This window comes from Allosalinactinospora lopnorensis (assembly GCF_000981225.1).
Taxonomy (GTDB): domain Bacteria; phylum Actinomycetota; class Actinomycetes; order Streptosporangiales; family Streptosporangiaceae; genus Allosalinactinospora; species Allosalinactinospora lopnorensis.
Map to the genome: position 1 here is coordinate 1 of NZ_LAJC01000046.1, position 47,123 is coordinate 47,123.

42 protein-coding genes and 7 pseudogenes are annotated in these 47,123 nt (G+C 71.4%); 15 read left to right on the forward strand and 34 right to left on the reverse strand.

The window, feature by feature from the left end; genetic code table 11:
* Nucleotides 1-49: 49 nt before the first annotated feature.
* Nucleotides 50-1,120 (forward strand): annotated as a pseudogene (locus tag VS93_RS28265) (IS630 family transposase); the annotation flags it as partial.
* Here VS93_RS28265 and VS93_RS29275 read toward each other — a convergent pair.
* The 8 genes from VS93_RS29275 to VS93_RS16755 all read right to left on the reverse strand — a co-directional run bounded on the left by VS93_RS29275 (nucleotide 1,060) and on the right by VS93_RS16755 (nucleotide 10,460).
* Nucleotides 1,060-2,673, reverse strand: coding sequence for a hypothetical protein (locus VS93_RS29275; RefSeq protein WP_052745809.1), 1,614 nt, complete (start codon nucleotides 2,671-2,673; stop codon nucleotides 1,060-1,062). The pseudogene VS93_RS28265 and the gene VS93_RS29275 overlap by 61 nt on opposite strands.
* 4 nt (nucleotides 2,674-2,677) lie before the next feature.
* The gene (locus VS93_RS16720) at nucleotides 2,678-4,315 is read right to left on the reverse strand and encodes a hypothetical protein (protein WP_052745810.1); all 1,638 of its coding nucleotides are present in this window, start codon (nucleotides 4,313-4,315) and stop codon (nucleotides 2,678-2,680) included.
* A gap of 69 nt (nucleotides 4,316-4,384) precedes the next feature.
* Nucleotides 4,385-5,170 (reverse strand): hypothetical protein, encoded by a 786-nt coding sequence (locus VS93_RS16725; protein ID WP_046470855.1) that lies wholly within the window; start codon nucleotides 5,168-5,170, stop codon nucleotides 4,385-4,387.
* Nucleotides 5,171-5,309: 139 nt separating this feature from the next.
* On the reverse strand, nucleotides 5,310-5,978 hold the full coding sequence (locus VS93_RS16730; protein ID WP_046470856.1) for a Crp/Fnr family transcriptional regulator: 669 nt from the start codon (nucleotides 5,976-5,978) through the stop codon (nucleotides 5,310-5,312).
* A 418-nt stretch (nucleotides 5,979-6,396) separates the two neighbouring features.
* The gene (locus VS93_RS30510) at nucleotides 6,397-8,346 is read right to left on the reverse strand and encodes a DNA glycosylase AlkZ-like family protein (RefSeq protein ID WP_201776664.1); all 1,950 of its coding nucleotides are present in this window, start codon (nucleotides 8,344-8,346) and stop codon (nucleotides 6,397-6,399) included.
* A gap of 301 nt (nucleotides 8,347-8,647) precedes the next feature.
* The gene (locus VS93_RS16745) at nucleotides 8,648-9,769 is read right to left on the reverse strand and encodes a baeRF2 domain-containing protein (protein ID WP_046470858.1); all 1,122 of its coding nucleotides are present in this window, start codon (nucleotides 9,767-9,769) and stop codon (nucleotides 8,648-8,650) included.
* A 29-nt stretch (nucleotides 9,770-9,798) separates the two neighbouring features.
* The gene (locus VS93_RS16750; protein WP_046470888.1) at nucleotides 9,799-10,002 is read right to left on the reverse strand and encodes a DUF2795 domain-containing protein; all 204 of its coding nucleotides are present in this window, start codon (nucleotides 10,000-10,002) and stop codon (nucleotides 9,799-9,801) included.
* A gap of 38 nt (nucleotides 10,003-10,040) precedes the next feature.
* Nucleotides 10,041-10,460: a DUF2267 domain-containing protein gene (locus tag VS93_RS16755; RefSeq protein WP_046470859.1), complete on the reverse strand. Its 420-nt coding sequence runs from the start codon at nucleotides 10,458-10,460 to the stop codon at nucleotides 10,041-10,043.
* A gap of 446 nt (nucleotides 10,461-10,906) precedes the next feature.
* On the opposite strand from VS93_RS16755, the gene VS93_RS16760 reads away from it, so the two are divergent.
* A complete protein-coding gene (locus tag VS93_RS16760; RefSeq protein ID WP_046470860.1) occupies nucleotides 10,907-11,608 on the forward strand; it encodes a GAF and ANTAR domain-containing protein in 702 nt (233 codons plus the stop codon).
* A 26-nt stretch (nucleotides 11,609-11,634) separates the two neighbouring features.
* Here the strand turns inward: VS93_RS16760 and VS93_RS16765 are convergent, their stop codons facing one another.
* Nucleotides 11,635-12,294 carry a response regulator gene (locus VS93_RS16765; RefSeq protein ID WP_046470861.1) on the reverse strand — a complete coding sequence of 220 codons (660 nt, stop codon included), beginning with the start codon at nucleotides 12,292-12,294 and terminating at the stop codon, nucleotides 11,635-11,637.
* Nucleotides 12,291-13,568, reverse strand: a complete 1,278-nt coding sequence (locus VS93_RS16770; protein WP_046470862.1) for a sensor histidine kinase — start codon at nucleotides 13,566-13,568, stop codon at nucleotides 12,291-12,293. The genes VS93_RS16765 and VS93_RS16770 overlap by 4 nt, the downstream gene beginning before the upstream one ends.
* A 142-nt stretch (nucleotides 13,569-13,710) precedes the next feature.
* On the opposite strand from VS93_RS16770, the gene VS93_RS16775 reads away from it, so the two are divergent.
* A complete protein-coding gene (locus VS93_RS16775; protein WP_236700589.1) occupies nucleotides 13,711-14,847 on the forward strand; it encodes a hypothetical protein in 1,137 nt (378 codons plus the stop codon).
* A gap of 74 nt (nucleotides 14,848-14,921) precedes the next feature.
* Here the strand turns inward: VS93_RS16775 and VS93_RS16780 are convergent, their stop codons facing one another.
* Both VS93_RS16780 and VS93_RS16785 read right to left on the reverse strand, forming a co-directional pair.
* Nucleotides 14,922-15,110: a DUF397 domain-containing protein gene (locus VS93_RS16780; protein ID WP_046470863.1), complete on the reverse strand. Its 189-nt coding sequence runs from the start codon at nucleotides 15,108-15,110 to the stop codon at nucleotides 14,922-14,924.
* Nucleotides 15,111-15,159: 49 nt separating this feature from the next.
* Entirely contained in the window at nucleotides 15,160-16,353 is a 1,194-nt protein-coding gene (locus tag VS93_RS16785) for a helix-turn-helix domain-containing protein (protein WP_046470864.1), read from the reverse strand.
* A gap of 143 nt (nucleotides 16,354-16,496) precedes the next feature.
* Here VS93_RS16785 and VS93_RS29280 point away from each other — a divergent pair, with 143 nt between their 5' ends.
* The 4 genes from VS93_RS29280 to VS93_RS16800 all read left to right on the forward strand — a co-directional run bounded on the left by VS93_RS29280 (nucleotide 16,497) and on the right by VS93_RS16800 (nucleotide 18,013).
* Nucleotides 16,497-16,670: a hypothetical protein gene (locus VS93_RS29280; RefSeq protein ID WP_156184887.1), complete on the forward strand. Its 174-nt coding sequence runs from the start codon at nucleotides 16,497-16,499 to the stop codon at nucleotides 16,668-16,670.
* Nucleotides 16,667-16,864 (forward strand): helix-turn-helix domain-containing protein, encoded by a 198-nt coding sequence (locus VS93_RS16790; protein ID WP_046470865.1) that lies wholly within the window; start codon nucleotides 16,667-16,669, stop codon nucleotides 16,862-16,864. Before VS93_RS29280 ends, VS93_RS16790 begins: the two co-directional genes overlap by 4 nt.
* Entirely contained in the window at nucleotides 16,861-17,082 is a 222-nt protein-coding gene (locus tag VS93_RS16795; protein ID WP_046470866.1) for a hypothetical protein, read from the forward strand. Before VS93_RS16790 ends, VS93_RS16795 begins: the two co-directional genes overlap by 4 nt.
* A gap of 208 nt (nucleotides 17,083-17,290) precedes the next feature.
* Complete coding sequence (locus VS93_RS16800; RefSeq protein WP_046470867.1) at nucleotides 17,291-18,013, forward strand: 5-formyltetrahydrofolate cyclo-ligase; 723 nt, start codon at nucleotides 17,291-17,293, stop codon at nucleotides 18,011-18,013.
* A 37-nt stretch (nucleotides 18,014-18,050) separates the two neighbouring features.
* Here the strand turns inward: VS93_RS16800 and VS93_RS16805 are convergent, their stop codons facing one another.
* Nucleotides 18,051-18,557 (reverse strand): GyrI-like domain-containing protein, encoded by a 507-nt coding sequence (locus tag VS93_RS16805; RefSeq protein WP_046470868.1) that lies wholly within the window; start codon nucleotides 18,555-18,557, stop codon nucleotides 18,051-18,053.
* A gap of 93 nt (nucleotides 18,558-18,650) precedes the next feature.
* On the reverse strand, nucleotides 18,651-18,875 hold the full coding sequence (locus VS93_RS16810; RefSeq protein WP_046470869.1) for a helix-hairpin-helix domain-containing protein: 225 nt from the start codon (nucleotides 18,873-18,875) through the stop codon (nucleotides 18,651-18,653).
* A gap of 292 nt (nucleotides 18,876-19,167) precedes the next feature.
* On the opposite strand from VS93_RS16810, the gene VS93_RS31820 reads away from it, so the two are divergent.
* On the forward strand, nucleotides 19,168-19,575 hold the full coding sequence (locus tag VS93_RS31820; RefSeq protein ID WP_338022757.1) for an ArsR/SmtB family transcription factor: 408 nt from the start codon (nucleotides 19,168-19,170) through the stop codon (nucleotides 19,573-19,575).
* Nucleotides 19,469-19,930, forward strand: coding sequence for an SRPBCC family protein (locus tag VS93_RS16820; RefSeq protein ID WP_046470871.1), 462 nt, complete (start codon nucleotides 19,469-19,471; stop codon nucleotides 19,928-19,930). Before VS93_RS31820 ends, VS93_RS16820 begins: the two co-directional genes overlap by 107 nt.
* A 26-nt stretch (nucleotides 19,931-19,956) precedes the next feature.
* Here VS93_RS16820 and VS93_RS28275 read toward each other — a convergent pair.
* The 14 genes and pseudogenes from VS93_RS28275 to VS93_RS31835 form a co-directional block, all read right to left on the reverse strand.
* Nucleotides 19,957-20,718: pseudogene (locus VS93_RS28275) on the reverse strand (IS5 family transposase).
* Nucleotides 20,719-20,780: 62 nt separating this feature from the next.
* Complete coding sequence (locus tag VS93_RS16825; protein WP_082126954.1) at nucleotides 20,781-21,797, reverse strand: sigma-70 family RNA polymerase sigma factor; 1,017 nt, start codon at nucleotides 21,795-21,797, stop codon at nucleotides 20,781-20,783.
* A gap of 109 nt (nucleotides 21,798-21,906) precedes the next feature.
* Nucleotides 21,907-23,124, reverse strand: coding sequence for a helix-turn-helix domain-containing protein (locus VS93_RS16830; protein WP_046470872.1), 1,218 nt, complete (start codon nucleotides 23,122-23,124; stop codon nucleotides 21,907-21,909).
* A gap of 257 nt (nucleotides 23,125-23,381) precedes the next feature.
* Nucleotides 23,382-23,876, reverse strand: coding sequence for an alpha/beta fold hydrolase (locus VS93_RS31825; RefSeq protein WP_236700590.1), 495 nt, complete (start codon nucleotides 23,874-23,876; stop codon nucleotides 23,382-23,384).
* 107 nt (nucleotides 23,877-23,983) lie between these two features.
* Nucleotides 23,984-24,496, reverse strand: a pseudogene (locus VS93_RS33060) (alpha/beta fold hydrolase); the annotation flags it as partial.
* 2 nt (nucleotides 24,497-24,498) lie between these two features.
* Nucleotides 24,499-25,500, reverse strand: coding sequence for an alpha-ketoacid dehydrogenase subunit beta (locus tag VS93_RS16840; RefSeq protein WP_275451698.1), 1,002 nt, complete (start codon nucleotides 25,498-25,500; stop codon nucleotides 24,499-24,501).
* A gap of 32 nt (nucleotides 25,501-25,532) precedes the next feature.
* A complete protein-coding gene (locus tag VS93_RS16845; protein ID WP_046470874.1) occupies nucleotides 25,533-26,525 on the reverse strand; it encodes a thiamine pyrophosphate-dependent dehydrogenase E1 component subunit alpha in 993 nt (330 codons plus the stop codon).
* A 476-nt stretch (nucleotides 26,526-27,001) separates the two neighbouring features.
* A complete protein-coding gene (locus VS93_RS16850; RefSeq protein WP_201776667.1) occupies nucleotides 27,002-27,592 on the reverse strand; it encodes a class I SAM-dependent methyltransferase in 591 nt (196 codons plus the stop codon).
* Between the two features lie 63 nt (nucleotides 27,593-27,655).
* Nucleotides 27,656-28,114: a YbhB/YbcL family Raf kinase inhibitor-like protein gene (locus VS93_RS16855; protein ID WP_046470875.1), complete on the reverse strand. Its 459-nt coding sequence runs from the start codon at nucleotides 28,112-28,114 to the stop codon at nucleotides 27,656-27,658.
* Nucleotides 28,115-28,370: 256 nt separating this feature from the next.
* On the reverse strand, nucleotides 28,371-30,011 hold the full coding sequence (locus tag VS93_RS16860; protein WP_046470876.1) for a Pycsar system effector family protein: 1,641 nt from the start codon (nucleotides 30,009-30,011) through the stop codon (nucleotides 28,371-28,373).
* Nucleotides 30,012-30,020: 9 nt separating this feature from the next.
* A complete protein-coding gene (locus VS93_RS16865; protein WP_156184888.1) occupies nucleotides 30,021-30,812 on the reverse strand; it encodes a hypothetical protein in 792 nt (263 codons plus the stop codon).
* 93 nt (nucleotides 30,813-30,905) lie between these two features.
* Nucleotides 30,906-31,661, reverse strand: a complete 756-nt coding sequence (locus tag VS93_RS16870) for a Crp/Fnr family transcriptional regulator (protein ID WP_046470877.1) — start codon at nucleotides 31,659-31,661, stop codon at nucleotides 30,906-30,908.
* Nucleotides 31,662-31,865: 204 nt separating this feature from the next.
* A complete protein-coding gene (locus VS93_RS16875; protein ID WP_046470878.1) occupies nucleotides 31,866-33,371 on the reverse strand; it encodes an MFS transporter in 1,506 nt (501 codons plus the stop codon).
* 127 nt (nucleotides 33,372-33,498) lie between these two features.
* Nucleotides 33,499-33,701, reverse strand: a pseudogene (locus VS93_RS31835) (RNA-guided endonuclease TnpB family protein); the annotation flags it as partial.
* 169 nt (nucleotides 33,702-33,870) lie between these two features.
* Here VS93_RS31835 and VS93_RS16880 point away from each other — a divergent pair.
* From VS93_RS16880 to VS93_RS16895, 4 genes and pseudogenes are all read left to right on the forward strand, one after another.
* A pseudogene (locus VS93_RS16880) lies at nucleotides 33,871-34,972 on the forward strand (WD40/YVTN/BNR-like repeat-containing protein).
* Entirely contained in the window at nucleotides 34,969-35,259 is a 291-nt protein-coding gene (locus VS93_RS16885; protein ID WP_082126955.1) for a MoaD/ThiS family protein, read from the forward strand. Before VS93_RS16880 ends, VS93_RS16885 begins: the two are co-directional and overlap by 4 nt.
* Before the next feature lie 361 nt (nucleotides 35,260-35,620).
* Nucleotides 35,621-36,783, forward strand: a pseudogene (locus VS93_RS16890) (anhydro-N-acetylmuramic acid kinase); the annotation flags it as partial.
* A 44-nt stretch (nucleotides 36,784-36,827) separates the two neighbouring features.
* Nucleotides 36,828-38,326, forward strand: a pseudogene (locus VS93_RS16895) (sodium:solute symporter).
* 18 nt (nucleotides 38,327-38,344) lie between these two features.
* Here VS93_RS16895 and VS93_RS16900 read toward each other — a convergent pair.
* Nucleotides 38,345-38,905, reverse strand: coding sequence for an HAD-IA family hydrolase (locus VS93_RS16900; protein ID WP_338022758.1), 561 nt, complete (start codon nucleotides 38,903-38,905; stop codon nucleotides 38,345-38,347).
* A 459-nt stretch (nucleotides 38,906-39,364) separates the two neighbouring features.
* Between VS93_RS16900 and VS93_RS16905 the strand changes: the two genes are divergently transcribed.
* Entirely contained in the window at nucleotides 39,365-40,219 is an 855-nt protein-coding gene (locus VS93_RS16905; protein WP_046470880.1) for a fumarylacetoacetate hydrolase family protein, read from the forward strand.
* Nucleotides 40,220-40,239: 20 nt separating this feature from the next.
* Here the strand turns inward: VS93_RS16905 and VS93_RS16910 are convergent, their stop codons facing one another.
* The 5 genes from VS93_RS16910 to VS93_RS16930 form a co-directional block, all read right to left on the reverse strand.
* On the reverse strand, nucleotides 40,240-41,022 hold the full coding sequence (locus VS93_RS16910) for an IclR family transcriptional regulator (protein WP_046470881.1): 783 nt from the start codon (nucleotides 41,020-41,022) through the stop codon (nucleotides 40,240-40,242).
* A gap of 69 nt (nucleotides 41,023-41,091) precedes the next feature.
* Nucleotides 41,092-42,840: an IlvD/Edd family dehydratase gene (locus tag VS93_RS16915; RefSeq protein ID WP_046470882.1), complete on the reverse strand. Its 1,749-nt coding sequence runs from the start codon at nucleotides 42,838-42,840 to the stop codon at nucleotides 41,092-41,094.
* A gap of 89 nt (nucleotides 42,841-42,929) precedes the next feature.
* Nucleotides 42,930-44,315: a GntP family permease gene (locus tag VS93_RS16920; protein WP_046470883.1), complete on the reverse strand. Its 1,386-nt coding sequence runs from the start codon at nucleotides 44,313-44,315 to the stop codon at nucleotides 42,930-42,932.
* A 31-nt stretch (nucleotides 44,316-44,346) separates the two neighbouring features.
* Nucleotides 44,347-45,126, reverse strand: coding sequence for an SDR family NAD(P)-dependent oxidoreductase (locus VS93_RS16925; RefSeq protein WP_236700591.1), 780 nt, complete (start codon nucleotides 45,124-45,126; stop codon nucleotides 44,347-44,349).
* A gap of 52 nt (nucleotides 45,127-45,178) precedes the next feature.
* Nucleotides 45,179-46,213: a DctP family TRAP transporter solute-binding subunit gene (locus tag VS93_RS16930; RefSeq protein WP_046470884.1), complete on the reverse strand. Its 1,035-nt coding sequence runs from the start codon at nucleotides 46,211-46,213 to the stop codon at nucleotides 45,179-45,181.
* Nucleotides 46,214-46,325: 112 nt separating this feature from the next.
* Between VS93_RS16930 and VS93_RS16935 the strand changes: the two genes are divergently transcribed.
* Nucleotides 46,326-47,108 (forward strand): IclR family transcriptional regulator, encoded by a 783-nt coding sequence (locus VS93_RS16935; protein WP_052745813.1) that lies wholly within the window; start codon nucleotides 46,326-46,328, stop codon nucleotides 47,106-47,108.
* Nucleotides 47,109-47,123: the final 15 nt, after the last annotated feature.

Sequence of the window (47,123 nt, forward strand, 5' to 3'; positions counted from 1 at the left end):
ACTAGTCTTCTGAGTCAGGGATTCTGTTCAGAAGTGTAGGCTGCGGGTCATGGCGCGTACTGGGCGGCCGAGGGCCGAGTTGGTCCTGACCGAGGAGGAGCGGGCTGCGCTGGAGGGGTGGGTGCGGCGCCGTTCCACGCCACAGGCGTGGGCGCTGCGGTGCCGGATCATTGTGGCCTGCGCCTCTGGTGCGACGAACACCGATGTCGCGGCTGAGGTGGGGATCCCCCCGCAGGCAGTGGGCCGATGGCGGGCCCGTTTCGTTAAGTATCGGATCGCCGGTCTGGGCGACATGCCGCGCCCTGGCGGGCCGCGGACGGTCACCGACGAGCAGGTCGCCGCGGTGGTCACCGCGACGCTGGAGCGCACGCCGCCCCACGCCACGCACTGGTCGACCCGGTCGATGGCCAAGGAGATGGGGCTGTCGCAGTCGACCGTGTCGCGGATCTGGCGGACGTTTGGCCCGCAGCCGCACCGCCCGCAGACGTTCAAGCTCTCGACCGATCCGTACTTCGTCGACAAGGTCCATGATGTGGTCGGTTTGTATCTGGACCCGCCCGAGCGGGCGCTGGTGTTCTGCGTGGACGAAAAATCGCAGATCCAGGCGCTGGACCGCTCCCAGCCGGTTTTACCGATGATGCCCGGAGTCCCCCAGCGCCTCACCCACGACTATGTGCGGGCGGGCACCACCACGTTGTTTGCCGCGCTGGAGGTGGCCAGCGGGAAGGCGATCGGGTCCCTGCACCGCCGCCACCGGGCCGAGGAGTTCAAGAAGTTCCTGGTTAAGCTCGACCAGGAGGTACCTCATGGCCTGGATGTCCATCTGGTGCTGGACAACTACGCCACCCACAAGACCCCTGCGGTCAAGACCTGGCTCGCGGCCCATCCACGTTTTCACCTGCACTTCACGCCCACCGGCTCGTCCTGGCTGAACCTGGTGGAGCGGTGGTTCGCCGAGTTGACGAACAAGCGGATCCGGCGAGGCGTCCACAAGAGCGCGCAGTCCCTGGCGGCCGACATCCGCACCTGGATCGCCGCCTGGACCAACGATCCCCGGCCCTATGCCTGGACCAAGACCGCCGACGAGATCCCCGAACGCCTCGCCGCATATCTGAACAGAATTCCTGACTCAGAAGACCAGTCCTCCTCGGGCTCCTCCTCGGTGAGGCTGAAGCCCGCCACGGCGTCGAGCAGCGCTTCCTCGATCGCGGTGCGGTCCTCCTTCGCTTCGGGGCCGATCGCGGTAACGGTGTAGGTCATCCCGTTGTCGGCCACGAAAGCCGTGGCCAGTCCGCGCTGCGGCTCGTCGTCGGTGCCGGCGTCGAGGGTGTACTCGAAATGCGGCCCGTCCTCCGCCACATTCCAGCCCTCGTCGTCGTTCCAGTCGGCCAGATGGATCCGGGTGTAGCCCGCCTCCTCCTGCAGTGGGGCGCGGACGTCGTCCTCCAGCGCCTCCGCCGGAGTCTCGGCGTCCTCGGACCAGGTGACCCGCAGCGAGAACCGGGCGTCGTCCGGGTCGGTGAAGAGTGCCTCGTCCTGCGGTCCCTCGGTGCGCTCCCAGCCGGCGAAGTCCGCCAGGCTGAAGGCCGCCGGATCCGCGGCGGCCTCGCCGTCCTCGGACGGGTCGGAGTCGGCGGAGGGCGACGGCTCCGTGCCGGGTTCCTCCGTCTGCGACGCGTCTGGCTCCGAGGCTTCCCCGCCGGACCCGTCGGTATCGGCCGGCCCGTCGTCCCCGGACGCGTCCTGGGGCGCGCTCCCGTCCCCGGGCTCGCCCGCTCCCCCGCCGTCGCTGCCGGGGCCGGAGGCTCCGGGCGCTCCCTGGTTGCCTCCGGTGGTGCCGCCTCCATCGCCCGAATCGGCTCCAGAGCCGGCCCCGGGCAGGAGATCGGCGGCGGTGGTGATGGGCTCTCCCGGCTCGAACGGGAGGTAGGACGCCGCCGCGAGCACCGCGGCCACACTCAGGCCCGCGAGCCCGAGGCCGGGGACGACCGGCCGCACGTCGTCCAGGGGCGGCTCCACCTCGGGGCCGCGCACCCAACGCTGCCGTTCGGCGTCCCACCGCGCCTTGTTCACTGCGTTCGCCGTCGTCATGCTCTGTCCTCCGCGCTCATCGGTCGCTCTGGGCGGCGTCCAGCGCCGCCCACGAGCCTGCAGGGTCTCCACCACCTGGGCGGCGGTCTCCGCCTCACGCAGCACCGCGCTGCCGCCCTGGAAAAAGCCGAGCAGCCGCCGCAGGACACCGCGCTGGGGGCCCTGCGCCTTGATCTCCTCCTCGGCCTTGGCCAGCTCGCTGTCGGCCGCGTCGACTTCGATTGTGCGCTCCAGCTTCCGCAGGTCCTGGCGGACGTGTGCCAGATGGGCGAGCAGCTCCGCGTCGGCGGCGGAGACGCGGACCGAACGGTCCACGGCCTCGCTTCCGTCCCCGAGGGCGGCGCCGCCGGTGGCGTGTCCGGCGACTACGAACTGCCCCGGCGGGGCGCTGACCGGCCGCGCGGTCGGTGCGGGCAGGTTCTCCGCCCCTGCCGTTCGCTCCCTTCGGCTGCTGTCCTCGGCGGTGGAGTCGGTCCCGATGGCGAAGGCGCCCCCGCTCATGGACCCCCCGATATAGACGCCGCCCATCTCCTCGTCCTCCCCGTGCTCGTGTTCATACCGGTCGGTGTCGAACTCGGTCATGCCGCTACTTCCCCTCGCCGCTTCCGGGGCGGGGCCGCCCCTCCGAGTCGCCGTGCTGGGCGTGCGCTCCCTGGCCGGTGGCGAAGGCGCCTCCGGACACGTCGCCGGCGATGAACACCCCGCCCTGGCCGATGTTGACTATCTGCTCCCGGGCCTGCGCCGTGAACTCCTCGGTCTGGTAGCCGGCCTCCTTCAGCGCCTGCTTGACCCCTTCGGAGATCCGGAGGTGCACCGTTTTGACGTAACGGATCACATCCATTGCCTGGAAGAGGGTCAGTTCGTCCGAGGACGTCCACTCCCGCAGACTGGCCGCCGGCGGCAGCGCCCACTCCTCGGGGGACCAGTCCGGCGTCTCGTCGTCCTCGTGCTTCAGCGCCCGCATCAGCTCCTTGGGCCGCACGGGCACGCGGACGTATTCGGCGATCTCGCGCCGGGCGTCCATGCCCAACGTGGCCGCCTGGACGATCCCGCCCATGATCGCGAACTTGTCCTGCAGCGGAAAGAGCACGTGCGGCGCCACCTCCAGGAACAGCATCCGCCCCTGGGTGTGCACGCGGACGAACACCGTGGTGACGAGCTGCTCCTCCCAGCCGGCGATGCGGATGCGCAGGAAGTGGCGCCGGGTCTCTCCGCCCTCGCCGACGGCCTCGGCCAGGTGCCACTCCACACCGGGGTCGCCCGGCGGTCCGACGGGCAGGGCGTCCCGTCCTTGGCCGTAGGGCAGGGGCGCGGGCAGGAACACGTGTTCGGCGATCTCCAGCCGGCCGAGGCGGTCCCGGCTGTCGTCCGCGGCCGACTCGGTCAGAGACTCCAACTGCGGGCGCACCAGGTCGATGATGCGCCGAGCGGTGAGCTCGTGCGCGGCGCGCTCGCCGTCCTCGGCCGGGCTCAGTTCGAGCGCCAGCGACCACCGCTGCAGCGGCGCGCCGGCGCCACGGAAGGGGGCGGCGGCACCGTAGACGACCACGGGTGAATGCTGTTCGCGCCCGATGGTGTCGAGCAGTTCGCGGTATTCCGCCGCGGCCTTGGGCGCCCGTCCGGTGAACCGCTCCTCGCTGAGTTCGCGGGTGAGGATGCGCAGCACGCGCTCCCGGTGGGCCCGCGCGGAGTCCTGGGGCAGGATCAGGGCCCGGATCCGCATCAGCGCCCGGTAGGTGGTGCCTCTCCCCATGAAATGGGGAGCGAGGAGCACCACCGCCAGGGCGACCATGACCAGCAGGAGCACGACCGGCTCGGCCCCCGGATCTTCGCCGCCGACGACGGAGGCGAGGACGGTGACGACACGCCACACCAGGACCACCACCAAGCCGACCGCGACTCCCCAGGCCAGGGTGGTCCGCCGCTCCGCCTCCCTCTCCACGCCGCGGGCGCGCAGGCAGTGGGCCAGCACGGTGACCGCGTCGAACCCCAGTGAGGGGGTGACGGCCCGGTGCCGGGCTCGGACCAGCATCGCCAGCACCCACCCGCGGAAGCCGTGGTCCAGATAGGCCGCGATGCTCAGCAGCCGCGTGACCTCGCTGCGCGCGAACGCGGTGGTATCGGGCGCGGCCCGGGTGGCGCCCTCCGGCCGTCCCATGTCGACCAGGGTGTCGATGACCGACGTGCGCACCGGGTCGAGGTGCCCATCGGGACTTACCACCATGTCTCCCCCACTCCCGCGGAGCCGTGTGCGCCGGTCCGTGTCCGCGGCGCCGCGCGGGGCAGGCCGTGCCTAGGCATCGGGGACCGCCTCGAAAACGACGGTGCCGCGCCGTACGCGAGGCGGCCGACCGCTGTCGGGATGAGTGCGCCCGCTGTCGCCGCCCACGGCACCGGCCGCGCCCGTTTGGCCCGTCTCGTCGGCGGGGCGCGAGGAGGGCACGGGGGTGTGCAGGTAGGCCCGGGCCCGGAAGTCCTTCTCGGCGAGCGTGATGTCGGCCGGGGTGAACCGGCGGGCGGGCAGGCCGACGTATCCCCCGAGCACCGCGTCCTCGTATACCCGCTGGGTGAGACCGGCCGCGAGGAACGTGATGTCGGGGTCGGAGCCGGCCAGCGCGGTCCGCAGGACCGGGGCGTCCAGGACGCGGTGGGTCTCGTTCATGGCCGTGCCGACGCCGTCGCCGTCGTCGCCTCCGCTGTCGGGCAGGGGGCCGACGCCGATCGCCGCGCGCAGCCGCAGGCGCAGCCCGCGGTCCTCGAACGCCAGGCCGGGCTGGACCTCCGCGAGGACACTCTGCAGCTCGCCGAGCAGAGGGTCGATGAGCAGGGGCAGATCCTCGGGCGGGACCCCGACCAGGTAGCCGTCACCGGTCCGCTGGGGAAACGAGCGGTGGGCCCACACGCTCTCCAGGCCGCTGCGGCGGAACGCCTCCTCCAGGACTTCCGGAATGGTGCCGCTCAGAATTCCCTGATGGCGGGACGACGTCTGCGAATACCGCTCGGCGTCCAAGGCCAGCACACCGCGGTACGGCGGCATCGCAGTGCTGGTGCGCCGTGAGCGGCGCGGATTCTCCGTCATTGTGTTTCGTGGCTCCAGACGGGTTCGTGTACCGCCGATTTGGCGGTACGGATTCACGATCACCCGCCCTCAGCAGGGCAATGTCCAGGACTGGACACAATGACGATGTTTCTCACGAGTAGACAGGAACCGGTCGGGTTCACTCCGCTTTTTCGCCTCCGGCCAGGCGCCGCAGCCGGTCGACGTCGTGGATGACGACCTGCAGGCGTTTGGTGCTGATGATCCCGGCACTGCGCAAACGCCTGAACTCCTCCTGGATCCAGGACCGCGACCGCCCGACCGGCCCGACAAGCTCCTTCTGCGGGATCGTGAGTACGCGCGTCGGCGTGTCGGCGCCGTCCGCGAAGGAGAGCCGGAGCAGGATCTCCGCCAGGCGCCGCTTGGGCGTGAGCGCGACGAGTTCGGCCTGCAGCACCTCGTTCTCCTGCTGCCGCCGCACGATGTGCTGCCACAGCGCGCGCTCCAGCTCCATGCCTCTCACCATCTGGCGAAAGCGCTCGCCCTTGACGACGTAGGTGACGCACGTGCCGCCCGAGGCGGCGACCGTCGCGGTGCGCGGCAGCCCGGAGAGCACCGACAGCTCCCCCAGCGGCTCCCCCGGCCCGCGCACTCCGATCAGGGAGTGGTCGCCGTCCGCGCGGATCACGGTGATCCTGACCGTCCCCCGTTCGAGCAGATGGACGGTGTCGGCCGTCTCACCCTGCCGCATGATCTCCTTACCATTGCCGAATACTCGACGGCTTCCCGCGGAAATCAAACGATTCCATTGATCATCAGGTAGAAGACCACCGAATCCTTGCCTTTCCACCGTTCCCCCTCTGATCGGCCGGCCAGTCTCCCCGATCGGTCGTTCGCACCACCTCGTCTCCATGCTTTTGGGTACGTTTATCCCGCGCCCGAGCATCCGGGAAAATTTGCGTAAATGTGATTCCGGCCTGCCATTCACGCATTCGAGGTGTCTGGTCATATGATCAGTTCGCGATCGGGACATTCGACGCGGCGGTTCGCGTTGCCCACGAACCGCACCGCCCCGTTCACTCCGGGGAATCCGGCCGTGCGCCCCGGCTACCCCTTGTGTCGCCGATCGACCACACTCCGGGCAATCGTGGCGGGTATCCCACCGGACACCGGGCGAAGCAGGTTCCCGCAGCGCTGCGGGTCGTCCGGGCGCCGGGCGGGGATCGGCACCCGCGCCGCCCGATTCCGGGCGAGCCGGTGGGCGGCGGTCACGGGCTCCAGACCATCGTCTGCTGGTGAAACCGCCTGCCGCCGTACCGGATGCCGGGGACCAGTGGAGTCGGGCCGTACCCGGCGAAGCCCATGCGTTCGAAGAACCGCACCGCACGGGTGTTCTCCACCAGGGTCTGCAGGTGGCATCCTGGTGAGCCGGTTTCCTTGAGCCGATCGAGCCACCGCTCCATCAGCCCATCGGCGGCACCGGTCCCCCGCGTCCGGGGCGCCACATTGATGTGCAGGTGCGCCGGCCACCGGGCATCGCCGAAGTCTCCCGCGGTGGGCTCTCTCCGGAGCGCTGCCCACGCCATGTCGACCAGGCTGCGCGCGAAGAAGGCGGCGGGCCCGGGCCGGAGGACCAGCCGGTGGGTCCTGATGGCCTTCTTCATGCGTTCGCTCTCATCGGGAAACGTCGAGCTGTCGAGGCATCCCGCCAGGTAGCCGACCAGAGCCCCGTCGGCCACGGCGACGAAGAGCGACCGCGGTTCCAGGTCCATGTACGGGTCCAGGTAGACGGCCGCCTCGGACTCCTCGTGCCCCCACAGTGAAGCCGTCGGGGCACCCTCGCCCGCACGGCCGAAAAGCCCGCGCAGCTCGGCGCGGTCGGTCTCGGCGAAAGCGCGGATCTCCATCACACCTGCCCCGCTCCCAGCGTTCACTCCCGGATCCGCACAGTCTTCCACCTCCGCGGCCCGAGGACCGCCCTTGGCCGCGCAGGACTCCTCTGTACGGGGCGTACAGCGCCCCGGCTCCGGAGCATGGACCATCCTGAACGGCTCGCCGACCGGCTTTCGGACACGGACTCCTCGGCACAGGTGCCGCTCTCGTTCCCGGGCGGACGGCGCGGACCGTGGCCGCGCGCGGCGGCGGGAGGAACGGTCAGCCGGGCAGGGCGGCGTACAGCTCGGGAATCGCCTCGGCGGTCTCCGCGTCGAACTCCTCGAACGGAGTCGCCTCCGCCCTCCGCTGCGCGCCGCGGCCGGCGTGCTTCCAGGTCCCGATGATCCGGCCGCCCGCCACCACGGTCGGCCGGAACACACCGTTGCCGCCGGGAACGATGCGCTGGGCGAACTCGGGGGCGAGCATCGCGCTGCGGTCGGCGTAGCCAGGACGAACTCGTCGAAACCGGGCAGCAGGAACACCCCTCGCGCCTCGTCGCGATGGGCGTCGAGGAGGCGGGGGGTCTCCGGATCCATCAGGTATTCGGTGCCGTCGGCCTCGACCGTGTCGAGCCCGGACCGGGCCAGCGCCACTCCCGCCCTGGCGTCGGCGGCGGGCAGGTCGGTCCACCGGAGGAAGTCCCGCACGGTGGCCGGGCCGTGGCCGCGGAAGTACCGTTCGGCCAGCTCGCGGAGCGCCTCCTCGCGCTCCGGGCGACGCGGTGCGGGGATCCACTCCTCGAGCAGCACGATCTGCTGCTCGCCCGCGGCCGACGGTCCGAAGCACAGCGTCCCGGTCATGCTCAGGTGGACCAGCATGTGGTACCCGCGTCCACCCGCCGGTTCCAGCCCGCCCGCGTCCCAGACGGCGAGCAGCTCCTCCCGACGCATCCGGCCCCCGCCGCGCAGTGCCTCCACCGCCAGGTCGCGGGCGCGGCCGAGCGCGGGCTCGTCGAGCCCCAACTGGGCGCGGCGGCGGGCGTTCCGCGCGAGTACACGCGGCGCCAGCACCTCCAGCATCCAGGGCAGATCCGCGGCGGTGACGAGGTGCAGGGTGCCGCGCATCGGCCAGGACTTCACGACCTCGCCCGCGTCGAGCGCGACCTCCACCGCCCGGCGCGTGCCCTTGGTGGTGCGCAGCGCGACCGAGGTGAGCGCCCCGGGATGGTGCTGCGCCTGCACGGCGGTCAGGTGGGCGACGGCACCGGCCGCGCTGTCCGCGCGGGAACCCGCGAGGCGCTGCGCGACCAGCCGCAGCAGGGTGATCTCCGAGAGGGCGGCCATGGCACGCTCACCTTTTTCGAACGCCGTGGACGGGGACCGGCGGTGACGCGCCGGCGTACGCCGCCATTGGAGCATCCGCCTGTGACATTCCTCCTCGGGCCGGACCGCCTTTCCACCCCTTCGGCGGTCGGGCTCTCCGCCTCTGCCGGGACCGCGCACACGGGCTGTCCGAACCGAGGCCGCGGACCGCCGCCGCGTGGGTGGCCCGTTCTCGCGCCTCGTCCCGAGAGCGAGGCGAACCGTCCGGCGGATTCCGCCCTGCGGCAGGTCGGTCGGCAGCTCCTCGCCGGCGGGCGGCCGCTCAGCCGGTCAGCGAGGGGTCGGAGAAACGCAGCACCGCGCCGATGCCCTCGTCCAACCGCACGTCGCGCTGCGCCACGAACACCAGGTCGGTCGAGGTCGCCACGGCCGCGCGCACGAGTGCCGTGTCCGCGCTCGCCCGGACCGGCTCCTGGACGCCGATGTCGCGCAGCTCCTTCTCGGTGAGCGCGATCTGCTCCCCCGAGGGGCCGGTCCACAGTTCGGTGTCGCCTCCCACGAGGTCGGGCGACCACAGGAGCGTCCGCACCTGGGCACGCTGCAACGCGTAGACCACCGGCGCCAGCCCTTCGGCCGCACGCTCCCGGTTGCCGCGCTCCTCCTCGAACGCGTTGGCGACGGCCCGCACCTGTTCACCGGCGCGCTCGTCCAACCGTTGGCGGAGTTCGGCGTCAAGGGGCGACTCCTCCGACCCCGCGGCGCGGCTGCCCGCTTCGAGTCCGACGGCCATCCCGCGCAGGCCGTCGGGAAGCTGGTCGATGACCTCCCCGCGGACCTGCACCTCGCCCGCGACGGCGATGACCTCCGCGCCGCTCTGCTCGGCGAGCCCGCGGACCGCGTCGACGACACGCTTGACGTTCTGGCCGACCTGCTCGTCGACCGCGCGCTGCATCTGCTTGTGGTGGTACGCGCCGCCGCGGGGCTTGTGGGTGGGCTCTTCGTCGCCCTCCACCCGTTCGGTGCGCCGCCGGCCGCTGGCGTACTCCGCGCTGAGATCGGCGCCGATGCTGTCGACGACCGCGAGGACGTAGGGCACGTGCCGCCCGCGGCGGCTCAGGTAGAGCATCGGGTCGGCCAGCGGGCCGAACCGCGCCTGGTGGTCCTGCGGCGGCTCGGAGACCAGGAGGTCGAGGAGCACCTCGCCGCCGGCGGCGAACACGATCTGGCCAAGGGGGCCCGAGGCGTCATCGGTGCGACCGACGACCTCGTCCAGGGCGTGCAGGGTCTCCTCGTCCGCGCCCTGCGCCGCCAGGTCCTCGCGCGCCTTGCCCCACCGCAGACGGACGGCGTGGTCGGCGTCCTCGGCGTCCCGGGAGACGTTGATGTGCACGGAGGCGACGGGGCCGGGATGGCCGTACACGGGTTCGAGAAACGTAAGATCCATCGGTCAGCTTCGCTTTCCAAAGTCGCGTGTCATGCTCGGCGGGGGTTCTGCGGCACGGAGTTCTCCACGTCGGCGACGTCGTGGTACTCCCTGTCGGGGACAGCGCGGAGCGCCTCCATGGTCGTGCTGTCCGAGCCCCGCTCCTCGGCGTAGGCGACGAGATCCGATCTGTCAGCCGGGAAGTCCTTCCCCTGCAGGGCCTTGCGGACCCGGCGCCGGTCTGCGGATGTCATGAGAGCCTCACCTTCCACGTCGGTCCCGACGTGCGGTGTCACTGTTCGCGCTGCCCGCCGGGCGGCTGGAACAATCGCGCGAACTCCGGCGGGAGCTGGGCCATCGTGTCGGCGGTCTGTTCCGGCGGGGCCCATTCCCGCACCGTGCCCAGGACCGCGCTCACCTGCCGCTCGGCCTCCTCCGGGTCCACCGTGCCGATACCCCCGCTGACCTTGTCGAGAAAGGCGCCCTTGTCGAAGGCCGCGGCGTGCCCCGAAGCGTGTGCCGTGTCGGGGCGCAGTTCCTCGGGAAGCCGGCGGACGAGATCGTCCATCTGGCCACCGCTGACGTTCTCGGACAGCGCGTTCAGGGTCGCTCTGGTCAGCCGCTCGGCCTCGCTCCGCGAGGTGACTCCGGCGTGCTGCTGGACACGGGCCAGGAAATTCTCCGCGGCCCCGTCCGTGCTCCCTGGATGCATTCGTCCGCTCCTTTTCCGTTGGCCGGGCAACGGACCTGTGCCGGTAAGCCTCAGGTGCGCCCGGCCGCGTGTGGCTTCGTCTTCCGTACGGCGCCTTGGCGCGGTGCGGCGCCCTCACCGCGGCCCCGGGGCGGATCCCGGGACCGGCCGCGTGGCACCCCGCGACCACGCCCGCTGCCCCTATGGGGTCCCCTGCCCGGCTGCCCCCGCGGACGAACCTGGGATCCGTCTCACCTCGCGAACCGCCCGGTGCTGCGCGGTTCCGGACACGCCGCCCCCGTGTGAGAGCCGCCTTTCGGGGAAGGCACCAGGATGCGGGGACCTGTCTCGCCGGCCTCTGTAGAGGTTCGGCTCCGTTCCCATAAGGGATGCGGTATATCCGTCTTCGCGTTTCCCGTTCGGATAGCTTTCGGTTCAAGGGCCATGGAGGCCCATAAGGGGGAACGGTGAGCGAGTTCCAATCGGACGGGTATCTACGCATCTTCGCCACCATCGCCAGGGATCTGCTCGACCAGGGTTCGGTGCAGAACGTGCTCGACGGGATCGTGAAACTGGCGGTGAAGACCATCGACGGCTGCGAGGAGGCCGGCGTCCTGCTGATCGACCGGCGCAAGCACACCTACGAGACGCCCGCCGCCACCGGTGAGCTCGTTCAGGAGTCGGACCGGGCCCAGTACGAGTGCAACGAAGGGCCGTGCCTCGACGCCGCCCGCTACGAGCGCAGCTTCCACGTGGAGGACATGGCGCAGGAGACCCGGTGGCCGGCCTACCGCCCGCGTGCTCTGGGACTGGGGATCAGATCCCTGATGGGCTTCGAACTGTTCACCCACAACGGAGTTCTCGGAGCGCTGGACCTGTACTCGCGCGCGCCCAGCGCCTTCGACGAGCACTCCCGGGAGATCGGGTGGGTTTTCGCCTCACACGCCGCTGTGGCCATCGCCGGTGCCCAGCGCGAGGACACGCTGCGCCACGGTTACGCCACCCGCCAGGAGATCGGCGAGGCGGTGGGCATTCTCATGGAACGCTACAAACTCACCAGCCAACAGGCCTTCGACGTGCTGAAGAAGGCGTCCATGGAGTCCAACACCAAGCTCCGCGACGTCGCCCGCCGTGTCGGCCAGACCGGAGAGACCCCCCACAGCGAGTGAACCGCCGTACGCCTCCCCGGACGCGTTCAGCCGCGCGCCTGCCCGGCCCGGACGAGGCCCGAGTCGTAGGCGGCCACGACCGCCTGCGTCCGGTCGCGGGCCCCGAGTTTGGCGAGGATGTTGGAGACGTGCGTCTTCACCGTCTCCACGCTGACGAACATCTCCGCGGCGATCTCGGCATTGGACAGCCCCCGCGCCATGAGCGCCAGCGTGCTCGTCTCCCGCTCGGTCAGGGACCCGACCGCCCGTGCCGCGGGCGTGTCCACACGGGGGCGGGTGGCGGCGAGCGAGCGGATCGCGGCGGGGAAGAGCAGGGATTCTCCGTTGTGCACCAGGCGGATCGCGGCGAGGATGTCCTCCGGGCGGCTGCGCTTGAGCAGGAACCCCGAGGCTCCGGCGCGCAGCGCGCCGTAAACGTAGTCGTCGTTCTCGAAGGTGGTGACGACGATGGTCTTGGGGGGACGGTCCAGCGCGCCTATGAGGGCGGTGGCCGCCTGGATCCCGTCCATTCCGGGCATGCGCACGTCCACCAGGACGATGTCGGGGCGGGTACGCCGCACGAGGTCGAGGACGCCGCTGCCGTCGTCCGCCTCCCCGGCGATCCGCATGTCCGCCTCGGCCTCGATGAGGGCACCGAGCCCCGCTCGGACCAGGGCCTCGTCGTCGACAAGAGCAACGGCGATCATCGGTTCCCTTTCCAGGGGATCGTGACGGTCAGGCACCATACGCCCTCGCGTGTCCCCGCCTCCAGCTCGCCGCCGAGCAGGCGTACGCGCTCCTCCATGCTTCGTATCCCTCTGCCGCCGCCGGGACGGGTGCGGCGGTGCGGTGCGGCCGGATTGCTGATGAGCAGCCGCACGCGTGCGTCCTCGACGCGCAGTTCGACGGTTATGGGGCCGCTCTTGCCGCCGTGGCGCAGGGCGTTGGTGATCCCCTCCTGGCAGATGCGGTGCATCTCCCTGGACAGCACACCCGGCACGGCGCCGAGCGGGCCGGTCCGGTCGAACCGGAGGTCGGTCCCCGCGGTCCGGGCGGCCTCGACGAGGTGCGGCAGTTCGGCCAGGGTGCGCTGCGGCGCGACGTCGGTGCGTTCCTCTCGGAGGAGACCGAGAACGTGGTCGAGTTCGGCGGTGGCGGTGCGCGCCTGCTCGGCGATCGCCTCAAGAGCGCCGCGGGCGAACGCGGGGTCCCGGTCCAGGACGCGGGCGGCGGCCCCGGCCTGCAGGGCGACGACGGACAGGACGTGCCCGATGGAGTCGTGGAGCTCGGCGGCCAGGCGGTTGCGTTCGGTGAGGTCGTCGGCGTGGGCCTGGGCCGCGGCGAGCCGATCGGCCGCGGCCGGTCCCAAGAACAGTGGAGCTAGGCGGGCGGCTCCGGCGCCGATGGCCGCGACGGTGTAGACCAGCCCGACGAGCAGCACCGCCCCAACGGGCGGGCCCAGCCATTTCCACGCGCCGGTCAGCGGCATCCCCTCGGGGAGGAACGGCGCTCCGTCGAGGAGGAAGTACGGATCGGCGGTAAAGGGGGCCAGGACGAACAGGGCCGATTCCGTGAGCCCGACCATGGTGGCCAGGCTGACGGCGAAGCCGACGACGAAGTGCAGCGCCAGCCAGCAGGCGGCGCGGGCCCGGGACCGCCAGGTGGCCGACCGCGCCGGCGGCTCGGCGGCGAGCGGGCCGCCCAGCAGGGAGCGGGTGATCTGCGCCTGCTGCGCACGCACCCCGGGCGCCCAGACGGTGGTGCTCCCCAGGACAGCGGCCGTGGCCGTCGCCGTGATCCCCTGGAGGCCGAAGCCGGACGTCTCGGGAGTCCGCGGGTCCGGGAGGAACAGCAGTGAGAACAGCACCAGGACCGCGAGCAGGAAGGGCACGAAGAGGACGCCGCCCAGGACGAGGTAGACCCAGCGCCGGTAGGTGGCGGAGCCGCGCAACGGGGCGATGGCGAGCCGGATGATCCTCACACGGGGATCGTCGCACGGTGGCGGCACCATCACCTCCCTCTTCCGAGGGAGCGGAACCCCCGCACAGGGTGAGGTGCCGGCGCGGAGGATCCGCGAGCGTTGGTGCGCAGGACCGAAACCGCTTCTCGCAAGGAGAATCCCGATGAACGGACACCCGCGCCACGCCGACCCCGCGGCGGGGGTCCCGGACCCCGCGCAGCCGGAGTGGCGGGCCGGCTGGAGCGTCCGGCTGGCGCTCGCCTGGTCGGCCATCACCGCCGCATTGGCCCTGGCATGGGCGTCCGGCCTGCTCCCCTCGCCCCTCACGGACACCGAGACGGCGTCGCCCGGTGCCGTGTTCAACGGCTACGACCCGCTGATCGGCACCGCGTTCACGCTGGTCCTCGGCCTGCTCGGGATTGGTTGCGCGATCGCGGCACTACGCGCCACCGGTGAGGGCACAGGCCGGGCCACTGTGGTGGGGGCCTGGCTCATGGCGGCGACCACGCTACTCGTGCTGGTCCACGGGAAACTGCTCGCGTTTTTGGGCTACACGCCCGTGACCCTGGCGCTGGGCTGGTTCCTGCCCGGCATGTGGCCCGCGTACCTGGAAGCGCTGTTCGCCCCCGAGACGCTCTTCCTACTGCATTGCCTGGTCGGCGGGCTGGTCTGGGGGATGGCCGCGCTCACCCGCGGCAGGGCCCAACGTGGTGCCTGCTCCGACTGCGGAAGGACCGCGGGGTGGTCGTTGGAGCGGGAGGAGGCGGTGCGCGGCCGGGCGCTGCGCGTCGGCCGCGTCGCCGTGGCGGTGGCCGTCGTCTCCGCCCTGTGCTACCCGGCGGTGCGGCTGCCTTGGCTCTTCGGGATTCCTGTGGGTATGGACGCCGAGTCCTGGGCCCGGTTGCAGGCCGAACCGGGTGTGGTCGAGACCGGTATCGGGCTGGGCACGGCCGGGCTGGCCGGGGTGGTGCTGATGTTGGGGCTGGTACGGAACTGGGGGGTGCGCTTCCCCCGGTGGATGGCGGGGCTCGCCGGCCGCAGGGTCCCCGTGGCGCTCGCGGTGCTGCCGGCATCGGTGGTCGCCATCGCCCTCGCATCGCTGGGCAGAGAAGTCGTCCTCGCCTGGCCGGCCGGCGGGTTCAGCACTCCCCTTGGCGCGGACTGGGCGCACGTGGGCCCCCTTGCCGCGATGCTGCCCTGGGGGCTCGCCCTGGCGGTGGCCACGGTCGCCTACGCGGTACGGCGCCGGGCCGTCTGCGGCGCCTGCGGCCAAGGGCGGCCCGAAGAACTGCCCCGGTGACCATCGGTAACCACCGAACCGGCCGCGGGGATGGAGCCGGCCGGGCTTCCGTCCCCCGTTCCACGTACTGAGGTCTACAGGTCGCCGGTCCGGAGGTCCGCCAGGAATGCGGACCACTCCGGCACCGGGAACGACAGGTGCCCGGCGGAACGGTTCTGCGTGTCGCGGACGTCAACGGTGCCACGGTCGGTGCGGCACTCCACGCAGTTGTCCATCCCACCCTTGGAATAACTGGACTTGAACCAGCCATCGCTAGAGGTCATCGTTCATTGCCTCCTTCAGGAGCTTCGGTGTCGCAGTAGGGGAGCGGCCCTATGCGGCGTTCAAGACCTGCCGAACCTCGGGCACGTCCCGGAAGGGTCCCAGGGATGCCCGCACGACTCGCGCGCGTTCGGCCGTGCGTTCGCTGCCCAGGTCCGCCGACATATCCAGCATCCGCCGCGCCACGTCCGCCGCCTGCTCCGGTTCGTTCGCATCCGCGTAGGCGACCGCCAGCCACGACAGGTAGAGCGCCATCTCGCGCGTGTGCGTGGCGTCGTAGCGGGAGAGCACGTCATTGAGCAGCGGGACGGCTCGAAGTGGGCGCCGAAGTTCCGTATAGGCCCGCGCCTCCATGATCTGTAGCTCTCCGGCGTCGACCCAGTAGAGCCATGCCGGTTCGTCCTCATCAGCGTGCCGGGACAGGGCTTCTCCGGCTTCGCCGAGTGCCCGCATGGCGGCGCGGGAGTCCTCATTTCTGGTGTGTGCCCATGCGACCCGGTCCCAGAACAGTGCTCTGGCGCGCGGCGGGGCGACCGTACCCGCTTCGTTCAGTGCTGCCTCGGCCAGTGTCACGGCGTCGGCCACTCGACCGATGTTGCTCCACTGGTAGGCAAGTGATCCCGCGAGCTGCCCCGCGAGCGTGGCGTCTCCGGCTTCCCGCGCGGCCGACAGGCCGAGCCGATATGCCTGCTCCGCCCGGTCGTGCTGGCCAGCGTCGGAGGCGATCCACCCGGCGATCTGCGCCAGTTCCCCCACGGCCACATGCAACGCCCTTCCCACGGCTTCCGTGTGCGTGCCTTCCCGAAGCAGCGCGACGGCCGCCTCAAACTCGCGAAACGCCGGCCCGATCAGGTCGTGTCCCGCCATGACGTCGTCAGCGAGTCGCAGCGCATGCACGCGCGCGACGAGACGATCCGCCGCGGACCGTCCGATCCGACGCCCGGTCGTGGCCGACAGCGCCGCTACGGGCCTGTCCCCGGGCAAAAGCTCGGCGAGGGTGGGAGACGGCGTGTCGGCAGCCGCGAGGGCGCGTTCCAGTTCCTCCCGTGGGATGTCGAGCACGGAGGCGAGGTGCGGCAGCCAGAACCTGGGCACCCGGCGGCCGGACTCCCAGCGGTAGACCTCCTGGCGCGTCACCGTGGGGCGCCCGGATTCCGCGCACAGCACCTCGGCCAGCCGCTGCTGCGACCAGCCGCGCGCCGTGCGGTGCCGCTTGAGCATCCGGGGGAACGTCTCGGGAGCCATGTGTCCATGGTGGCCTACGGATTGGCCTACAGACAGGCGGATCCGGAATCTGTGGACGCGCAGAACAGTAGTGGGAAACGGGACCCCCGCGACGGCGGCAACCGTCCGGGGGCGCGGCCACCAACTACCCAGGAGTTGATGACATGGTCATCCTGCCACCGCGCCGAAACGCACGGATCCGCCCCTACCTGCTCGCCGCCGAGCGGCGGCGGCGAACCGAGCGGCAGGCGCGTGCGGCCTGGATCGTCCGCCGCCGGTGCTGGGTCACCGCCGCCGATCGTCTTCTCGGCCTTCTCCCCGAGGCGGTGGCGGCGTGAGCGACATCCATCTGGACCTGTACGTCCAAACCCAGGAGGCCGCCGAGATTCTGGGCATCTCCCCTTCCACGATGCGCCAATGGGCCCGCCAGGACCGGATCCGCTACCTGCGCAACCCCCAAACCGGCTGGCGGATCTACCGCGCCGGTGACGTCTACGCGCTGCGCGACTCCCTGCAGGAGGCGAAGCGGTGAACCCGACCACCTACTGCGAGATCCGCCAGGTGCCCGACCTGGACACCCTGCACGCCTGGGCGAGCAGCATGGGAGTGCCCGTCCGCCAGCGCGGGATCACCCTGGAGGGCAACGACGTCTACGCCGCCACACATGGGACCACCACGCTGGTGTGCGTCGTGCCCAACCGCCACCAGCCCCCACCCCTGAACTGGGAATCGCCCTTCGAACACATGTGACCCCCGCGCGCCTGCCGCCCCCTTCGCAGGCGCGCGGACCCGCCCCCGCCGCAAACCGTCCTGCGGCGGGGGCCTGCTCCTGTCCGGAGGAGTACCGCGATACCCCTGCCCTCTCCGGGGAAGAAGCCGGGAGGGGACCGGCCGGGACCGTGCGATGATCTCCTGTGGCCGCCTGCGCGACCGGCGGCGGACTCGGTGAGGAGGAACGGTGGATCTCGCGGAAGCCGCGGAGGCCAAGGACGAGGTGCGGAACCGGGTCTGGGATCTGCTGCGGCAGGAGCGTGCGGCGCGGTTCCCCGGGGCGCATGGGCGCATCCCCAATTTCGTGGGGGCGGAGCGCGCCGCCGAGAGGCTGGCGGAGCTGCCGGAATGGCAGGACGCGCGGATCGTCAAGTCCAACCCGGACTCGCCCCAGTGGCCCGTGCGCACCCGCGCGGTGGCCGAGGGGAAGCTGGTCTACATGGCCGTCCCCCGCCTTGTCGAGGACAGGCCGTTCACCCTTCTCGACCCGGCGCGCCTGCCGGTCGCGCCCCGCAAGGCCTCCTCGATCAAAGGGGCCGGCCAGTACGGCACCGCCGCGGCGATCGAGGAGATGCCGCACGTGGACCTGATCGTCTGCGGGACCGTGGCCGTCACCCGCGACGGGGTGCGGATCGGCAAGGGCGGCGGTTTCTCCGATCTGGAGTTCGGCCTGCTCACCGAGGCGGGGCTGGTCGACGCCGACACGGCGATCGCCACCACCGTGCACCCGCTCCAGGTGGTCGACCAGCCGCTGCCGGAGACCGAGCACGACTTCCGCGTGGACCTCGTCGTCACCCCCGATGAGGTGCTGCCCACCCGGGCTCCCCGCCGCTCCCCCGGAATCCTGTGGTCGCACCTGGAAGAGGAGAAGATCGCCCGGATTCCCGCCCTTCAGCGGCTCCGCGGATAGGACGGGCAGGCCCGCCCCGGGCGCGGCCGGCGGGGCACTACGCGGCGCCGTCCGCGAGCAGGTAGCAGATCTCGATCGACCACTTCTCCAGGTCGGGCTGCTGGGCCGGGTCGGTGGTGTAGGACTCGAAGCAGCCGCCCCACACCTCCTCCCCGCCTTCCCTGCGGCTGTCCCACGCGAGGCCGCTGCGGGCCACCCAGTCCTGGAGTGCCGCGTGCGCGCCGCCCAGCCGGTCCGGATGGCCGGTGTGGACGAGCGTGGCGTACGTGCCGGCCGGCATGGCGCCCGCTATGACCCGGCCGTCTCCCGGGACGGCGCTTGCGACCGGTACCCCCACTTCGAGGGAGAACCTCTTCTCCGTGCCGCCGATCACCCGGTACCGGAAGAACGGAGGGCCGGCCGGCTGGATCCCCTTCCGCTCCAGCCATTCGAAGACCTCCCCCACAAGCGCGTTGGCCTGCCCCCACTCCCGGAACGTGACCCTGATCGGAATGGCGACGTAGGGCCGCTCGGCGTGCACGTCCTTCTTCGGTTCGCTGATCATTCCTGACTCCCTGGCAAGAACTGGCCTGACGTGTTGATCCGGTACTCGTGCGCGCGTCCCAGAAAGGCCCGGTTCCGGACCCGGCGCGCCCCCTCAGGTGTCCGCGTCGGCGAACGACCGGCCGCGGGCCGCCAAAGCGCGGCGGATGCGCTCCACCGCTCGGGGGCCGACACCGTGCAACCGCCGGATCTCGGCCTCGCTGACCTCGGTGAACTGCTCCAGCCGCCGGTGACCGGCGGCGGCCAGCGCCCGGTGCGCCGGCGCGCCGAGACCGGCCGGAATGTCGCTGACGTGCTCGTGTCCCTGCTCTTCCGCCATGGTCGTCCCTCCTCGGCTCGCGTTGCCTGTGCCGCCCACATGTAGTACGGCACAGCGCACCGGAACTCATCGGAGCCGGGGGAGGAATCCGGGAATCCGAGGCGGCGGCTGGGCCGTGTCTGATGGGTCAGCCGAGCTGGCGCGAGCGGTTGTAGTCCGAGCCATGGCCTTGGCAACAGCCGATCGAGGGATGTCGGAGTCGATGAGAACCGATGCTCCGGATCGATGCTGACACGGGGGCGGAACTCGCTTCCCGTTTCATATAGCCAATTGGTAATATGAAGATGTGAGTGTGTACGCGGCGCTGGCGGATCCGCATCGGCGCCGGATCATGGACCTGCTGCGCCAGGGCGAGCTTCCGGCCGGTGCCCTGGTCGACCAGCTAAAGCTAAGTCAGCCGGGGGTATCGAAACACCTCAAGGTTTTGAGGGAAGCAGGACTGGTCGAGGTTCAGCCACGTGGAAAGGAGCGCATATACCGGCTGCGAGCCGGGCCCCTGTCCGAGGTCGATGCCTGGCTCGCTCCGTACCGGGCGTACTGGAACGAGCGCCTGGACGACCTCGAAGCACACCTTGACCAAGGAGAGAACCACCATGAACAGCACCCTTCCCCGCCCCGACCTCACCGCGCGCCCACACGGCCTAACCGTCGAACGCATGATGAAGGCACCCCAGGAGGGGGTATACCGGGCATGGACTGAGGAATTCGATGCCTGGTTCGCCGAACCCGGCATGATCCGCATGCGGGCCGCCGTCGACGAGCCCTACGTGTTCGTCACCCGCCACGAGAACGAACTCCACCCGCACCACGGCCGGTTCCTGACCCTGGAACCCCACCGGTTGGTGGAACTGACCTGGGTCACTGGCACCGCGGGCACCGCCGGCGCCGAAACAGTCGTCACCGTGGAACTGGAACCCTCCCCGGGGGGCGGGACCCTGCTGCGGCTGACCCACACCGGCTTCTATGACCAGGCCGGGGTCAAGCGCCACGAAAACGCATGGGCCCAACACGTCCTGCCCCACCTCGACGACGTCTTGACGGCCACCCGCTCGTAGAACTCCGCTACCGCCGGACCGAAGGGTCATGACCGGATCCGCAGCCGGATCGCGGCGAGGGCGACTGTTCCATGAAAGACATATGCCCTCTTGTCGTACCGGGTCGCTACGGCACGGAAGCCCTTGAGCGCGTTGATTGTCCGCTCGGCTTCGTTCCTGCGGATTTACCGGGCCGGGGCGAACCCGGCGGGTCTGCCACCCTTGCCGCCGCGGTTCTGGCGGTGGGCCCGCTGGTCGCGGCACACGGACACGCCCCAGTAGCGGGGGCATCTGCGGCCCGCCACCGGTCTGCCCCGGTGCGATCAACATGGCCAGCGGACGCCGCCCGCCTTCGCTCGCCAAGTGGATCTTCGTTGACAGCCCGCCGCGGGAGCGGCCAAGCCCTTCGTCGTCGCGGTGGTGGGCGGCTCGGGTACGCCTGCCTGAAATCCGCAGTGGCCGTTTGAGGGCTCCGGCCGCGTGCCGGCGTGCACGGCGGACCGTCGAGTCCACGCCCACCATCGACCAGTCGGTACGGCCTTCCCCGTCAGCGTCAGCCTGAATGGCCCGCAGTGCTCTGTCCCAGTCCCACGTGCCGTCCGCCGACCAGCGGCGATGCCTGTCGTATACCGTCTGCCAAGCCCCGAACCGAGCAGGTGGATCACGCCACGGAATACCGGCCCTCAGCCGGAACGGAATGCCGTTGATCACCGTTCGGTGGCACTTCCACCGCCCACCCCGATCAACGTTCCCCGGCAGGTGCGGCTCCAGCCGAGCCGTTCCTCCTCAGTGACATCTCCCCGCCCCACACTGCCTAGAACGAGACGCCCCTGACCTCGTCTGGCCTCGTCACTGATCCATCGGACACGTCCTAGAGCTCCGGGTGCGGGGGCAGATCGAACAGCGGGAACAGCCGCTTCGCGTCCAGGAATGACGTCGTCCCCGTGATCCGGCCATCCGAGACCTCGACCACCACAAGCGCCCACGGTTCGTGGGCGCCGCCCGGGCCGGTGGCGTTGTACTGGGCGAATGCCCGCGCACCGTTCGCCGCGACCGGCACCAGGCGCGAGCCGCGGCAGGTGCCGTCCGCGCCGAGCAGTGCCCGCCGGACCTCCTCGCGGCCCCGCAGCCACCAGCGGAACGGCGGCATCGACATCGTGGCGTCCTCGTGCAGCAGCGAGACCAGCGCCTCGACGTCGTAGCGCTCGAACGCCTCCGCATAGCGGGCGAGCAGATCCTGTTGCGCCCGATCCGCCGGCCGCGGCGTTCCGGAAGGAGCGGCTCGTTTCGCCTCAAGTGTCGCGCGGGCGCGTTGCAGTGCGCTGTTGACCGACGCCACCGTGGTGCCGAGGAGTTCCGCCACCTCCGCTGCCGTCCAGCACAGCACTTCGCGCAGGATCAACACCGCGCGCTGCCGGGGCGGCAGGTGCTGCAGCGCCGCCACGAACGCCAGGCGGACCGTCTCGTGCTGGACGGCCAGCTCGGCGGGGTCGCTGCTCCCAGGCGCCAGGCGGGTGTCGGGAACCGGCTCGACCCAGGCGCTCTCGGGCAAGGGGGCCCCGAGAGGGGTCCCGGCCCACGAGGCGGGGCCGAGATCCATCGGGCGTGCGCGACGCCGCCTGCCGCGCAGCATGTCAAGGCAGACGTTGGTCGCGATCGTGTACAGCCACGACCGCAGGGTGGACCGGGTCTCGTCGAACCGGTCGGCGCTGCGCCAGGCGCGCAGCAGCGTCTCCTGCACGGCGTCATCGGCCTCGAACGCCGATCCGAGCATCCGGTAGCAGTACCCGCTCAGTTCCCCGCGGTAGCGGGCCAGCCGGCGTTCCGCCGCGGCCCCCTCAGCCTGCCCGCCGGGGACCGCACCGCCCCGTTCCGCGAGACCGGTCATCGCGCCCGCCCTTCTTCCCCCCGCACCGAGGCGGGGAGACCTGGTACCCGCAGCCATCGTAGGGACGAAGGGGGACACTCCCGGGAGCTTCCCGATGTCGCAGTCCGGCTCAGCGGTCGACGACGACTTCGAGCTCCTCGCGGAACCGGTAGGGGCGGCGGTGGTCCAGGAGCTCCCCGAGACGCTTGCGCAGCCGCGATATCTCGGCCCGGACGGTGACCGTGCGGCTGCGGTCGCCGAACAGGTCGTCCGCGAGCTCCGCGGCGCTCAGCCCCGCGCGGTGCCGCGCCAAGGCGGACAGCAGGTCAGCGTGGCGCCCGGTGAGGTGGTGCGTCCAGGCGCAGGTATCGCGGTGGACGGTCAGGGTCGGGCGGTGCGGCTGCCTCAGGTCCAGTACCAGCCGCGCCGGCGACACCGCCTCCTCCTCGCCACGTTGGCGCAGCAGCACACCGCCCGGGACGGGTTCGAGCGAGCAGTGGCCGAGTGTCGGAAGCCACATCCGCTGCGCGGCGGGATCGTCGGGCAGTTGCAGGCGGTCGACCGGCGGGAGCCCGCTCGAAGCCGCCACCCACCCGTTCGGGTCGGCGATCACCGCGGGCTCCTTCAGTTTCGCCAGCACCGGTGCCGCGACCGCGCGGAGGCGGTCGAGCTCGCTCCGGCGCACCTCCCGCAGATGGGCCTCGGCCAGGCGGGCGACGGCGTTGACCAGGGCGAGGGTGGTCGGGTGCACGGTGGCGGCCGGGCCGCTCACGTCGATCGCCCCGAGCAGCCGGCCGTCGCGGGTGTCGCGAACCGGGGCGGCCGCGCACGTCCACGGGTGGTGGGCGCGCACGTAGTGTTCGGCCGAGTGGACCTGCACCGCCTGGTCCTGCACGAGCGAGGTCCCGATCGCGTTCGTCCCCACCGTGTCCTCGGTCCAGTTGGCCCCTTCCACGAAGCCCAGGTTGTCGGCCCGCCGGCGCACCGCGGTGCTTCCGCCGCGCCACAGGACCCACCCGTCGGCGTCGACGATGACCATCATGTGCCCTGCGTCCTCGGCGACATTGAGCAGCCCGTTGCGCAGTGTCGCGAGGACGTCGCCTCCGAGGTCGCTGTGGGCGCGCCGGCGTTCCAGCTCGCCACGGGGCAGCCGCGCGCGGTCCGCTCCCCGGTCGGGGTCGAGTCCCTGCCGCCGCAGGCGGCGCCAGGACTCCACGATCACGGAACGGGGGTGGGCGGGCGGTGTCCGGCCGGCCAGGGCCGCTTCGTAGGTCTGCGCCAGCGTTCGCGCGTACTGGCGCGGGTCTACGCCTGCCGGCAGAGCAGTGTCGAGTGGTTCGTTCCGCATGTCCTGCTCCAGTCGATCGGGGGCAGTCGGGATGCGGGGGGTTCGTCAAGTGTGGATCAGTGCCACCCAGGATACGGATTGACCAGGACTTTCATTGTGCGACCCATGTGCGGCGCATGGAACCCCCCGGCGGATGCCGGTTCGGTCGTGATGCGCCCCCTCCGGTCGTGCCGTGGACCGCGGCGCCCCCGAGCCCGCGGTCCACGGCAGTCCGTATCCCGGTGTCCTCTTCTCCCTTTCTCCTCCCCGCGCCCGTCTCAGCCGAGCACCGACTCGATGGCGACGCGGACGGCGGCCGGGTTCTCCATGTGCGCCATGTGCCCGGCCCTGTCGACGAAGCGGACCGTCACCCGGCCGGCGAGGGCGTCGGCGTTGGACGCCGGAAGCACCGCGTCCTGACGGCCCCAGACGACCGCGACCGGAGCCGGGACCTTCGACAGCAGCGCGATGGCGTCGATGGCCTGCTCGTCCCCGTCGAGCAGCGTGCCCAGCAGTGTCCGCAGTCCGTCCTGGACACCGTCGATGCGCTTGAGCTTGAGCATGTCGTCGAGGAGCTGGCGGGTCACCTGCTTCTCATCGGCGAAGAGCTTGCGCGCGTACGGCCTGAGCTCCCGGCGCGAACCGGCCGCCACGAAGCCGCGCAGGTAGTCGGCGTCCACAGCGGTCCCGACTCCCGCCGGGGCGACCAGGGACAGCGAACGCACCCGTCCCGGCGCGGCGGCGGCCGCGGCCGTGACGACGGCCCCGCCCATCGAGTGCCCCACCAGGTGGGCGCGCTCGATCCCCAGCGTGTCCAGGAACCCGAGGACCGTGCGCGACAGCGTGCCCAGCTGCCGTCACCGACGTCCTTGCTGGAGGCACCATGCCCGGGCAGGTCCAGCGCGTGGACGGTGCGGCCCTCCGCGAGGGGGCCATGCACGAACAGCCACGAGTCCTTGTCCCCGCCGAAGCCGTGCACCAACACGACGGTCTCCCCGCCCTCGCCGAGAGTGGCGTAGGAGATCGAGCGGCCGCCGACCCGCACCTCGGCCACGGTGGGACCGGCGGCCTCCTCCACGGTGCCGGCGGCGAGCCGCTCCTCGGCCTCGGCGACGATCTCCTCGATGTCGGAGTCGGCGACGTCCGCCGGGGCGACGACCGCGATGGTGCCGCCGACCGGCGCGTCGGTACCGGCCGGGACGACGATCCGGCGCAGGATACCTTCCTGCGACGCCTCCAGGGTTCCGGCGATCTTGTCGGTGTCGATCTCGGCCAGCTCGATGCCGTCGCTGATGTCGTCGCCTTCGGACACCAGCCACTCGGTGATCGTGCCGGTGGCCATCGACAGTCCCCACTTGGGCATGGCGACGCGTTGGATCCGCTCGTCCGGCATGGTCAGCGCTCCCGGTTCATGACGTCCTTGACCGTGTTGGCCACGCGCTGGGCGTCCGGAAGGTAGAGGTCCTCCAGCGCGTCGCTGAACGGGACCGGCGTATGCGGCGGCGTCACGGTCTGCACCGGAGCACGCAGCGCTCCGAACGCCTCCCGCGCCGCCAGGGACGCGATGTCGGCGGCCATGCCGCACCGCGGGGACGCCTCGTCGACGACGATCAGCCGACCGGTGTTCTCGACGCTTTCCAGGATCGTGTCCTCGTCCAGCGGGCTCGTGGTGCGCAGGTCGATCACGTCGCAGGACACGCCGGAGGGGGCCAGGTCGTCGGCCGCCTCGACCGCCACCGCCACCATCCGGCCCAGGGCGACGATGGTGGCGTCCTCCCCATCGCGGACGATGCCGGCCTCGCCGAACGGGATCGTGTAGGGCTCCTCCGGCACCTCGCCGACGGTGTCGTACAGGGCCTTGTGCTCGCAGAAGATGACCGGGTCGTCGTCGCGGACGGCCTGTATCAGCAGGCCCTTGGCGTCGTACGGCGACGACGGGAGGACGACCTTGAGTCCGGGGACGTGGGTGAAGATCGGGTACAGCGCCTGCGAGTGCTGCGCCGCGGCGCGCAGGCCCCCGCCGTACATGGTGCGGATGACCACCGGTGTGACGGCCTTGCCGCCGAACATGTACCGGAACTTCGCGGCCTGGTTGTAGATCTGGTCGAAGCAGACGCCGAGGAAGTCGACGAACATCAGCTCGGCCACCGGCCGCATGCCGCGTGTCGCGGCGCCGATCGCCGCGCCGATGAAACCGGACTCGCTGATCGGAGTGTCCAGTACCCGGTCGGGGAACCGGGGGTAGAGCCCTTTGGTCACACCGAGGACGCCACCCCAGGCGTCCTGCTCGCCGGGCCCGCCGGCGCCGCCGGCGTTGTCCTCGCCCATGACGATGACGCTCTGGTCGCGCTCCATCTCCTGGACCAGCGCCTCGTTGAGAGCTTCGCGATATGTCATGGTTCGCGCCATCAGGGATCCCTCCGAGCCTTTCAGTAGGAGATGTAGACGTCGGTCTCCAGGTCGGCCGCCGTGGGCTTGGGCGCCTCCTTCGCCTCGGCCACGGCCCGGTCGATCAGGAGGGCCACCTCGCGGTCGACTTCGTCGAGCCGCTCGGCGCTCAGCAGGCCGGAGTCCATGACACGTGCGCGGAAGCTCCTGAGGCAGTCCCGCTCCGCACGCGCCCGGGCGACCTCGTCTGTGCGGTAGGTCTGCTGGTCTCCCTCGAAGTGCCCGAAGTAGCGGGTGAACTCGACCTCGATCAGCGTCGGACCGCCGCCCGCGCGTGCGCGTTCGACGGCCTCCCCGGCGGCTTCGTACACGGCGAAGAAGTCGAACCCGTCGACGGTCACACCGGGCATGCCGAAGGCGGGCGCCCGGTCCGCGATGCTGTCGGCGGCCACGGACCAACTGCTCGCGGTGGCCTCCGCGTAGCCGTTGTTCTCCGCCACGAAGACCACCGGTACGTTCCACACCGACGCCAGGTTCATCGCCTCCAGCGTGGTGCCCTGGTTGCTGGCGCCGTCACCGAAGAACGCGACGCCCACGCCCCCGGTGTTCTGGAGTTTCGCCGCGAGTGCCGCACCGCAGATCAACGGCGGGCCGCCGCCCACGATGCCGTTGGCGCCGAGCATCCCCTTGCTCAGGTCGGCGATGTGCATCGACCCGCCCTTGCCGTGGCAGGAGCCGGTCGCGCGGCCGTAGATCTCGGCCATCATGGCTTTCACGTCGACGCCCTTGGCGATGCAGTGCCCGTGCCCGCGGTGCGTGCTGGAGATCGCGTCCCGCTCGTCCAGGTGCGCGCAAACGCCGGTCGCGGACGCCTCCTCACCCGCGTAGAGGTGCACGAACCCGGGGATCTCGCCGGTCGCGAACTCCTCGTGCACGCGTTCCTCGAACATCCGGATCGTCCGCATGGTGCGGTAGGCGTCCAGGAGCCGGCGCTCGTCGAGCACGCCGGCGGTGACTGGAAGGGTCTCGGTCATTTTCTCCTCCTCGAAGAGGCGGGCCGCCACCGCGGAGACGCGCCGCGGCGGTGACGCCGCGGTCGGCCGGAGCCGGTGAGCCGGGAGCGCTGGACCGCGCCGCCGCGCGGCACGCCTCCCGCTCGCCTTGCGACACTGGTGTGTTGTGCACGTCACACCGAAATCAGGAGACGTGCTCCGCCGCGCGCCGGACAAGGGTTGCGCCGAGTTGCATCCGGCCCGGGCACTGTGCCGCGGCGGCGTGCGGGTCGGTCCGGTCGGCGCCCGGAACCACGCCCGTTCCCCGCCGAACCGGGTGTCAGGAGTTTCCGACGATCGTGTTGTCTTCCTGTCCTTCCGGTATTTCCCCTGGCCGGACCGCTGAACCTCCGCGCGGTGCGCCCGCTGGCGCCGGACGCCTCGCGGGGCGCCGATCCCGTACGGCCATGGGGCGGAAACCGCCGCCGGGGTGGGGGACGGCCGGGCTCGCCACCGGGTCAGCCTCGGGCGATCGGCGCCCGGCGGGCCAGCACCCTGGTCGAGCGGCGCCGGCCGGAGGAAACGGCCTCCTCGGCCAGCACATCGAATCCCGGCGGGAGCCGCGTGCCCAGTTCACCGTGCGCCACGTGCCACGGCCGGTGCTCGCCGGCGGCGCCTTCCGGAAGGGCGAGCGCCTCCCACCCGAGGAGCCCGCCGGGCAGCACAGCGCGGCAGGCCGACCGGAACGCGTCCGGGTCCCAGTAGAGGCTCGCCAGCACCAGGGCGAACCGCTCCCCTCCCGGGTCGTAGGAGGGAACGTCCGCCGAAACGCAGTCGACGCGCTCCCCCAGGCCCCGGCGCTCCGCCTCCTCCTCCAGCTGAGCCAGTGCCAGGTCGGAGACGTCGACGGCGATGACCGCGCGGCCCGCGGCGGCGAGTTCCAGCGCACTGCCCGACCTGCCGCAGGCCAGCTCCAGCACCGGCCCAGCGGGCAATCCGGCCGCGAACGCGGCGGCGACGAGCGGATGCGGCGCAAAGATCGGCCCCTCCGACCGGTACCGCGCGTTCCACCGCAGCCGGTCCGGGTGGTCGCGCAACTCCTCGGGCACCACGCTCCTCCTCCCCGGCCGCCCGCGGAACGCGGTGTACTCCGATACCCGCCCCCACAGGAGTCAGCGTTCGTAGATCCCGACGACGCGGTTCTGCTCGATGATCGCGTCGCTGTACTCGTTCAGGAACCGCTGCATCGAAGGGGCACCCTCAACAGGGCGGTCGAGGGCGTACACCCAGAAGTAGTAGTGGTGCGGCCCGTGCCCGACCGGCGGACGCGGGCCGCCGTAGCCTTTTTTGCCGAAGTCGTTGCCTCCGACGCGGAAGTGCCTGTCCGCATCCGGGCCGATCTCCGTGGTGCCGGGCGGGATCCCGTACAGCGCCCAGTGGGTGAACCCCCGCGGCATCGGCGCGTCCGGGTCGTGGCAGATGACCGCCAACTCGACCGTCCCCTCCGGCACGCCGCTGATCCGCAGCACCGGTGGCTCGTTCTCGTGCTCCAGCGCGTGGCGGTGGTGCAGCCGCCCGTCCGGCCCGATGTCCGGGCTAGTGATCCTCAGGTCACTGATGGTGGGTGCCACGTCTCCTCCCTACCCTCACCGCCCCAACCTAGTGCAGACACGCGGCCCGTTCCGAGAGGCGGCCGGGGGCGCGTCGCCGGAGGCCGCGAATCTCCGCGCCAAGCCGCAGTGGGAACAAGAACATCTCACCACCCGGCACGGCTGACTTCGGCTCCGGGCCGAACACCGCGGACCGCCGCAGACGCCGGACGGGGATCGCCCCCAGAAAGCGCGCGGAACTCCACGGTGCGCCCGGGAGGCGGGGTACGGACATGGGTCAGACCAGTGCCGAGCCGAGCGCGGCCGCGGCCGAGCACGCGGCCGCGGGGGCCAGGAGCACAAGCCCGGACCGCAGCAGCATGTACTTCCGGTAGACGATCCGGCTCACCTTGTAGAGCTGGCTGAGGACGTCGCCGAGGTCCGCCGCGCACGGCCGTTCAAGGGATCGGCGCAGCTCGTCCTTGTCCGCGCAACGGGCGACCTCGATGAACGAGGAGATCTCCGTCCCCCGGCTCGCCCTCCGCGGGCCCAGCCGCGGGAACACCACCATCGCGAACATGAGCATGGCCGTCCCGAACGCGGCGACACCCGTCCACCAGAGCCACTGCCACGGCGCCTTCACCTCCGCGGGGGACCACTTGCCGTCGAGCAGCGCGCCGAGGAACACGCTCACGACCACGCCCACGGCGGCCAGGAGGATCGAGGCCTTCTGGTCGGCTTGGGCGACCTCCTTGCGGGCGTCGTCCAGCAGGGCCAGCGCGTGCGACCGGATCCGGTCCTCCAGTGAGGGCCGGCGGTCTCCCGGCGGCCCCCCGGCCAGGAAACCGCCGATACGGCCCGCCCACGTGCGTACGAGGCTCATCCGCGCGCCCCTTCGGACGGGACGGAACCGGACTCGGCGCGGAACGCGCGGTTGACTCTCTCGAAGCGCGCCTCCGAGGGGCTCGGATGATAGCGGGCCAGACACCTGATGGTCACCGCCGTATTGCCCGCCAGAGGGAAGGAGACCGGTGACGCGCCGCCTCCCTCCAACGGCGCGCCACCGTGTTCCCGCCCGTTCCGTACGACAGCTCGGTCGTACCGCCTGGGCAGGAAGCATGGAAAGGGATACGACACCCGTGAGGAGTGCCCCGGTCAGAACGGCTGCCAGACCCGCGGGCTCGGTGACCGAGGTTTCCCGGAGCCGGGCCGTCCCCGTGGCGTCGAGCAGGTAGCCGCTGCCGGCGGCCCCGTCCTGGTCTTCGACGTGCCCTGCGAGCGTTCCGAGCGGCGTGGAGTGGTGGACGAGGCGGAGCGGTCTCTCCGCGGTCGGGTGGGCCGCGAACGCCAGGGCCGCGATGGCTGACGTCCGGCGTCCGTTGTCCTCGGCGCCGCTGAGAAAGACAAGCCGATCGGTCTTCAGCCGGGTGCCCAGTTCCGTGTCGCTTCGCGCGCGGACGCGGACGCAGAGCCGGGACTCCACGCCGTTCATCGGCAGCGGTGCGCTGGACAGTCCTTGGGCCACAAAGGGAGAGGTGAAGTAGTTGTAGGTGTACCTGCTCCCGTAGTGACCGCCGAACGTCGCGTCGCCTCCGGTGGCGCTCACCGAGCCCTTGACGATGCGCTCGCGGCGGCTATCGCGGACGCGCTCACCGTCATAGCGATCGGAGCCGAAGCTGCGCTGCTCTTCCCGATCGCGCAGCCTCTCCTCATTGTTCCCGTCCTTGTAGTGCCCCTCCTCGTTGTCCCGCCTGTCGTCGCGCCGACTCTGCTGATCGGGGGCCTCGGCGTTCTGGCGCGTATCGCCGCCGGGCGCGTCGTGCCAGCGCCCGTCTTCGCCCGGGCGGTCCGCGGGCCTGTCCCGCTCGCCCGATGGCGGCTGGGGAGGCGGGGTGCTCTCGTCCGCACCACCCGGATCCGGGGATTGGGGGTTCTTCATGCTCAGAGGTCAGAACCGGTTGTAGGTGCGCTTGTCGCCGTACTGGTTACCGAACGCCACGTCGCCGCCTTTGGCCGTGACGTCGCCGTGGACCGTCACAGGAGCCCCCTGCCTGTCGCGGCCTCCCGGCGGGCCGTCCTGTGAACGGCCTCGTTCGCTCCCGCCGGACTCATCCGCGGGCACGGCGTCGGGGTCGAGAAAGGACTCCGGCTGCGAGGCGGAGTCGGGGACGTAGATCCACGCGTTCGCGCGGAAGTCCTTCGCGGGCTCGTCGATGACGATCGGGTCGAAACGCCACCGGTAGAGGGCGTGCGTGCCCTCCTCGATGACATCGGAGTAGATCGACTCGGAGACCACCAGGACGAGATCGCTCTTCGGGTGGCCGGCCAGCACCCGGCGGACCTGGTCGTTGTCGCGCATCCGGCACACGGCGACCACGGCCTTGCCCACGAACCCGTTGTCGCCGATACGGATGTTCCCCTGGTGGACGGCGACACGCAGCCGTACCCGGTACTCGTGGTTGAGCATCTTGTTGTGGTGGTAGAGGGCCTTGTCGAGCTCGCCGACGAAGTCGGAGATGGTGCGGTCCTCGACCGTTCCCGGCGGCAGGATCGCGAGCTCGCCGTCGCCCTGCTGCTGCCGGTCCCATTCGAGGCGGTTCAGATCGCCGTTCTCGCATGCCTGATGCAGGATGGCCAGCAGGTCACGCTGGAGCTGGAGCTGGCCGTGCTGGTTTCTGGAGCTGTACGACTCGGCGTCGACCGCGATGGTCAGCCGGCGCAGCGGTGGGCTGGTCTCCATGCGCACTGGTCCTCTCATCGAGGGGGATGCCGCCCGTTCCTGTGGCTTCTGGCGGTGAATCTTCCACACCCCGGTGCCGCGGATCTGGTACTTCTACGGCTTCGGCGGAAAATCATCCCCTTCTCCCTCATCAGGGGGGATATCGGCCGCCTTCGCGAGCGCCGCGAACGAGGTGATCGCGTTGGTGCGGTAGCCGGTGCTGACGATTCCGCCCTGCCGCAGACCGGCCAGGGCCTTCTGTACGGCGGCCTCCGAGGCGCCGATGATGGAGGCGAGCTCGGGCTGGGTGATCGGGATTCCCAGCTCGACACGGTCGCCTTTGCGCAGCCCGTAGTCCTGGTAGAGCCGGTACAGCACCCGGGCCAGGCGCACCGGGGCGTCGTGCGCGCCGTAGTCGACCACCCGCTGGGTGGTGGAGCGGAACTTGCCGGCGATCGACGCGCTGACCGCCTGGGAGACCTCCGGGTTTCTCGCCAGGAACGCCTCGAAGTCCCGGTGTGCGATGACCACGGCGGAGACCGGGCCGGTGGCGGTGACCGTCGCGATCCGCGGGCTGCCGTCCAGGCTGGCCAGCTCGCCGATGAGGTCGCCGCGGGAGCGGATCGCGAGCAGGACGCGGCGCCCGTTGCGGGAGCTGCAGGTCACCTTGGTGACACCGTCGATGAGCACGAAGACGTGCCTTGTTGTCTCCCCCTGGTTCACCAGAACCTCTTCGGCGGCGAAGTCCCTGGGATGCCCCGAGGCGAGGAGAGCACGGCACTGGTCGGACTTGAGGGAGGCGATGACGCTTTTCGCGGGCCAAGGACGGTGCATGGGTTGCTGTACTCCGATGGGGGTCTCGGATGTCATTGTGGTTTCGCGAGGTGAAGGATGGAATCCGCGACGGTTGGTGGATCAGTCCGGCCCCAGTCCGTTGTCCCTGATTCCCGGCCCTCACCGACACGAATACCCTTCGGTACTGCTCATTGGATGGCTCCAGCCTGGAACACGCAGGGAAACCGGCGGTATACCGGCGGTAGAGACGCCCGGTGGTCCGCGGGCCGCCGGAAGCCCTCAGGAGCGCTGCGGTGCGATGTCCGCCTCGATCGGCGGGCCGTCGATGGCGCAGTGCCGCTTGCGGTTCATCGCGCTGGCCCGGCAGCCGGGGGCGTCCGTGTCGAGCCGGTTGCTGACCAGGGCCGCGGCGAGAAGGCCGCCCGCCACTGTGATACCGGCGCAGATCAGCATCGCCGTGCGGAAGCCGTCTGCGAACAGTTCCGGGTTCCGGTAGCTCGCCCCGGAGATGCCGGCGGCCAGCGGCAGCACGGCCACGGCGATCAGGCCCGCCCCGCGCGACAGGGCGTTGTTGACCGCCGAGGCCAGACCGCTGTGCCGCTCGGGCACACCGGCGAGCACGGTCGCGGTCAGCGGTGCGACGGTGAGCGCTAGGCCGCTGCCGAACACCAGGACAGCGGGCAGCACCGTGTCCCAGTAGGTCCCGTCGGGTCCCATCCGGAGCAGGAGCAGCATCCCGCCGGCCATGATCAGCGGCCCGACGGTCATCGGCCACCGCGGCCCGATGCGCTCCGCCAGTTGCCCGGCTCGGGCCGAGAAGAGCAGCATGAGCACGGTGATCGGCAGCAGCGCGGCCCCGGCCGCCAGGGCGGAGTATCCCGCGACCTGCTGCAAGTAGATGACCAGCAGGAACAGCATCCCGGCCAGCGCCGCGTAGACCGCGAGAGTGACGATGTTCGCCGCGGAGAACTGGCGGCTGGCGAACAGCCACAACGGCAGCATGGGGTGCCGGCTGCGCGCCTCGACGGCGACAAAGGCCGCCAGGGCGGCCACCCCCGCGGCGGCGAGACCGAGCTGCGCAGCCCCGAAACCGCCTTCCCCCGCGCTGATCAGCGCCCAGGACAGGCTTCCCAGCCCGGCGGCCACCAGGACGGCGCCCGGCACGTCGAAGCGGCGCGGCGCCTCCGGGTCCCGGCTCTCGGGTACGTGCCTGGCCGTGACCAGCAGTACCACGGCGACGAGCGGGAGGTTGGTGAGGAAGATCCACCGCCAGGACAGGGCGTCAATCAGCCAGCCGCCGAAAATGGGCCCGAGCGCGGCCGCGATCCCCGACAGCCCCGACCACGCGCCGATGGCCCGCGCCCGGTCCTCGCGGACGAAGGACGCCTGCAGGATCGCCAGGCTTCCCGGGGTGAGCAGGGCGCCGCCCACCCCTTGGAACCCGCGAGCGAACACGAGCGTCTCCGCGGTGGGCGCCAGGCCGCACAGCAGCGAGGCCAGGGCGAACCACACCACCCCGATCTGGAAGAGGCGGCGCCGGCCGAACCTGTCGGCCAGGGAGCCGCCCAGCGGGATGAGCGCGGCCAGCGCCAGGGTGTAGGCGTTGAGTACCCATTGCAGGCCGGCGACGTCGGCGTCCAGGTCACCCCCGATGGCCGGAAGCGCGACGTTGACGGTGGAGGCGTCCAGGAACGCCAGGCCCGAGCCGAGCACCGTGGCCAGCAGGACCCAGCGCGCCCGGGCCGTCCCCCACACGATCGCATCGCCCGCTGGTTCGGCTCTCATGAACCCGACCTTTCTCCAGGACACTCCTTCACCGGCAGTGGGCCTTCCGGCCGCCGGCGCCGCGGTCCGCCGCGCGCCCGCTTGACCACCGTCCCTGATCCGACACGTGCTTGACTTCTTCCCCTTCCTAGAGGACGGGGATTCCAGTGGTCACCCACTGGGTTTCCCGCTTCATCGCCGACCGCGGAAGGGCGGCGCCCCTTGCCGACTGACACCAGCTCCACAGGCATCACCCGCGTGGGCGCGTGCTGCGACTCGACCAGCCGCGCAGATGTTCTTCGCCGCGTTGGCATCCCGAGCATGTCGGGTGCGGCAGGTCGGACACGTCCAACCCGGATTCCTCCCCGGCCCGAAGGCCGGGGCATCCTCCAGGAGGAAGGGTGAACACCTCCGCCGCTCGCTCTTCCCCGGCGGACGACCGCGCCGGCCGGTGCGGCGGCGGTGAACTGTCGTAGGCCTGTGCACAGTGGCCGTATTGGCTCACTCTCTGGGGGCGGTCATGACGTTTCTCCTGGTCATCGGAACACGCAAGGGGTTGTTCACCGCGGTCAGCGACGATCGGCGCAGTTGGGGGGTGGGGGGCCGCACCGCCTCGACGCCGAGGACTACGCGAACATGTCCGGTGTGTACGCCGTCGGGATCGACCCGCACACCGGGCGGATCCTGGCCGGCTCGGAGAGCGCGCATTTCGGACCGAGTATGTGGTTCAGCGACGACCTGGGAACCAGCTGGCGCGAACCGGGGCACGCGCCCATCGCCTTCCCTTCCGACGTCGACGCCGCGTTCACCCGGGTGTGGCAGTTCGCCTTCGGCGGCGAGCCGGGCGCCGTCTACGCCGGGGTCGAGCCCACGGCCCTGTTCCGCTCCGTCGACGGCGGGGAGAGCTTCGAGCTGGTCCGGGCGCTGTGGGACCATCCGCACCGGTCCGACTGGTTCCCCGGCGCCGGCGGCGCGGCCGTCCACACCGTCCTCCCGGAGCGGGTGAGCGCCGACGGCACGGACCCGCGCTGCATGACCGTGGCCATGTCCACCGGAGGCGTCTACCAGACCCGGGACGGCGGCGGCACCTGGACGCCCGCGAACCGGGGAATCCGTGCGACGTTCCTTCCCGAGGAGTACCCGGAGTACGGGCAGTGCGTGCACAAGGTCGCCGTCGCGGCCGACGGCGCGTTCTACCTGCAGAACCACCACGGCGTCTACCGCAGTGAGGACCCGCTCTCCGGCTGGGCGCCGATCGCCGACGGCCTGCCCGCCGACTTCGGGTTCGCCATGGTCGCGCACCCGCACGCACCGGGGACGGCGCTGACCTTCCCGGTGATCAGCGAGGCGTGCCATCTGCCGCCGGACTACCGGCTGGACGTGCGCCGCACCGACGACGGCGGCGCCACCTGGCGACCGGCGGCCAAAGGGCTGCCGGCGGACCCGTACTACAGCATCGTGCTCCGCGACGCCGCCTGCACCGACGGCACGGACGTCCCGGGGTTCTACTTCGGCACCCGGGCCGGGGACGTTTACGCCGCCACCGACGACGACCCGGAGTGGCGACAGGTCGCGGCGCACCTGCCGACGTGCTCTGCGTACGCGCGGTCCGAGTGCCATGAGCGTGACAGTCGTGCTCCCGCAGGTGCTCCGGGCCGACTGCGACGGGGCGGCCCGGGCCGACGTGCCGGTCGACGCCGCGAGCGGGGTGCCACTGCGCGACCTCCTCGACGAGCTCGCGCGCCGTTACCCGCGCGTGGATCGGCGGCTGCGCGACGATCAGGGCCGGCTGCGGCGCTACATCAACGTGTTCGTCGGCGCCGACGAGTGCCGCGCGCTGGCCGGGCTGGACACCGCGGTCGCCGACGGGACCGAAGTACGGGTGCTGCCGTCGGTGGCGGGCGGGTGACACCGCTTTCCGCCTGGTCCCCTTCTCCCGAGGCGCCATTCCCCCTGATCTCGAGGATCGCGTTCCTTCATTCGCGCGTGAAGGAACGCAACGCTCAAGTCGGCGATGAGAACCCCCGCGCGGGGTTGACGCGGCCTTCTCCCTGGACGTACCACTGGTAGCCGGTTCACTACCGGAGATGACAACAGACAAAGGCCGCACACACGCGGGAGACCCGCGCGGATCCGGCCGGTGGCGTGCAGCCCGGCGATCCGCCGCCCGCCGAGCGCGGTCTGACCGACCATCGGCGCCCGCACCGCGCCAAAGCCCTCCCGCCGACCCCCGCCCCTTCGCCGCCAGGCCCGCCAAGAGCAGGAGCCTCATGATCGTCATCGGGCTGTCCTCCGGCACCTCGGCCGACGGGATCGACGTCGCGGCGGCCGAGGTCTCCCTGGAAGGGGCCCTCGTGCGCATGGTCCCGCTCGGTTACCGCTCGGTCGGATACTCCCCTGGTCTTCAGCAGGCGATCCGCGACGCCCTGCCGCCCGCGCCGGTCACGATGCAGACCGTGTGCCGGATCGACACCGGTGTCGGGCAGGAGTTCGCCGCGGCGGCGGAACGCGGAATCGGTGAACTCGCCGGGGGAAGGGCCGATCTGGTCGCCTCGCACGGCCAGACCCTCTTCCACTGGGTCAGCGGGACGACGGTGAACGGGTCCCTGCAGCTCGGCCAACCAGCGTGGATCGCCGAGGCCACCGGGCTGCCCGTGGTGTCCGACCTGCGGTCGGCCGACGTGGCCGCCGGCGGCCAGGGGGCGCCACTAGCCGGTCTGATGGACGCCCTCCTGCTCGGCGGGCGCGCGGAACCGGCCGCCGCGCTGAACCTCGGCGGGATCGCCAACGTCACCGTCGTGCCGGCCGACGCCGCGCCGGTCGCGTTCGACACAGGCCCGGGCAACGCGCTGCTCGACGCCGCGGCGTGCCGGGTGACCGGCGGGCGCGCGCGTTTCGACGCCGATGGGGCGCTCGCGGGGGCCGGCCGGGCCGACGGCGCCCTGCTGGACCTGCTGCTCGCCGAGCCCTACTACCGGCTCGCACCGCCGAAGTCCACCGGGAAGGAGCTGTTCCACTCCGGCTACCTCGACGCGGCACTCGCGCGTGTCCCCCCGGTGCGCGACACGGACCTCCTGGCCACCCTGGCCGAGCTCACCGCCCGCACCGTCGCGGACGCGGTGCGGCCCTACCGGGTCGCCGAGGTGTTCGCCTCCGGCGGCGGCACCCGGAACCCGGCGCTGATGGACCGGCTCGCCGCCCGGCTCCGCCCCGCCCGGCTCCGGCCGTCCGACGAGCTCGGCCTGGGCGGCGAGGCCAAGGAGGCCTACCTGTTCGCGCTGCTCGGTTTCCTCACCTGGCACGGCCTGGCCGGCTCCGTGCCCGGCCGCACCGGCGCGCGGCGTGCCCCGATAGCGGGGCGTATCACCCCCGGCGCCGGCCGCTCCGGCTTCCCGAGTCGGCGACCGCTTCCCGACCCCGCCTGCGTATCGACACCCCCCCGCACCTGAACACCCACCCCGCCCCCGGAGGATCGCGGTGCAGCCACTCGACCTCATCGTCATCGCGGCGTACCTGCTGTGCTCGGCATGGCTCGGCCTCAAACTGTCCGGCAGGCAGCGCAACACGAGGGACTACTTCATCGGCAACCGGCAGTTGCGTGGTGGGCGGTCTGCCTTTCGGTGGTCGCCACCGAGACCAGCGCACTGACCGTGATCAGCGTTCCCGCCGTAGCCTACCTGGGCGACGTCACGTTCCTGCAGGTGGCGGTGGGCTATCTGATCGGCCGCGTGATCGTCGCCTTCGTGCTGCTGCCCCGCTACTACCGGGGCGAGATGATCACGGCCTACGCCTACCTGGGCGTGCGCTTCGGCCGCGGCATGCAGGGCATGGCCTCGGTGGCGTTCCTGTTCACCCGGCTGCTCGCCGACGGCGTCCGGCTGTTCGCGGCCGCGATCCCGATGAAGGTCATCCTGGACTCCTACGGGGTGGAGATGTCCTTCTTCTCGATCATCGCCGTCCTCGGCTCCATCACGATCCTCTACACCCTCATCGGCGGTATCAGGGCCGTGGTGTGGGTCGACGTGCTGCAGATGGGGCTGTACACGGTCGGCGGCCTCATCGCGCTGGGCTTCCTCATCAGCAGCCTCGACGTGAACTTCCTCTCGGTCGCGGCCGACTCCGGCAAGACCCGGTTCCTCGACTTCACGTCGAACCCGATATCGGCGGAGTACGCGACGATCACGGCGGTGCTCGGGGGCGCCCTGCTGTCCACCGCCTCCCACGGCGCCGACCAGATCATCGTCCAGCGGCTGCTCGGCTGCCGCACGCTGCGCGATGCGCAGAAGGCCGTGATCGGCAGCGCTGTCGTCGTGTTCTTTCAGTTCGCCCTGTTCCTGACCGTGGGGCTCGCGCTGTTCGCCTACTACGAGGGCGCCGCGGCCGAACAGCTCGGACTCACGCAGGACGACGAGATCTTCCCGACCTACATCGTGGAGGGACTGCCCGCCGGCCTGTCGGGGCTGCTGCTCGCCGGGATCATGGCCTCCGCGATGAGCACCCTGTCCTCCTCGCTGTCGGCGCTGTCGTCCTCGACCATGGCCGACCTGTACGAGAGGTTCGCCGCTCGCCCCCTCTCCGACGCGCAGGGGCTCAGGCTCGGCCGCCTCTTCACCCTCGGCTGGGGTCTGGTGTTCATCGGGGCGGCGGCGATGTTCACCGGCACCGACAACCCCGTCGTCGAACTCGGCCTCTCGGTCGCCGGGCTGACCTACGGCGGGCTGCTCGGCGCGTTCTTCCTCGGGCTGTGGGTCCGCAAGGCGCGGCAGCTCGACGCCGCCATCGCCTTCAGCACCGCCGTGGTGACCATGGTGTGGCTGTTCCTCTTCCGCCAGGAACTCGTCGGCTTCACCTGGTACACGGCCATCGGGCTGGTCATCGTGGTCGGGCTCGGCTACCTGCTCTCCCGTCGGCACCGCGATGAGGCCTCGACCGTCGGCGGCGCCCCCGTTCCCGCCGGTGAGGACGAGCGGGCGTGAGGACCGGTACGCAGGAGGTCAAAGCTCCAGCAGCCCGTCCACGACGGAGACGAGATCGGTCCCCATCACATCAGCGGGGTCGAAAACGGCGGGGAACCGCCCTTCGAGGTGGCTCGACCACCCCGTGGTCAGGCCCGCGGAGCGGGCGCCGTGGACGTCCCAGCCGTGCGCGGCCACCAGCGCCAGCCGGTGCGGCGCGACGCCGCACGCCTCGGCCGCGTACCGGTACGGTTCGGGCGCGGGTTTCCCCCTGCCCACCTCGTCGATCGAGATCACCCGCTGCACATGGTCGGACAGCCCCGCGCCGTCGAGCAGCCGCCGGGTGGTCTCCGCGGCACCGTTGGTGAGGGTCAGCACCGCCACGCCGGCGTCGCGGACGCGGCGCATGGCGGGCGCGGCGTCCGCCCGGGCGTCGAGCGCCGCCATAGCGCTGATCAGCTCTTCTGCCGCGCCCTGCGGCAGCCGGTGCCCGGTGACGTCGTGCAGCGCGCTGATCGCCACGTCGCGGAACGGGCGGTAGCCGCCGCTCGCGGCCAGGACGAAGGCGTCGCGCAGCACATGGTCGAACCAGTGCCGCACCGCGCCTCCGGGAGTCCGGCGTCGCGGAACCGCCCCTCCAGCGGGTCCAGCGGGAACAGCGTCTCGATCACATCGAAGGCGATAGCAACGGGCGTTGAGCGGCTTCCATGGCCCCCTCGGCAGGTCCGGCGGGTCGGGAGAACAGGTCTTGGGCCTACTCATTCCCCGTGCTCAGGCCGGGGTACCGGCCGCTCGGCCATTGACATCGGACTTTTCAGTCGGGATAGTTCACAGATGTGATCTCGATTTCACGCTGATGAACCGGAGGGCGCACAGTGCCGGACGCCACCGCGATGCCCCTCCGGACGCCGCCGTGCCCCCCATTCCGGCCCGGGTGCGATCGGGAAGAGGGCCGGTACCCCCCGGGCCGCCGCGGAACACCGGCCCGGAAGACGCGCGGACCCGGACCGAACAGCGATGAACAGCCACTGACCAGCCACCGATCAGCGAGGAAGAACCGTGCAGCTACTGCGACTCGGCCCGTACGGCTCGGAGCGCCCGGCGGTCCGCACCGATGACGGCATCCTCTACGACCTCTCCCCTGTGACACGGGACATCGACGGGGCCTTCCTCAATGAGGACGGCGTCGCCAGGGCGCGCTCCGCGCTCGCCGCGGGCACGCTCACCCGGGTGGACTCCGACGGCCGGCGCATAGGCGCACCGGTCGCCCGGCCCGGCGCCGTGGTGTGCATAGGACTGAACTACGCGGCGCACGCGGCCGAGAGCGACATCCCGCCGCCAGAGGCGCCGGTCGTCTTCCTCAAGCACCCCAACACCGTTGTGGGCCCCTACGACGACATACGCGCCCCCTCCGGTGCGAGCCGGCTCGACTGGGAGGTCGAGCTCGCGGTGGTGATCGGTCGGCGGGCGCGGTACCTCGACTCGCCGGAGGCCGCCGCCGGGTGCGTCGCCGGATACGCCGTCGCCAACGACGTGTCCGAGCGGGAGTTCCAGCTTGAGCACTCCGGCGGCCAGTGGTCCAAGGGCAAGTGCTGCGAGACGTTCAACCCGCTGGGCCCCTGGCTGGTCCCCGCCGACGAGGTGCGGTCGCCGCAGGGCCTGGGACTGCGGTCCTGGGTCAACGGCGAGGTGCGGCAGGACTCCAGCACGGGCGACATGATCTTCGGCGTGCACCACCTCGTCCGGCACCTGTCGCGGTACATGGTCCTGGACCCGGGCGACGTGGTCATAACCGGGACACCGGAGGGGGTGGCGCTCTCCGGGCGCTTCGGCTACCTCGCCGCCGGGGACACGGTACGCATGGAGATCGACGGCCTCGGCGTCCAGGAGCAGCGCGTGGTGAGCACCGGGTAGGCCGGGCCGCACCCCAGGGCTCAAGGGGCGGTGCCGGCCGCGCGCCCGTGGTGGCCGAGCCGCTCCGACAGCCGCGCGGCCTGCCCGTCGAGCACGGTGTGCACCCGGCGCCGGACCTCCGCCGAGGCCCGCACGTCGGGGATGGACACGCTCATGGCGGCCCGGACGGTCCCGGTGTGGTCGCGCACCGGAACGGCGACGCAGAAGACACCCGGGGTGTACTCCCCGTTGTCCGTCGCGTAGCCCCGCCGGCGCACCGCCGCCAACTCGGTGAGCAACCGGTCCAGACCCTGGAGGGTGCGCGGCGTGAACCGCTGGAACTCCACCTCGCGGAAGCGGGCGCGGATCCTGTCGTCGTCCAGGTCGGCCAGCAGTACCTTGCCCACGCCGGTGGCGTAGGCGGGCAGCCGGGATCCCACGTGCGAGACGAGCACGAGTGTCTGGTCGGCCTCGACCTTGCCGACGTAGAGGCTGTCAGTGCCGTCCAGCACCGCGAGCTGGACGATCTCGTTGACCTGGTCCCGGACCGCCTCCATGTAGGGGCGCGAGATCCGCTGCAGGTCGGCGGCCGCGAGGTAGCCCTGGCCGGCCTCCCACACCCGGACGCCGAGCGTGTAGCGCCGCTCCGCCTCATCGAAACCGAGGAAACTCCGGCCGAGCATGGTGGTGAGCAGCGCGTGGGCGCTGCTCTTGGGCAGGTCGAGCTCGGCGCAGATGTCGCCGAACGTCAGCCCGTTCGGCTCCCGGGTCAGCAGCTCCAGGATCTCCAGGGCCCGCTCCGCGGACTTCACCGACTGGGCCATCCGGCCTCCCATCCCACCCCGGTTCACATATGCGAACCAGTGTAGGCGGCGGGAGGCCGGCCCGTTCCCTCAGTGCGACTCGCGCGGGACGTCGTGTCCGCTGGCGCCGACGAGGAAGTCCAGGTCGGCGCCCTCGTCCGCCTGGAGGACGTGCTCGCAGTAGAGCCTGGTCCACCCCCGTTCGGAGTGCGGCGCCGGCGGGGTCCACCCGGCGCGGCGGCGTTCCAGCTCCGCGTCGTCGACCTCAAGGGTGAGGCGGCGCGCGGCCACGTCGAGGGTGATCTCGTCGCCGTCGCGCACCAGCGCCAGAGGGCCGCCGGCCGCGGCCTCGGGCGCGGTGTGCAGGACAACGGTGCCGTATGCGGTGCCCGACATCCGCCCGTCGCAGACGCGCACCATGTCGGTCACCCCTTCGGCGAGAAGCTTGGCCGGCAGCGCGACGTTGCTGACCTCCGGCATCCCCGGGTACCCGGCCGGACCGCAGTAGCGGAGCACCAGGACGGTGTCGGCGTCGACGTCGAGTTCGGGGTCGTCGGCCGCCGCGTAGTACTCCTCCGGCGAGTCGAAGACGAGCGCCCTGCCGCGGTGGCGCATCAGGTGTGCACTGGCGGCGGACTGCTTGACGACCGCCCCGTTGGGCGCGAGGTTGCCGCGCAGGACGGCGGTGCCGCTCCCGGCCGGCTGGAACGGGTCGTGCAGCGGGCGGATGACCTCGCGGTCGTAGCACTCGGCGGCATCGGCGCCCGCCCGGCCGGCGGCGCCGATGGTCTCACCGGTGACCGTGAGGGCGTCGGTGTGCAGCAGGTCGCCGAGTTCGGCGACCACCGCGGGCAGGCCGCCCGCGTAGCAGAAGTCCTCCATCAGGAAGCGGCCGCTGGGCATCAGGTCGAGCAGGGTGGGGACGTCGCGCACCAGGCCGTCGAAGTCGTCGAGGGACAGCCCGACGCCGAGCCGGCCGGCGATGGCCAGCAGGTGGATGACGGCGTTGGTGGACCCGCCGATGGCGGCGTTCACCCGGATGGCGTTCTCGAAGGCCCGACGGGTCATGACGGCCGAGGGGCGCAGATCCTCCTCCACCATGCCCACGATCCGCTGCCCGGCCCGTTGCGCGGCGGCGTAGCGCCGGGCGTCGACCGCCGGCCACGTCGCGGCGTAGGGCGGCTGCATCCCCAGCGCCTCGGCCATGCAGGCCATCGTCGAGGCGGTTCCCATGGTCATGCAGTGCCCGTTCGAGCGCGACATGCAGGACTCGGCGAAGGCGCAGTCCGCCTCGCTCATGCGCCCGGCCCGCACCTCCTCCTCGAACTTCCAGACGTGGGTGCCGGATCCGATGTCCGCGCCGCGGAACTTCCCGTTGAGCATCGGCCCGCCGGTGACCATGAGAGCGGGAAGATCGACGCTGGCCGCCGCCATGAGCAGGCCCGGCGTCGTCTTGTCGCAACCGGAGAGCAGTACCGTCCCGTCGAGCGGGTTGGCCCGCATGAGCTCCTCGGCCTCCATCGCCAGGAGGTTGCGGTAGAACATCGCGGTGGGGCGGAGGACGGTCTCCCCGAGCGCCATGACGGGGAACTCCAGGGGGAAACCGCCGGCCTGCCACACCCCGCGCTTGACGGAGTCGGCCAGCCGGGTCAGGTGCGCATTGCACGGGGCGAGCTCCGACCCCGACACGGCGATGCCGATGACGGGGCGGCCGTCGAAGACCTCGTCGCTGAAGCCCTGGTTGCGCATCCAGGAGCGGTAGAGCATGCCGGAGCGGCCGTGCGCGCCGAACCAGTGGGTACTGCGGCGTTCGCTCGCGTTGGCTGCGGAGGTGTCCATCACTGCGCTCCTCGGTGACGTGCGTCGGTGTTCGGGTCCGGTACCGGACCCGCCGGCAGGTGCGTACCCGCGGCGCCGCGGGGTGGGATCTAGATGACGAGGTAGACGGCGAGCACGAGCCCGAAGGTCATGACACCGATGGCGGTTCCCTGCACGGTCCAGGTCTTGAACGTGGTCTTGGTGTCCATCTCCAGGAATCCGCGCACCAGCCAGAACCCCGAGTCGTTGACATGGGACAGCACGATCGACCCCGCCGCCATCGCCAGGATGATCAGGGACAGTTCGAGCTGGGAGAACCCGCCCGACGCCTGGATGGCCGGCGCCATCAGGCCCGCCGCGGTCGTCACGGCGACGGTCGCCGACCCCTGGGCGACCCGCATGACCACGGCGATGAGGAAGGCCGCGACGACGATCGGCAGTCCCATCTCGTCCAGGGCCTGCGCCATGGCGTCGCCGATACCGCTCTCGCTCAGCACGAACCCGAACATGCCGCCCGCGCCGGTCAGCAGGATGATGGTGCACACCGGGGCGAGCGCCTGGTTGACGACGCGCTCCAGCACGTTCCCGCCGTGCCGGCGGCGCCAGCCGAGCAGCCACAGCGCGACCAGCACCGTGATCAGCAGCGCGGCCGGCGTCTCCCCGACCGCCTGCAGCGACTGCACCCAGACGGCATCGCCGTCGACCGCGCCGTCCGCCGCGAGGGTGGCCAGTCCGGTGTTCAGGAAGATCAGACCGAGGGGGAGCATCAGCAGGAAGAGGAGGGTGCCGATGTGCGGCGGCGGGCCGAGTTCGTCCTCGCCGTCCACCGCCGGGCCGCTCAGGATCGTCGGAACCGGCAGCTCGAAACGCCGGCCCAGCCACAGGCCGAGCAGGTAGCCGCTCAGGTACCAGGTCGGCAGGCCGATGGCGAGACCCATCACGACGACGAGCCCCATGTCCGCGTCGACGATCTCGGCGGCGGCCACCGGCCCCGGGTGCGGCGGCAGCAGGGCGTGCATGACGATGAACGCCCCGGTGGCGGGGAGCGCGTAGAGCAGCACAGAGCCGCCCAGCCGGCGGGCCACCGCGAAGATGATCGGCAGCATGACGACGAAGGCGGCGTCCAGGAAGATCGGGAAGCCGAAGAACAGCGACGCCACGCTGAGTGCCAGGGGCGCCCGCTTCTCCCCGAAGAGCCGCAGCAGCCCGTTCGCGAGGACTCTCGCACCGCCGGAGACTTCGACGAGCCGGCCGAGTATCGCGCCGAACGCGATCAGCAGCGCGACCGACCCCAGGGTCTGGCCCAGCCCTTCGGTGAGGGTGGGAATCAGATCGCCGACGGGGATGCCGGTGGCGAGCGCGGTCCCGGCGCTTACCAGGATCAGCGCCAGGACGGCGTGCAGCCGGACTTTGATGATCAGAAACAGCAGGACGACGATCGAGGACGCGCAGATCGCGAAGAGCCAACCGTCGCTGAGGGCCGTGGTGTCTTCCATGAGGTGACCTGTCCAGAAGGGGGTAGGGGGTTCAGCCGCGTCCGGGCAGCCGCAGCCCGTGCAGGCCGCCGTCGACGGTGAGTTCGGTACCGGTGGTGGCGCCCGCCCGCGGGCCGGCGAGGTAGCTGATGGCCGCGGCGACCTCCTCCGCGCTGACCATGCGGCCGTTGGGCTGGCGTGCCGTCAGGGCGGCGCGTTCGGCGTTGGGGTCCTCCGCGGCGTCCAGCAGCCGCTGGATCCAGGGGGTGTCGACGGTTCCGGGCAGCACGCAGGTGACCCGGATCCCGTCGGCCACGTGGTCGGCGGCCATCGCGCGGGTGAGCGCCAGCACGGCGCCTTTGCTCGCCGAGTACACCGCGCGCCGCGGCAGTCCCACGGTGGCCGCGACGGAACAGGTGTTGACGATGGCGGCATGCGGCGATCGGCGCAGGTGCGGCAGCGCGGCGCGGCTCACCCGGGCGATGCCGACCACGTTGAGGTCGAGGACCTCGCGCCACTGGGTGTCGTCGCTGTCCTCGACCGTCCCGCTCGCGCCGATACCCGCGTTGTTGACGACGACGTCGACGCGGCCGAAGCGCGCGGCGGCCGAAGCGACCGCCGCGTCGACCGAGGCCGTGTCGCGGACGTCGCAGTCGATGCCGGTGAACTCGGGTCGCACCTCGGTGCCCGGCAGGTCCAGCGCCGCGACGCGTGCTCCGCGGTCGGCCAGTGCGCGGGCGGCGGCCAGCCCGATCCCGGAGGCTCCGCCGGTCACCAGGGCGACCATGCCGGCGAACTCGCGCTCCCCCGGCGCCGTCTCCTCCTCGTCCAACGCCTTCAGTCCTTTCCGGTCGGTTCGCACTGCGGGGTACGGCGGGCCGGGGTCACTCGTAGTCCTCCCCCTCGTCCTGGATCCGCAGGTACAGATCGCCCCATTCCTCGTGCTCACGGGGCAGCATGTCCCGGGCCTGCTCCGCGAACTCCTCGGCGTCGACGTCGTCGACCACCTCGGGGCCGCCGGTCTCGCGCCACTCCTCCAGGACCTCGGTCTCCTCCTGCTCGATGCACGCGCGCACGTCCTCGGAGACCTCCAGGGTGGCGTCCGCGACATGCGAGCGCTGCTCCGGCGAGAGGTCCTGGAACACGGGGTCGGCGATGACCGGCATGACTCCCTGCACGATGTGCCCCGTCAGGGAGACGTGCGTCTGGACCTCGTCGAACCGCGAGGTGTGGATGGTGGGCACCGGGTTCTCCTGCGCGTCGATGGCGCCCTGCTGCAGACTGAGATACACCTCGCCCAGCGCCATGGGGGTGGCCGTTCCGCCCATCACCTTGGTGTTCGACAGGTACACGGGCGCGCTTGGCACCCGGATCTTGGAGCCCTTGAGGTCGTCGGGGCCGCGGACCGGGTGGTTGGCGGTGGTGTGCCGAGTGCCGTAGTACCAGGAGGCCAGCACCCGCAGTCCGGCGTCCCGGCGCAGCCCCTCCCAGACCTCCTCGCCGATCTCGCCGTTGGTGACCCCGTCGAAGTGGTCGACGTTGCGGAAGGCGTAGGCGGCGTCGAACACCTCGGCCTGGTCGTACCACGAACCGAGGAACGCGGGACCGGCGATGGTCATCTCCAGGTTGCCGGTGTGCAGCAACTGCAGCGCCTCTTCCTCGTCGCCGAGCTGCCCGGCGGGGAAGATCTCCAGGTTCACCCCCACTTCGGCGAACCGCTCGCGCAGTTCTTCGGCGCCGCACGTGTGCGTGGGGTGCTCCGTGTCGTAGACGTGCGCCAGACGTAGGGTGGTGCCGCCGTCCGGAGCGGACCGCGATCCCAGGTCCACCGCGTCGAGGTCGGGCGCGTGCCCGACACATCCGCTGACGAGCACCGCCGCCGCGGCGAATACGGACAGCGAGGCGGCCGGCTTACGCATCTCGGCTCCCTTCCGGCGCGGCGTGCCTCGGATACGTGAGGTGAATCCGGCACTCCGAGTCGTTCATTATGCTGAACGCAGGATGTGGTTCTGTGTCGAGGGAGGGACAGCAGTGAGCCAGGAGCGTTCGTTGGCACCCGCCGTCACCCGGGCGGCGGCGATCCTCGACGTGCTCGCCGAACAGCGCGGGCAGGTCATGAGCCTCACTGAGCTCGCACGCAGGCTCGGCCTCGCCAAGTCGTCGGTCTCCAACATCTGCAACGCCCTTGTGGAGTCCGGGCTGCTGCGCCGGACACCGGAGGGGTTCGGCCTGGGACGGCGCCTGGTCGGCTACGCCGAGGCGTACCTGGCAGGCATCGACATCATCCACGAGTTCCAGGACGTGTGCCGCAGCCGCGGCGCGGCGCCCGAGGAAACCATCCAACTGGCGGTACTGGACGAATCGGGGCTCGACGTCGTCTACCTCGCCCGGCGCGACGGCCGGCACCCGGTCATCCTGGCCTCGCAGATCGGGCGGCCCCTCCCCGCGACGACCACCGCGACCGGGAAGGCGATGCTCGCCGAGCTCTCCGCGGAGGAGCTGCGTTCCCGACTGGCCGGCCGCACCCCGCTGCCCAGGCTGACCCCCCGGTCGGTCACGGACCTCACCGAACTGGAACGCGACCTCGCCGCCGCCCGGGAGCGCGGCTACGCCGTCGACGACGGCGAAACGGTCGAGGGCCTGCTGTGCCTGGCGATGACCGTGCCGGGGACGTCTGCGATCGGGCAGGCCGCGGCGGTCAGCTTCACCGGCCTGGCGACCCGGTCCTCCGCGGAGAGGCGCGACGCGCGGGTGGCCGAGCTGCGCGAGCTCACCAAGGAGCTGGGCACCCGGATGGGCGCCCCCTCGCCCTGAGGCCACTGTTCCTCG

Bases quoted from the DNA above. Each gene is read 5' to 3' on its own strand.
- VS93_RS29275 (WP_052745809.1), bottom strand. From the start codon at position 2,673: ATGACCGAGTTCGACACCGACCGGTATGAACACGAGCACGGGGAGGAC.
- VS93_RS16720 (WP_052745810.1), bottom strand. From the start codon at position 4,315: ATGGTGGTAAGTCCCGATGGGCACCTCGACCCGGTGCGCACGTCGGTC.
- VS93_RS16725 (WP_046470855.1), bottom strand. From the start codon at position 5,170: ATGACGGAGAATCCGCGCCGCTCACGGCGCACCAGCACTGCGATGCCG.
- VS93_RS30510 (WP_201776664.1), bottom strand. From the start codon at position 8,346: ATGGCCGCCCTCTCGGAGATCACCCTGCTGCGGCTGGTCGCGCAGCGC.
- VS93_RS16745 (WP_046470858.1), bottom strand. From the start codon at position 9,769: ATGGATCTTACGTTTCTCGAACCCGTGTACGGCCATCCCGGCCCCGTC.
- VS93_RS16750 (WP_046470888.1), bottom strand. From the start codon at position 10,002: ATGACATCCGCAGACCGGCGCCGGGTCCGCAAGGCCCTGCAGGGGAAG.
- VS93_RS16755 (WP_046470859.1), bottom strand. From the start codon at position 10,460: ATGCATCCAGGGAGCACGGACGGGGCCGCGGAGAATTTCCTGGCCCGT.
- VS93_RS16765 (WP_046470861.1), bottom strand. From the start codon at position 12,294: ATGATCGCCGTTGCTCTTGTCGACGACGAGGCCCTGGTCCGAGCGGGG.
- VS93_RS16775 (WP_236700589.1), top strand. From the start codon at position 13,711: ATGAACGGACACCCGCGCCACGCCGACCCCGCGGCGGGGGTCCCGGAC.
- VS93_RS16780 (WP_046470863.1), bottom strand. From the start codon at position 15,110: ATGACCTCTAGCGATGGCTGGTTCAAGTCCAGTTATTCCAAGGGTGGG.
- VS93_RS16785 (WP_046470864.1), bottom strand. From the start codon at position 16,353: ATGGCTCCCGAGACGTTCCCCCGGATGCTCAAGCGGCACCGCACGGCG.
- VS93_RS29280 (WP_156184887.1), top strand. From the start codon at position 16,497: ATGGTCATCCTGCCACCGCGCCGAAACGCACGGATCCGCCCCTACCTG.
- VS93_RS16805 (WP_046470868.1), bottom strand. From the start codon at position 18,557: ATGATCAGCGAACCGAAGAAGGACGTGCACGCCGAGCGGCCCTACGTC.
- VS93_RS16810 (WP_046470869.1), bottom strand. From the start codon at position 18,875: ATGGCGGAAGAGCAGGGACACGAGCACGTCAGCGACATTCCGGCCGGT.
- VS93_RS16820 (WP_046470871.1), top strand. From the start codon at position 19,469: ATGAACAGCACCCTTCCCCGCCCCGACCTCACCGCGCGCCCACACGGC.
- VS93_RS16825 (WP_082126954.1), bottom strand. From the start codon at position 21,797: ATGACCGGTCTCGCGGAACGGGGCGGTGCGGTCCCCGGCGGGCAGGCT.
- VS93_RS16830 (WP_046470872.1), bottom strand. From the start codon at position 23,124: ATGCGGAACGAACCACTCGACACTGCTCTGCCGGCAGGCGTAGACCCG.
- VS93_RS31825 (WP_236700590.1), bottom strand. From the start codon at position 23,876: ATGGGCGGGGCCGTCGTCACGGCCGCGGCCGCCGCCGCGCCGGGACGG.
- VS93_RS16840 (WP_275451698.1), bottom strand. From the start codon at position 25,500: ATGACATATCGCGAAGCTCTCAACGAGGCGCTGGTCCAGGAGATGGAG.
- VS93_RS16845 (WP_046470874.1), bottom strand. From the start codon at position 26,525: ATGACCGAGACCCTTCCAGTCACCGCCGGCGTGCTCGACGAGCGCCGG.
- VS93_RS16860 (WP_046470876.1), bottom strand. From the start codon at position 30,011: ATGAAGAACCCCCAATCCCCGGATCCGGGTGGTGCGGACGAGAGCACC.
- VS93_RS16865 (WP_156184888.1), bottom strand. From the start codon at position 30,812: ATGGAGACCAGCCCACCGCTGCGCCGGCTGACCATCGCGGTCGACGCC.
- VS93_RS16870 (WP_046470877.1), bottom strand. From the start codon at position 31,661: ATGACATCCGAGACCCCCATCGGAGTACAGCAACCCATGCACCGTCCT.
- VS93_RS16875 (WP_046470878.1), bottom strand. From the start codon at position 33,371: ATGAGAGCCGAACCAGCGGGCGATGCGATCGTGTGGGGGACGGCCCGG.
- VS93_RS16885 (WP_082126955.1), top strand. From the start codon at position 34,969: ATGAGCGTGACAGTCGTGCTCCCGCAGGTGCTCCGGGCCGACTGCGAC.
- VS93_RS16910 (WP_046470881.1), bottom strand. From the start codon at position 41,022: ATGGCCCAGTCGGTGAAGTCCGCGGAGCGGGCCCTGGAGATCCTGGAG.
- VS93_RS16915 (WP_046470882.1), bottom strand. From the start codon at position 42,840: ATGGACACCTCCGCAGCCAACGCGAGCGAACGCCGCAGTACCCACTGG.
- VS93_RS16920 (WP_046470883.1), bottom strand. From the start codon at position 44,315: ATGGAAGACACCACGGCCCTCAGCGACGGTTGGCTCTTCGCGATCTGC.
- VS93_RS16930 (WP_046470884.1), bottom strand. From the start codon at position 46,213: ATGCGTAAGCCGGCCGCCTCGCTGTCCGTATTCGCCGCGGCGGCGGTG.